The organism is Bacillus cereus group sp. N12 (assembly GCF_016483575.1).
Lineage (GTDB): Bacteria > Bacillota > Bacilli > Bacillales > Bacillaceae_G > Bacillus_A > Bacillus_A toyonensis.
This window is the reverse complement of record NZ_JAEHBO010000024.1, coordinates 1-57,671: the sequence shown is the minus strand read 5'-3', so window position 1 is coordinate 57,671 and position 57,671 is coordinate 1. Positions and strand designations below refer to the sequence as shown.

Here is a 57,671-nt window from a genome sequence, read left to right as displayed (position 1 = left end):
CCTTACTGATTGTATTTTAACCGCTTCATGAAATGTTTGAAAAAAGGCATTGCCATCTAATACGTATATGACAGGGTATCCTGAATCCGGTGCTGGTTGCCTCGGCTTTGAAATATGAATTTGATATTCCTTACCCTCTACTTTTGAATACATTTTCCACTGTTCTGTATTAGATGTAATAATCTGCTGTTTTTCAATAGTAGTATTCACCCTATCTCCCCCTTTTAGCTCGTTACATATATTTCTACTTTTTCTTCTTGAGATACAACACTATCATAACCGAAACAAACAGGAGCCCCATTATACGGGTCAATCATGACACGCGCATCAATATGAAATACTTCTTTTAAGACTTCATTTGTAATAATTTCTTCTGGACTACCAGTTGTAACAATTTTCCCATCTTTCATTGCAATAATTTCATCGGAAAACCTTGCTGCGTGGTTAATATCATGCAATACCATTACAATCGTACAGTTATGTTCTCTATTTAACTTTTCTACAATTTGCAATACATCTAATTGGTGAGACATATCAAGATATGTAGTCGGTTCATCTAATAGCAACACTTCTGTCTCTTGTGCTAAAGCCATTGCTAGCCATACCTTTTGTCGTTGACCACCTGATAAATTTGCAATTTGTCTCGTTCTAAATTCTGAAGTTTTCGTTATATCTAATGCCCAATCAATCATTTCTTTATCTTTTGAGGTTAACTTGTTTACGTTATTTCGATGTGGATAGCGTCCATAAGAAATTAATTCTTCTACTTTAAGCTCTCCTGGTGCAATCGGAGTTTGCGGAAGTAAAGCTAACAGCTTGGCAATTTCTTTCGTTGGAATTGTATTTAAATCCTTTCCTTGCAAATACACTTTACCGCTTTTTTGCTTTAAAATTCGTCCCATCGTTTTTAATAGTGTTGATTTACCGCACCCGTTTGGCCCTATAATTGTCGTTACTTTTCCTTCTTGTATTTCCACATTTAAATCGCGAAACACTGTAAGTTTTTCATAACTTGTTTCTAAATTTTTTGCACTTAACATACTCACTTTTATTCCTCCTCTTACGCTTTCGCCTTATAAAGTAAATATAAGAAATACGGTACACCGACAATAGAAATAACGATTCCAACTGGTAACTCTACAGGTGTGAAAACTGTTTTTGCAATAAAGTCTGAAGCAATTACAAGAAACATTCCGATTACTCCGCACGTAGGAATGATATGCTTATGCTGAATACCAACAAGTCTTTTCGCTATATGCGGTGCCATTAGTCCTATGAAACCAATACTTCCTGAAACAGCAACACATGCGCTTACAAGTCCGATACTACTTAATAGTAAAATTGATTTCTCTCTTTCTACTGAAACACCTAAACTCGTAATACTCGTTTCTTCCAATTGAAATAAATCTAATAAATAAGCTTTCTTCTGTATAAGTGGAATTAAAATGATAAGCCACGGTAACATAGCAATAATATACTTCCAGTTTGCACTATATATGCTTCCAGACACCCAAACTGCAGCCATCTCAAAATCAGTTGATTTCATTTTGAGTGATAAATACATAGAGAATGCGCCAAACCCTGAACCAATTGCAATCCCTGTTAACAAAAGTCGCTGCGAATCTAACTTACCGTTTTTCCAAGAAAACAGATAGATTATAATGGCTGCACCTAATCCACCAACTAGGCCAAACATCGGCATCATCATTATAGAAATCCAGTCTGTGCTCTTTAATTGTCCTTGAAAGAAAAACATAAAAATGACGATAGCTGTACCTGCTCCGGCATTTACTCCTAAAATACCTGGGTCCGCCAAACCATTTCTCGTAATCCCTTGAATTACAGCACCCGCAACGCCTAATCCTAATCCTACTAATCCAGCAATTACAATGCGCGGAAGACGAAACTCAAAAATAACTAAATCATGCTCTGGTAACGGATCTATTCTAAAAAGTGTTTTAAATACATCTGTAATCGTAATATCAAACGTTCCATTCGTTAAACTAATATAAATGGCACATAGTATTAAAAATATAATAATCCCCATCGTCATTCCAAAACGTTGACTTGAACTTTTAAGCATGTCTCTCTCCTCCTCTTGTACGGATTAAATAAAGGAAGAAAGGAATCCCAATTAAAGATGTAACGACTCCAATTGGCGTTTCAAATGGATAGTTTACAAATCTACTTAGTACATCACATAAAGCTAAGAAAACTCCACCAATAACACCCGCACATGGTAAAATCCACTTATAATCTACCCCAATAATAAAGCGAGTAATGTGTGGAATAATTAAGCCTACAAAACCAACTTTTCCTACTAAAGCAACTGCTGTTCCTGTTAAAAAAATTACTGATAAAATTGCCATCGCTTTTACTAGTTTTGTACGCTGCCCTAGATTAATAGAAACTTCTTCTCCTAAAGAAAGAATGGTAATAGATTTCGCTATTAACAGCGCTAAAACTATCCCAATTATCCCAAAAGGTATCGTGATTTTAATTATATTAGGGTCCACTTGGTCTAACTTTGCATTAAACCAAAAACTAACATTTTGAGAGATTTGAAAATACGAAGCCATCGCAGCTGATACACTGCTTAAAAATGTTCCAATAACTGTCCCTATAATTGCTAACCTAACAGGAGATAGGCCATTTTGAAGAAGTGAGCCAAAACCAAACACGATACCGGCCCCTAGTGCAGAACCAATCATTGAACATAAAACCATACCGATCGATGACATTCCTGGAAGAAAAATCATACATAGTGTAATAACAAAGGCTGCACCATCCGTCACACCCATAATAGAAGGGGATGCAAGATAGTTTCTTGTCATCCCCTGCATAAGTGCTCCTGATATGGCTAGAAATGCTCCGACTAAAAGAGCTGCAACTACCCTTGGTAAACGTGAAGTAATAATAATATTATGATTTACATCGCTTGAATCAAAATGAAATAATGCGTTCCACACTGTTTCAGCATCAATACTTTTCGCACCATACAAAATAGAAAGTATAACTGTAGCTAAGATGAGTATGGGTGCTATACATAATATAGTTACTGGTACTGCATTTGTTTTCTGCATATCATTCAACGCACCTTACTTATTGTATTATTTAGATAAATTTTTCACTGCTTCTTTTAAGAATGCTGTTTTACTCCAAGCTGTACCACCTTGTGCCATTGGATCCACAACGTTTACAAATACTTTCTTTTCTTTCGCAGCATTCATACTTTGCCAAATTGGATTGCTTTCAATTTCTTCTAGTACTTTCGGGTTTTTATTTTCACTTGCCTCGTATTGTAAGAAAATATAATCCGGGTTAAGTTCAGCAAGTTTTTCAAATGAAATTTTCTCTTGTGCTTTTACAGTTTTCAATTGCTCTGGAGCAGTTAGTCCAAGATCTTTATAAATGACAGGGTTAAAGTATACGCCTTCAGGATATAGGAATAATTCGTTTGCTCTTAGTCTAACGACAAGTACTTTTTTGTCTTTTAACTTATCTCCTAGTTTTGCTTTTGCTTTTTCAGCGTCCGCATTGTAATCTTTAATAATCTTTTCTGCTTTATCTTTTTTACCAGTTAATTCTCCCATTAACTTTAAGTTATCTTCCCAATTTGTTGAAACGTGTGATACTGGGAACGTCGGAGCTACTTTCGTAAACTTTTCAGCTGTTTCTGCTGGGAATTTCGTACTTGATGTAATAACATCTGGTTTTAATTGAAGTAATGTTTCAAAATTCGGTTGCATTTTCTCACCAACAGATTTTGCACCCTCTAAATCTTTTTCAAGATACTTTGGTAATTTACCACCTACAGTAATCGCACCAACTGGTTTAATTCCAAGTACTGCCGCATCTTCCATTGACTCTAAACTAGCTGTCGCAATTTTATCTACTTTTGCTGGCACTGTATATTCTTTACCTAAATATGTAATTTTTCGTTTTTCATCTTTTTTTGTTTCCGTAGCTTTTGTCTGTTGCTTTTGCTCCCCTGAAGTTTTATCCGCACTATTACATGCCGCTAACCCTACACTTAAAACTGTAACCATCCCTAATGTAAATAACTTCTTGTTCATCTTTATATATCTCCTCTCGAAACCTGTAAATAGATTATTTTTATATAAAAACTTAACTACATGAAACTTGTTCTAAGCATATATTTCATTAGATTAATAATTTTATCCGGAACTCATTCCCATTCACTTCCCCTAAACTATAATTCTTTTATACTTCATCCATTGATAATTCTTTTCACTGATAATGATTATCGTTACTAAGTATATATTTAATATGTAATTATTTCAAGAATGATTTGAAAAATTTTAACAAACTGAATTAAAAAGAAGTATCCGCCTATTATTAGCGAGATACTTCTTTTTTTAGAAATTTATATGTAATTCAACTGGACAATGGTCTGATCCTATTATTTCACTGTTAATTTTCGCATCCGTTATTTGCCCTTTTATTCTGTCCGAGACAACAAAATAATCTAAACGCCATCCGATATTTTTCGCTCTTGCTCCCATACGATAGGACCACCAAGAGTATGCACCTTCCTGATTAGGATAAAGGTGACGGTACGTATCAACAAATCCTTCTTCTAAAATACGTGTAAACTTCTCCCTTTCTTCATCAGAGAATCCAGGGTTTTTACGGTTACTTTTTGGATTTTTTAAATCTATTTCTTTATGAGCAACATTTAAATCTCCACAGAAAATAACTGGTTTCTTTTCATCTAATTGCTTTATGTAAGCCCTGAAATCATCTTCCCATTCCATTCTGTAATCTAAACGCTCTAATCCTCGTTTTGAGTTTGGCGTATATAACGTTATCATGTAAAAATCTTCGAATTCTAAAGTAATGACTCTTCCTTCTTGATCATGCTCTTCAATGCCTAAACCGTACGTAACAGAAAGCGGTTCTTTTTTCGTAAAAATTGCCGTTCCTGAATAGCCTTTTTTCACAGCATAATTCCAATATGTATAATATCCCTCTAGATTTAAATCAATTTGTCCACTCTGTAATTTAATTTCTTGTAGACAAAATATATCTGCATTGGCTTCCTCAAGATATTCTAAAAATCCACCTTTTGTGATAACTGCACGTAAACCATTTACATTCCATGAAATTAACTTCACTTATAATCCTCCTCTTGCTGTTCACTTTCAAAGTTCATGCTATCACAAAATAGAAAAACAATCATATTTTCATCTTTGTAATCTTGCTCTTACATTTTTGAATACGTACATACGCACTTTATTCAGGTTATACTAATTTCAGAGGTGATGTTCTTTGCACAATGGAGAATTTATGTTAACAAGTGTGTATTGGCAAGCAATTATTCATAATGATTCTTCCTATGACAACAAATTCTTTTATGCTGTGAAATCAACTGGTATCTTTTGCCGACCATCGTGTAAATCAAGAATACCGAATCAAAACAATGTACGAATTTTTCTTCATGCAGAACAGGCATTGCAGGAAAACTTTCGTCCGTGCAAACGTTGTAAACCAAATGGGATTACTTTACCAAATGAAGAGTGGGTAGAACAAATTAAAGAGTATATTGAAAAGCATTTTGACGAAGCATTAACTCTCGGCATACTGGCGGAAATGTGCCACGGTAGCCCCTTTCATTTACAACGCACTTTCAAAAGAATAACAGGAATTAGCCCAATGGAATATATACAGCAATTCAGGATTGTAAAAGCGATGGAATATCTTTCACATACAAAGCAATCCGTTAAAGAAATTAGTACTGCTGTCGGGATAGAAAACCAAGAGTATTTCGCAACTTTATTTAAAAAGAAAACTGGATTTACTCCTACTGAATATCGAAAAAAGAACGTAATGAAAGAGGTAGACAATAATGAATTCCTACAAAAATAAATCTATATATTGGACGCTACTTACACATAAAAATTGGTGCTTTCATATTGCTGCAACTGAAAATGGAATTTGTTTCATTGGATCACAAGACGCAAACTTTGAAGAACTAAATATATGGGCTAGAAAAAAACAGCCCCAACATATATTGACTTGCAATCCAGATTACATGCAAACATATACGAAAGAAATTATGGAGTATTTAGAAAACAAGCGTGAAACTTTTACTTTCCCTATCGATGCTTACGGAACTGCTTTTCAATTATCCGTTTGGAATACGGTACGTGAAATTCCTTACGGGAAGACCTATTCTTATTCAGAAATTGCAGAAAGAATTCAAAAACCTACAGCTGTGCGTGCCGTTGCTTCTGCTATTGCCGCCAACCCTCTTCTCATTACGATTCCTTGCCATCGCGTTATAGGAAAAGATGGAAAACTAACTGGTTTTAGAGGCGGATTAGAAATGAAAAAAGAATTGCTCACATTAGAAAAATTACAGGTGGAATTCATATGACAGCAGAATATAATAACGCATTGACTTTAGCAGCTCCAAAAGAATTTAATTTCCAAGAAAACTTACGCTATCTATCACGTTCTAACAATGAATGTATGTTTCACATTGAAGATAACAAAATTTATAAAGTCATTCCTGTTGAACATGTAAACCCTTTAGTTGAAATTAGTATAAATACTGAAGGAAATATTCAAATACGTTTTTTAGGAGAATCCTATAACTCTGAAAAATGGGTATGTGATGCTATAGCTAACTACGTAATAGAGTGGTTTGATTTCACTACCGATTTAGCTCCTTTTTATACATTAGCTAAACATGACCCACTCCTTCAAGGCCCTATTCAAGATTATTATGGGCTTCGCACATTAGGTATTCCAGATTTATTTGAAGCACTTTCCTGGGGAATTATCGGTCAACAAATTAACCTCGCATATGCTTATACGCTAAAAAGAAGATTAGTTGAACAATTTGGAAGTTACGTAAAATGGAACGATAGAAAACATAGGATATTCCCATCACCTGAAACAATTGCAAATTTACATGTAGAGGATCTTAAAAAATTAAAAATGACGACTAGAAAATGTGAATATTTAATCGGTATTGCGAGGCTTATTACAGAAGGGAAACTATCAAAAGAATCGTTACTACAAACACAAGATGTAAAAATTGCTGAAAAACAATTAACCGCTATCCATGGTATAGGACCGTGGACTGCCCACTATGTTTTAATGCGCTGTTTACGCTTCCCTTCAGCCTTTCCAATTGATGATGTTGGTCTGCATAATGCAATTAAATTTATTACAGGTTCCGAAAATAAACCGACTAAACATGAAATAAAAGACTTTGCGGCAAACTGGACAAATTGGGAATCTTATGCAACTTTTTATTTGTGGCGCGTGCTATATTAAAAAGAACCAAGTAGCACATTCTTACTACTTGGTTCTTGTCTAAGCTTGTTCTTCAAATCGTCTTGCGATTTCTACAATAACTTGAACAGCTTTTTCCATAGTATCTACCGAAACATACTCAAATTTACCGTGGTAGTTTTCACCACCAGTGAAAATATTTGGCGTCGGTAATCCCATATATGATAATTGTGATCCATCTGTTCCACCGCGAATCGGGTGAATGTTCGGTTCGATATTTAAACTTTTCATCGCTTCATATGCAATATCAACAATTTCTCTTACCGGTTCAATTTTTTCAAGCATGTTATAATATTGATCATTCATTTCTAAAACGACCGCATCTTGCCCATACTTCTCTTGCATTTGCTTCACAATATTTTCAACGTTATTTTTACGTGTCTCAAAATTTTCACGATCAAAATCTCGAATAATATAATACGCTTTACTTTGCTCAACATCACCATTTAAAGAAAGTAAATGATAGAACCCTTCATAGCCTTCTGTATATTCTGGCGCCTCTTCTACTGGTAAATGCCCGTTAAACTCCATAGCAAGTTTCGTTGCGTTACGCATTTTATTTTTCGCTGTTCCAGGATGTGTATTCGTTCCGTTAAACGTTAACTTAGCACCTGCAGCATTAAAACTTTCATACTCTAAACCACCTAATGGACCTCCATCCATCGTGTAAGCGAATGATGCACCAAACGTTTCTACATCAAAATGCGCTGGCCCACGACCAATTTCTTCATCCGGTGTAAATGCTACTCTTATTTTCCCATGCTTAATTTGTGGATTATGTATTAAATGGTTCATTGCAACCATAATTTCTGTAAGACCAGCTTTATCATCTGCACCTAGAAGTGTTGTACCATCAGTTGTAATAATCGTATGTCCTTTATATGATGGTAATTCCGGGAACTGCTCTGGTGTTAAAACAACATTTAGCTCTTCATTTAACGTAATTGCATGACCATCAAAATTTTCATGAATTTGTGGTTTTACGTTTTTCCCCGTAAAGTCTGTTGCCGTATCTAAATGGGCTAAAAATCCGATTACAGGCACATCCTTGTCCGTATTAGCGGGAAGTGTTGCCATTACATAACCATTGTCATCCATCGTTACTTCTGTTAACCCAATTTCTTTTAACTCTTCAACTAATAATTTACCAAATTCAATTTGTCCAGGTGTTGTTGGCACTGTATGGCTTTCTTCATTTGATTGGGTATCAATTTTTACATATCTCGTAAATCTTTCAATAAGTTCTTGTTTCAAGTTCGTTCACTCCCTTTTCTGTTTCTCTCTCCATTATAATCCTTAAAACGAAATATTTTAACTGTTTTGACTGTGAAGATGTATATTTCATTTACATTGTTAACAATTTTAAACGAATGCTAAAAAGACATAATATTTGTACATTAAAACCGTAACAGGTAACATACATAATTATAAAATATGGGAGGTTTTAAAGATGAGGCTAACTCTCTTTCGCTATTTTCTTTTTTTCTTAGGATTAATTTTCTTTGGCCTTGGAAACGCTCTTGCAGTCAAAGTTAAATTTCTCGGTTTGCATCCTTGGGAAGTTTTAAATATGGCCCTCTACCAAAGATTTGGATGGACCATTGGTACGTGGAGTGTCATATGTGGATTATGTCTCGTTCTCATTTCTTTACTAGTAGATCGAAAATATATAAACGTAGGCACATTTTTAAATGCACTGCTTATCGGTCCTATTATGGACTTTTTCTTACAATCAAATATCCTTCCAAACGCTACTCATTATTTATGGATAAACTTACTCATCTTATTTTCCGGTATTGCAATCACAGGTATTGGGGGAGGTATGTATGTTGCGGCTGAAATTGGTGCTGGACCTCGCGATGGATTCATGCTTACTATTTCCGACAAAACGGGACTGTCTATTAGCCGTGCTAGAATCATAGTAGAATGCGTTGTATTAGTTATTGGATATATGCTAGGAGGTCCTGTTTTCATCGTAACGTTTCTATACACTTTTATTCAAAGTCCAATCTTTCAGCAATCATTTACAGTATTTCAAACACTTTTACACACTTTACATAACAAAAATAAAGAGCAAATTAATGAAAATATATAAAACACAACTAAATACCTATTGCTCTTTTCATTAACTTTCTAACAAATAATTCACCCTATTTACGATTCTCACCGCAAATAGGGTGTTTCTTTTTTTATCTCACAATATAAGAGTATATACTACTCACTCACAGTAAAAGTATAGATATCGTCATAAACACAACCATTTACCCTAATCACATACTCGCCAGGTTTACTAAAACTAATTGTGTATTTATTTAACTGAATTGCTTCTTTATCTCCCGAAAGAACATCAATACTTCTACCACTCAATAAATACTGCTCACTTTGATTCATCTTTACATGAATCGCATTAAAATTCTCCTCTTGCACTTGCGATGTTTCTGCAGCACTTATACTTGGTTCTAAAAAAAGTAGTCCACTTAATCCAATTGTCCCCGCTAAAGCTACTCCCGCAAATTTTCTCATCTTTTTCATCACAATGACCTCCTTCTAAATGTAGCGCAAAGGCGATGTCGCCCCCTTACACCACAAAGCCTATATGTAACGGAATAAAAAGTAAACACGTACAACAAGACAAAATTCTACATCTTTTTCTTCTATTGAATATAAATCCAATGTTTGGAGTTTTGTCATATTTAAAATGGTTTCCTTAAACCAATTTTCCCATAATTTATTCAAATACTGAATAATTACTTATTGATGTAACATTCTAAAAATAGTTGATAAAGATGCTTTCTATTCAAATAAAAAAGATTTTGCTATAAAAGTAACTTTTACAGCAAAATCCATGCAACCAATTTTATTCCGCTTTCCATAATCTCTCTACGTTCATTAATTGTTCTTCTTTAAATTCCATCTTATATATATCCGGTTTTGCTGTATTCATTAAAAATTCAAGCCCATATTGCTTATCAAAATAGTTCATCATCAATGTCATGGCAAGCCCATGTGTACCAATTACAATTTTGCGCCCTTGAAAATCGATTAAGATTTCTTTTAATACTTTCACTACTCTTCTCTGACAATCCGCATATGACTCTCCTTCCGTTCGTGCAAAGTCCGGATTAGAGAACATCTTCTTTACAAGTGGATACACCTCTTTGTCTAATATAATCTGATCCTCACTTGCAAATCGACACTCTTTAAGATTTTCATATACTACTATTTCTTTTTCATAGAAATTAGCTGCCTCTTCTATCGTTAACATAGCTCTCTTATACGGACTTGAAATGAAAGTATCAATTCCCTCTGTTTTTAATATCTCAGTTACTCTATGAGTATCTAAATTTCCTTTCTCAGTTAATCCACGTGTTCTTTCATTCCCCTCTATTTTAAGTGATTCACCATGTCTAACCATGTAAATAAATGTACTCATAATTCCTCCTTAAGATTGTTTATACATCACGTTAATCTGTCCCATCCAAAAACTTAGGCGTAATCGCAATATTAATTTATTCCCCTTTAATATACTTTATACACTTTGCTAAGTTGTTCTTCTAATCCACTCTCCTACTAAACTCTCAAATAGTTCAGGCTGTTCAATTTGCAAATTATGTCCTGCCGTGTCTAACACAGCTAATGTCGCTCTTGGATAATTTTCAATCATTCCTATAATATCTTGATACCCTACCGTTATATCTTGTCTTCCAGCTAATAAAAGAACGGGTTTCTCATATTTCTTACGGTGAAAATCTATAGTAAGAGGGTAATTCTTTTGCAACCTTTCAATAAATTCATAATTAGCAACATCTAATCCTGGCTTAATTTCTTCTTTGAATCGTGTATATGTATATTCATTTGCTACCACTGCCAAATCGCAAAATTCTTCTCTTTCGATGGAAGTGAGCGTATTTAAAAACTCCTCGTCTCGTACAAGCACCTGTTTATCCGGTAAAAGTCTTTCTTTTGGTTGTGCTACAACAACAGGACATACTAACAATAATCCATTCACCTTCTCAGACATCTTTGAGAGTATCCCTCTAGCCAAATATCCTCCGTACGATTCTCCTACCAATAAGAATTTTTCAGTAGAAATAATCTCCTCAATAAATGCAATAAGTACTTCTAATATATGGTCTGAACTATTTATCCAATCTGGAGCATTCGATTTTCCCATGCCAGGTAAATCAATATAAATTTTTTGATATCCTTCATATTTCTGCAATACTGATTCCATACATCTTTGCATTAACCTATGATCAGGGGCACAGCCATGTATAATAAGGACTGGTTTCCCCTCTCCAACAATTTCGTAGTATATTTCTGCATCTTTAATTCGACATAACATAAAAAGTTCACCCTCTTTTTATAGTTTTAATGGCAACACTATCAAACCCACAAAATCATACCTTCTTATCTTATTACTTTCCGGAACTGATTTTCAATTATAAATTTTCAGATTATAAAACAGAAAGTCTTCCCTTTCGTTTTATAACCTAGAAGGAAGTCCCTTGTCATTTTATATGTAATGTTGCATCTCTGCTTGCAAATCACTAAAAAACCTTTAAAATCTAAAGGATGACTAAATATACAAATTCTATCTATATTCCTTATAAACTAAAAATTATTGAACGCAATACTTTTTCAATTTTAAGAAGTATTACACTCTTCAATTCTTTTCTTATTAGCATGCTTTTTATATGGAAATCTGATACAATCCTTAAGTAATATTATTATGTATAGATATTACGAATATGGTGCATAATTAAAGAAGGTGATTTTATTGAAATTAAATAAAAATTTACAACTATGCATATTAATTACAACGTTAGTATGCTATTCAATCTATTTTATGTTTTTCTTTCTGTTCCCTACTCATTTTTCAAATTTCAATGTACGCTTCGCTTCACTCATCATTGAAGCCATTACATTTGTATCACTAATTTACTCTATATATTCTAAAAAGGTTAGTTCAAATCCTTTTTGGATATGTATCACAATAGCAATTGGTAGTTTTTTATTAGGAAAAATAGTATATACGTATCAAGATAACTTTTTTGAGATTCCAATATATCGTTTTACTGTTTCTGATGTATTTTACATGTTTTTTCTATTCTTCTGCCTTATCGCTTTCTGCTATAAAATCTTAAAAGAATGCAACAAATGGGAAAAGGCATTCTTTATTTGTGATCTATGCATCGTACTCATTTCCGTATTCACATTAGAATGGTATTTATTTAATCAGCCAGATTTAAATATATTTTCCCTTTCACTGGGAGATATTTTTCTTTCCTTTCTATATCCAATTGCAGACCTATTATTTCTTCTACTAAGTGTTAGTCTCTTTTTCCGTCCAACTGTTTTTAATTCCAAACGGAAAATTTATATTTTTATTTTTGTATTAATAAGTTCTGCAACTTTTAACTATATTTATTTCTACCTATATAGCTATTTAGCAAATGATACTATAACGCTATTACGTCTTTTATATAGAGTACCTATATTACTTATCGCAATAGCTGCTTCCATTTCAGACGATTATAATAACAATAAAAATTATTTTACTGTACACCCTAGATTAGGGAAAAAGATTTTAGTCGTATTTCCCTATCTGGCCGTCGCAATACTAATCGGGTTTACGTTAAAAGAACAAACATCATCTTCCACTCTCATTACAGGAAATTGTATCGCTTTTGTTTTTGTACTTATTCGACATTCTATTGTGGGTATGCAAAATGCTACTCTAACAAAACGTCTACAAGCATTTAATGCTCAACTAGAAGATAAAGTTACTTTAAGGACTTCTGATTTAGTCCATAAGTCAGAGGCTCTATCTCAGAAACAGCAAAAATTCGAATCATTATATGAATATCATCCTGACCCCATTTTTACAATTGATTTAAATGGAGTATTCTTAAATGTAAATAAGGCAGGAAGCGTCCTACTCGGAGCACCAACAAACGAGTTACTCGGTGAGACATGTTTCTCGATAATTTTAGATGAAGATAAACACAAACTGTTAACTGCATTAGAAAAAGTTAAACAACAAAAATCGGCATCCTTACAACTTAGTTCTCAATATAAAGATGGTTTTATTTATTTTTTATACGTTACCATCGTCCCTATTATGATAGATGGACAAATTTCAGGAAGCTATATTATGGTAAAGGATATTACCGCACAAAAAAAACAACAAGAAGAAATAAAATATTTAGCATTCCACGATACTGTAACGAAAATTGGGAATCGAGCCTATTTCCATAAGAAATTAAGAAAAGTTATAAAGAATGCTCAAACAATAAATAGTGAGTTTGCATTATTATATTTAGATTTAGACCGCTTTAAAGCAATTAACGATACACTTGGGCATTCGTCAGGTGATTACATATTAGAAGAAGTGGCACAGCGATTCCAATCATGTCTTCCATCACATACTTATGTATCAAGAATCGGTGGCGATGAATTTACAATCTTAATTGAAAACTATACTGACCATGATTCCTTATTTCAGTTATGTAACGAATTATTTGAAAGTATGAAAAAACCATTTGTCATACATGAACAAAAATTAAATGTATCACTTAGTATTGGTATCGCTATTTATCCACATTCTGGAATCGATGCCTCTACACTTTTGAAAAACGCTAATGTCGCAATGTATGATGCGAAAGAAAAAGAGCTTAATTCAGTCTCTATTTATGACGATGTAATCGCTAAAAAAATCGAAAGACGATTACGATTAGAGAAAGATTTACCAAACGCACTTCAAAATGAAGAATTATTCCTTTTATATCAACCTCAAGTTGACAGTGAATCTAACAAAATTATCGGTGCTGAAGCTTTGATCAGATGGAACCATCCCGAATTAGGTGTTATTTCTCCATACGAATTTATTCCTATTGCTGAAGAAACACTACAAATTATTCCAATAGGAAAATGGACATTACAACAAGCTTGTGAGCAAATGAAACGTTGGCATGCACTCGGGTATTCTCATTTAAAAATAGGAGTAAATTTATCTGCTAAAGAATTTGAACAAGAAGATTTTGTAAAGTCTATTTCATCTACTTTAGCAACTACAGGCTTACCAGCAAGTTCTCTCGATCTTGAATTAACAGAACGAATTGCAATGATGGATGAAAGAGAAACATTAATAAAACTGCGTACACTAAAAAATTTAGGAATTCACATTTCAATCGACGACTTTGGTACAGGCTATTCTTCGCTTGCTTACTTACCTTTATATCCAATCGATACTTTAAAAATCCCGAGGGAATTTATGACAATGTCTGAAACGTGTGAAGATGGAATGGAAATCATTAAAACAATCATCACATTAGCACATACATTAGAGATGTCGGTTATCGCTGAAGGTGTAGAAACGAAAGAACACGTGAATTTCCTTCAAAAAAATAAATGTCAGTTTATTCAAGGTTACTATTACAGTAAACCTATTTATTCTAATGCATTTACTAAGCTGTTAAAAAACGGTATTCGTCTATAGTATATAGCTCTATACAGAATATAATAGGCTACATAATAATGAATTTGAAAAACAAAAGGAAAGAAGATACCTTCTTTCCTTTTGTTTTTCTATTTAACTTTCTATTATTTCACCACTTCATTTATTAAATCTATTAATTGATGAATCCCCTCATCATTTGTTTTCTTATATCCATTCATGTTTTGAACATATCTCTCCTTATTTGCATATAGCCGGTTTACTGCATGTGTAAATGTACTATTACTTGCTCTGTCTTGAAGTAAAACTTCCGCATACCCTTGCCTAGAAAAATAGTCAGCATTTAAAACTTGATCCCCTCTACTGGAACCGTTAGTTAACGGGATAAGCAACATCGGTTTCTTCAAAAATAACAATTCAGAAATAGCAGTAGAACCCGCTCTGGAAACGACAACACTTGCCATATTCAATATATGCGGCAATTCTTCCCCTATATATTCAAATTGCATATAACCTTCCATGCCAATAGATGAATCTACCTTTCCTTTACCGCACATATGAACAATATTAAAACTTAATAATAATGTATCTAAACTTTTCCTTACCATATCATTTATCCATTTAGCCCCTTGACTCCCACCCATAATTAACAATACTGGCTTATCTTGCTGAAATTCACAATAACTTCTTCCTCGTAATACGTTACCTCTCTCAATTTCTTCCCTTACAATTGGTCCTACATAAACTTTTTTCTCGTTACTTACATTCTCCCCTGTATGAGGAAATGTTGTGCATAGTTTTGTAGCAAAAGGCAATGCTATTTTATTTGCTAACCCTAACGTACTGTCTGGCTCACGTATTACGATTGGTACATGATTTAACCATGCCCCTATAACTACAGGAACTGAAACAAATCCTCCTGCCGAAAAGATAACGTCTGGCTTCACTTTCTTAATTAATTTATAACTTTGTAAGCAGCCTTTTATAATTTTAAAAGGATCTTTAAAGTTCTCCCAATCCCAATATCTCCGAAGTTTCCCCGTTGAAATACTATTGTACTTAACATTTTGAACTAATAACTTTTCAATTCCATTTTGAGATCCAATATACTCAACCCTCCATCCTTTTTCCATAAATTTAGGAATCAATACCATATTAATCATAACGTGTCCTGCTGTACCGCCCCCAGTAAAGAGAATCTTTTTATTCATAACTTATATCCACCTTTATCATTAAAAATCTTGCTTTATATCAATCTATTACATGTAAGTAAACTTACTATTATTTATATAAATATTTAACTCAAATCCTATATCTTGCAAAAGATCTTTGATGAGTTCATAAAAATCATTTCCATACTCACTACATTCACACTGAGTAAAGACTTGGATTACAGGCCTAATTCCCGTCTCTACTGCTGGATTTTTCCGATTAACCTTTTCCACGTATGCTCGACATTTATTTATCGCCTCATAGATGTGCAAAACATGCGCTTCTTCATCTTTCCAATCCAGCGTATCGACAATCGAAAGAAATAGTGTATTTTGATTATTTATTGCTTCATAACCATTCACATTCATATACTTCTTACACCCTTTTTTATTTTTCATTGCATGCAGATGTCACTGCACTTCGCATATTCAAGTACATCTTTTAATGATTGATGAAATTGAATTTCTGGGATCCAACCTAACTTTTTTATATCCTCTATTACTAAGCTCACATTTGAGCTGCTTCCACTATTCTCTGTTTCTTTTATAATAAAATGGAGCTGTGTTAATCTTTTATATTGTTCTAGTACATCTAATAAAGATCGTCTCACTCCTGATCCAATATTATATTGTTTCCCATTTATACCATTACGTAATAACACATGATACGCTTTAACCGCATCACGTACATCTAGAAAATCCCTACTATCTTTCAAACTGCTTACTTCAATAATCGCTTTACTCCTACCCGATTCTATATCTATCATTTTTTTTGCGAGAATCGAACAAATGCCATTCGATTCTCCTGGACCAATTAAGTTTGAGGGCTTTGCAATGATAATATTTGAATCCATTAATCCGCCCCAAGCCTCTGCAATAATGACTTGCATCGTTTTACTTAAACTATATGGATTTGAAACTTTTATGTTATTCATACTATCTGCTTGCAATGCAGATCCTATAACTAATGTTTTACAATGCGAAGCTTCCTGCTTAATCGCTTCTAATAAATACAAAGTCCCTATTACATTAATCTCCATGTATTCAAGAGAAGCTGTCCAAGACTCTATAACTGAATTTCTTCCTGCTAAATGCAATACATAGTCTGGTTTTATTTGTTTCATTACCTTCATTACTTCGCTCTTATTAGTTAAATCACAAGTAATACTATTTCCGATGTTTTCTCTATGTGGACGGTTTTGAAACATAGGAATTACATGAAAGCCCTGCTCTAAAAAATATTGGCAAGCATGTCTACCTGTGAAACCATTTGCACCAGTTATTAAAAGGCTTGCATTTTTTTTCATCGTAGAAATCCTCCCTTTAATAGCATTTGTTTCACCTCATCTTTTGCAAGTAAGTCTTGTTGAGAACTAAAACTCTTCACATCCACAAGCGGATAACTAGCATAATATTCTTGAAGTCCCTCTATAGGAATAGTCGGTAGTACCACAAAATAATTTTGATCAAAACTTATACTTGTTTTACTCTCTACTTCAGATAAAAGCATTTCACTTAATTTTTCACCTGGCCTTATCCCTACTTCTTTTATCTTCACGTATTCTTTTTTCGAATCTTCGATCAACACCTTTGCTAAATCTGTAATTTTACATGCCGGCATTTTCATGACAAAGATTTCCCCTCCTCTTCCGTCAAATGCTGCTTTAAATAACAACCGAACAGCATCTTCAATCGTTAAGAAAAATCTAGTCATATTTACATCGGTAATTCCTATTTGTGAAGACTTCTTAATTTGCTTTTTAAAAAGCGGCACTACACTTCCGCTCGTCCCTAAAACATTTCCACCACGAACACAAATGAATTTTGTTTTCTGCGTTTGCACATTCGCATGAACCATTAATTTTTCACCAATTGCTTTTGTCATCCCATACGTATTTGATGGATCCGCTGCTTTATCTGTTGAAACATATATAACTTTCTCAACTTGCATCTGGATAGATGCTTCAATTACATTTTGCGTACCATGTATATTTGTTTTTATAGCTTCATAAGGATAATACTCACATACTGGAACATGTTTTAAAGCTGCAAGATGGAATACATAATGTACATCTTGGCAAGCATAGACGAGTTGGTCTTTATCACGAATATCTCCAATGATAAATTTTAATCTAGTTTCATTTATAAACTGTTGCTGCATTTCAAACTGAACCGTTTCATTCCTTGAAAAAACTCTAATTTCTTTCGGTGATTTTTCTAATAATTGTTTTATAAGTTCATGTCCCCACGAACCTGTACCACCAGTAATTAAAATTATTTTATTAAGCATTTCTTTTCCTCCTGCTGTACATTTCATAAAAATTGTATTTATTAAAAGCTATTGAATTATTTTCAATTGATTCAAATCATAATTGTCATTTGTTACATTAAATTGACAAAATAAAAAAACAGAAACTATTAAGCATAGTTTCTGTTTTTTATTTCGCTTCATAACGGTAAGATTTTTTATACTATTTGCATGATAAATAAATTCCTTGTAAAAAACACCGCTCATTTATTTCTTATACTCGTAATAAAATAAAGTGAAACTTTATTTAGTGGGGGGCAGCCCGACCTTCACTGAACTTCTTTGCTTCCGCTGAATTTTGAGGTGGGGATCTTACTGCCCGGCAAATAGCAGGATAAATAGAATGATTCATAGCCAATAATCACGTTTAAACTTATGAAAAAGGGAGGTAACGGAATGGACCGAAGCAATTCAAATCATACATATAACGGACCTTCCAAAGCACTGCCTCTCTCCCTATTTGATGTAAAAAATGAATTGAAACAAAAAAGCAAACTCATTCATTCTGACACCATGTATACATTAACGAAAGAAGAGCAATTCATCATCAACAATATAAAAATACAGACAGAACAACTAAATAAAAATAATGTTACGAGAACACGCGCGTACTACCAATTTTACATTCGATATCCAGAAATACATTGGGCACTACTTGGACATATGGTATCACGTAACGGTGGTTGGAATATGACTGATTTAAAAGGAGACTTATATACGAAACTTTTATCAGAGAAAGATCAAATTACATTTTTTTCTTTTTTAGAAAGAGGGAATTGGCTCATTTTTCAAGATGTATATCCTCAATTTTTACTTTATGAACAAAGTGTTAAAAAAGCAAAAAAGCTATTTCATCTTCTCCCTCACCTAAATGTTTCTACATTTATGGAAACGATGTGGAACGATTTTTGGAAAACTGGGAACAAAAAAACATTAGCAATCGCAACTATTATTAATGAGCAAAACTACTTAGAAAAAAGAGTGATTCAAAATGCACACTTTCAAAAGACCGTACTCAATAGTATCGGATTTAAACTCTTTGATTTCTTTCAGTTTAATCATATCCTTTTCCCTTTCTACGAAAATAATACAAATCAAAAAACTTTATTAATTGGCGATACAATGAAACATTTTACTTCCTTGCATGAACGAATCTTAATTGGAAAAAGGTTGTATTCATTATTATTTCGAGATACACATATTTTATCTCAAATCATATATTGGGCTGAGCATCATCCACATACAGGCTCAAGGAAAGATTACTGGCCTCATTTATTTTCAAGTGTAAATGAATCTTTTTCCCGTGAGTTTTATAAACGCCGCATAAAGAAATGCCAGTTACGTAGTGGCGCATATCGTATATACAGCCCTGCACTCATCTATGCATGGCGAGATATGAAGCATGAAGAAGTTGAAAGTGAAGATTGGTTTACGGACTGGCAAGTTGTAAATTACTTAGTGGATAAGGAGGAAAATATGAATGGAAAAATTACAGAAGACTACTGCAAAACACTCGAAAAAATTGAACTGGCAATTCTCGCAAAGAAAAATGTCCTCCTTCGAGAAGAAGAATAATTTTCTAGCATTAGCAGTTACAATCTTACTCTCTTCAATTATCGGAACTTACTTAGATGCTTTCTTTGTCCATAAGCACATATATTTCTTTCCAGTTAGGCCCTTCCCATCCATATTTTCAGTTAACATTGGCTTTACGTTGTTTGTACTACCGATTTTAACAATCATTTTCATACAAATTTCAAAAACATTATCTGCCGTTTCTAGAACTATATTTATTATTTCCATAGGTATTTGTGCTAGCATTTTTGAACAAGTTGCTGAAGGTTTAGGTTTATTTATACATAGTGCAGACTGGAACCATACATATTCTTTATTTGGTTATATGGTGTTCCTTTCTTTTATTTGGAAAGTATATAATTGGATACAAAAATAAAGAGACCATTATAGGTCTCTTCTTAAGCATACTCTTCAGTTACTGCTAATGGTGCAAACGTTTGAAGACTTTTAGAACGTAAACGATAGGCAACAACTTTCTTCTTATATTGCCTTATTACATCAACATGTTCTTCATAACTATATATCGATAATGTAATTACTCTTTTTCCTTTTTTCGTTTCAATGATTATCGGCGTGCCTTCACCTTGTGGCGGAAAATAATGTTTATCTAAAAATAAAGCCTCGTTAAAATCATTTATAACTTGCAGTTTCATTTCGCCCTCTATATTCTTTCCATCTAGCGATACAGTCGTATGTTCTTCATCAAGTTTTTGATGTAATTCAAATCTACTAATAATGGATTCTACAACAGAAGTTGGCATACTAGAAACTAGAACTTTAATGGCACCAAAAATAAATAATGTAACTATAAACCATGTTGTCACTTTTATCATCTCCATACATTTTAAAATAAGTAGCATTATACTTCTTATTACAACTTTTAAAATATAAATTTCGTTCCATAAGGTATTAATATACTAATGAGTATTCCTGTTACAATCATCGTTACTGAACCGATAGTCGCTTCTTTCTCGCCTTCCTTCACGAGTCGACTCACACCGATAATATGTGATGCGCAGCCCATCCCCACTCCTTTTCCAATCGTACTTGTTATCCGGAAAAACTTAAGTACTGTCGGTCCGATAATAGCACCTGTTATTCCTGCAACAACTACAAAACTAGAAGTCATAGTTGGAATACCACCAATTTGATCCGCTAATGAAATAGCAATTGGCATTGTCGATAATTGCGGAAGAGTTGTTAGTATAAATTCCTTATCTATATTCAAAATCCCACCAATCACTACATTCATACTCGTTAAAGCCACTATACCTATCAATACGCCAATAAGTATCGATAAAAAGTTTTTCATAAGTATCTTTCGTTCTTTAAATAGAGGTATGGCTAACGCTACAATTGCAGGACTCAAAAAGCCTGAAAGAACGTCCCCACCATTTTCCTTATACTCATGATGAGAAATGCCAAACATCAGAAATAAGCAAATCATAATTGCTGTAACTGTTAATACTGGTAACATAAATGGAAACGTATATTTTTTATACAGCTTTGTCGCAAATAAATATATGACTACAGTAATAAGTATTAAGACCATTTGAATCGTGCACCTTGTCGATTTTATTTTTTGAATGTTACTAATAATTGACTTACATACCCTGAAACAATCAATGTTACTACCGTACTTGCAACAACTAAAAGGAATATAATACTTCCTGTACTTAAAAGAAAAGATCCATATTCCATTAATCCTGTTGTCGAAGGAATTAAAAATAACGGTAAAAATACGATTAACTTTTCTGCCCCTAACTCAAACCACTTTAATGGCAAAATACGAGTAGAAAGGAGTAGAAACAGCATTAACATTCCTATTAAACTTCCTGGCATCGATAGATGGAATATTCCCTGAATCCACGTACCAGCTAAGCTAAACACATATAGCACGCCTACTTGAAGTAAAAGCGTCACATACTTCATTTCTTCCCCTCATTCCAATATTACGCATCACTATTATGAAATTTCGTTTAGCGTTTCCGCAAACCTCGTAATTCCAAGTTGGATTTGTTCTACATTTACTCTCCCAAAAGTAAAACGAATATATTCACTTTTAGAACCTAAAACACTTCCAGGGACAAATGCTACACCATTCCGTATAGATTCACCTAATAAATGATATTCATCAAACGTTCCTTGTACTTTGCACCATACATGTATTCCACCCTCTGGAACAAAAAATTCAACGCGGTCCCCTAATATTTCTTCAAGCTTTCTAATTAACTCATCTCTTCTTTGTTTCAATTGTCCACGAAGCATTGTAATATGCGTATGAAAATCTTCTGATTCTAAAAATTGATTTGCTACCCACTGTGTAAATACACTATGACCAAAATCAACTTGTTGCTTCGCATCTGCTAAACGTTCTATTACGCGCGTAGGACCAATTACCCAGCCAATACGTAATCCTGACGCAACAACTTTTGATAATGAACTTATATAAAGAACATTCCCATTCTGATCCATTGATTTTAATGTTGGATTCACTTCTCCATTAAAAGAAGTTAAACTATATGGATCATCCTCTACAATCGGTATACCGAATTCAGAAGACAGTTCTAAAATCTTTTTACGCCTCGCTAACGAAAGCACAGTGCCCGTCGGATTTTGATAATCCGGATTCAAAAACACCATACGAATACGATGCTTTTTGTGCAAATCGATTAAGTCATCTGGATTCATTCCATGCTCATCAACAGGTAAATGGAATATATTTAAACCGGCCGATTTAAACATGGGAAGCGAGAAACAATACGAAGGATCTTCAATTGCAATGGCATCGCCCGGTTTTAATAAGCATTGAACGATAAGATTAAGTGCCTGTTGTGCTCCAGACGTAATCAGAATCGAGCTTGATTCTGATTCAATTTGTTTGTATTGCTGAACATGTACTGCAATTGTTTTTCTCAACATCTCATTTCCAAGTGGATGGTCATAACCGAGGTTTTCCATAAATGTTTTCTCCGACAAAATCGTTCGAAATCTATCGCTCGGAATTAATTCTGGTGACAATTCTCCACTCGCTAAATTAATTAAGTCATCTTTTTGTGTTTCCGTTCGAATTTGTTGAACAAGTGGTACGTTAGGTAAGAACGATCCATCCTCAACGTACCTCCCCCAGTTCGGTATTCGTTTATGTGACACACCCCATATGTCTGTATTCACCCGAGTTCCGCTTCCTTTTTGCCGTTCTACTACTCCAAGTGATTTTAACTCTTCATATGCAGCTACTATTGTGCTCCGGTTCACTTGTAATTCCTTTGCTAGCATACGCTCAGAAGGTAACTTGCTATCAGAAGGAAATTCACCTGAAGAAATACCCCTTTCAATATAATCAGCAATTTGTTTATATACGGGTGTCTTATCTGCACGATTTGGTTTCCATTCCATCTAGTTCCCTCCTCTCAAAACGAACTATCCCTTACTCATTAATAACAGTATTTACTGTAACAATCGTATTAATTAAGCGCATGATTTAAAAATGTTTCTACCGTCATATTAAAGCTAGTTGGCTGCTCTAAATAAGGTAAATGTCCACTATTTTCAAACTCAATGAAAGTCGTATTTTTTAAATGTATTTCAAACTCTCTTACATATTTCTCAGGGACAAAATCATCATTTCCCCCTCTTATTATTAAAACAGGACATGAAATATTTGCAAGAAACGGTCTCTGATCATAATCAACTAATTCAGCAAATAATCTTTGAATATGCAATGGGTTAATAGACTGTAAAGATTGATAAAATCCCCGGACAATCCCTTCATTATCTGCTACTCCCATCGCCTTCAATAATGTATCCGCCCATGTTTTTCCGTTATCCTGTAAGCTAAGTAAATCATATACTTCAAGTCGCTCTTTACGATCCTTTAGTTCCAAATAAGGAAATGCATTTACAACAATTAAGCTAGAAACAAAGCTTGGATATTGTATAGCAAAATCAATTCCTACTCTAGCCCCTTTTGAAAGACCACAAATGACTACTTTTTGTAGCTTTAAATAATCGCATAACTCATACAAAACATTTGCATATTCTTTAAAGCAAATTTCTAGTCCTTCAGATTTCCCATGCCCAGGTAGATCTATTGAAATCACTGTCCAATTCCCCTTGAAATATCGCCTTTGATATAACCAATTATTTGCGTTTCCTCCAAGACCGTGTAAAAATAATATGACGGGACCCGATCCTTCTATATTATAAAAAACCTTTCGATTCTTATATTCAAAATACATATTCATCACCTTCAGCTATAGCATCACTTATTTTTATCTTTGAATGGGTATATCCAAAACGGTTCTCTCTCTAACCACTCGACTGTTTCCGGAACACCATCTTCATACTTTCTTTTCAGTTCTGTTACCTTAGTCGCAAATTGTGATGCATGTGCTTGCAATGCGTCCAACTTTTTTGGAACATATTCTTTTACTTCATTTTTAAAACTTGGTGGCCCTATTTCTGCTTCATGATTATTTGAAAAAGCTACAGCATAAAATGTTGGCCTCTTATTTTCCGGAATATTAGCTAACGCCCTGGCTACTGCTTCTCCTGTTGCATTATGATCTGGATGCACTGCATATCCCGGATAAAAAGAAATGACTAACGAAGGATTCAATTCTTCCACACAATTTTGTATTACACTTCTTAATTCTCCCGGAGTTTCAAATTCAAGCGTTTTATCACGATATCCCATCATACGTAAATCTTTAATCCCTAAAATATTAGTTGCGCTCTTTAGTTCTTTCTCTCTTATAGCATATAATGATTCACGTGTTGCAAAAGGAGGGTTTCCCATCGCTCTCCCCATTTCGCCAAGCGTTAAACAAACATAAGTAAGAGGAACATTCTGCTGAGCATAAGCTAAAATTGTACCAGCCACGCAATATGATTCATCATCTGGATGCGGAAAAACAATTAAAACGTGGCGCTCATTTTTTATCAAAGTACTACTCCTCCATCATACACAATATGAATGTGCTCCTTTAAAAAGTTATTAAATCACTACCGCATACCACGTTACCCCAACAAGTAGAACGAAAAGAAGGATAATATAGATAGTCGATAAGTTTTTCACATTTCTCTTTGTAGACTTGCCGTAATTCTCCTCCACATTTCGTGCAACTAGTACGGTCCCAAACAGCGATACAATTACAATAATAACTACTAGTGAAATTGCAAAACTCATTGTATTTTCACCTCTCTAAGGCCAGTCTATTTTAATTAAGAACTTCAATAAAAAACTTCCTCTTTAAAGCATCAAAAAAATACTACCTTTCTTCTCTTATCATAATGGATGTTTGTAAAAAACGGACCAACCACTTTTATATTTTTTTGCTCATCCACTTCAAAATAAAAAACAACCAATCACTTAGATCAGTTGCTTTTTCAAAAGGTTATTTGTATTCATTTTTCACTTGAAATGAATTCGATTTAAAAGTTTCGTCTTTTCTTAATGAAACATTGATTGCGATAGCTCGAAAATTGTTCCATTTACAAGAAAAACTGTATTTTCAATAAGAAGCGACGTATTTCACCGCTTCTTACTATGACCATATTTACTATTTTACAAGTAACTTATTCGCTCTTATAACTTCTTGATAAAGTAATGGTGACCATTTTTCATTTATATAATCTTGTATTACCCAGCCCACTCTCGTAGGATTCTTTTGCTTCATATAATTTGCAATTTCAGGATTTATGTAGGACGCATAATAATATGGACTATTCCATGCTGTACCACCAGAAGACAAGCTTGTAAAATTAATATATAGATGATTAGCATCTTCACTATTGTTAATCGTTTCATTTAATGTATCTTTAATAGCGTTTACTTTCTCATCATACCTCACTTTATATTTATCTTGTACTGTTACATTTACATTTTGATTTATAGTTGAGGTAAACGTCTCATTGTCTGGCCAATAGAAATTATTATATCCCCCAGATTCATTACTACCACTATATCGTTTTAGTAATACAATTTTCCCACGAGCATCTCCAAGCTTTATATTCCCTTCTGTTTTTAAAAAGATTGGATCACGAAAATAATTTTTCTCAAACGTACTACTAAATGAGCTTTCCGCCCCTTTCATATCCTCATACTCTTTTTTTAAAGACATAATAATCGTTTCACTTGGATTATCTTTTAAAAATTGTTTCGCTTCGTTTATAAATTCGTGCAGTGTTACATAAAGATATAATGGCCCATGATGAAGAACTATCGTATTATCATCTGTTAAACGCCCTCTTATATCAAAAATTCTAGCTCCATGATCCATTTGATAACGAAAATCATATTCTTGCGTCATTCCCCACACTTGCTTTATCGGATTTTGCAACTTGAACGTTCCACTATCATGTGTTCCTGGAATTGAAATTCGTGCTAACGGTATGTCATCATTTATAGGTTTCATCCATCTAGACCAATTTTCAAGCTCATTAATAGAGCTAGCTGCAACGGTTTTCTTATCATTGAAAGCAAATACAAAGGCGCTAAGTACCATACTACATATGAATAACTTCAAAATAAACTTCTTATTGTTCATTATTATTCCTCCCTTTTCTGTTTTACATCAAACTTATTGAATATAATATAATCTGGTGAGTAAAAAATAAATGACATTTCATAAATATGAAATATTGCATAGAAGTAACGTTTAACTAATCGGACGAATACGAGGTGGAATTCTTACTGCCGACAAATTGCGAGATAAAGTAAAAAAACATTCACGTATCCTGAATTAAAATAATCGAAAGGAACTTCATCTGAAGTTCCTTTCGATTATTTTATATTTAATACATATGAACCATCTTTATTCTCATACTTATAGACATATAAATAATATTTACCTGGCTTTGCATTATAGGTTCCTTTAACTACATTTCCTTCATTTTCACCATATGCTACATAGTTATTTACATCCGATTCATGATGAAGTACCCATGTCATTCCAATATTTTTTTCATTTAGTAGAGAGATATTAATAGTTTCTGGCGAGTCAATTTGGAAAGTAAATACATCTACGTTATCACGATTATGTAGTGTCCCTTTCATTGGTGTATGAAAGTTAATTTTATTTGCCTGTTTAGGTTCATTATTTGGTTCATTTTCTGTTACTTGTAACTCATTCCCACCGTTTAGTTCTCTTCGTTCATACCCTAAATTTACTAGGATAGACTTCAAATCCGGTAAAACACCAATTTTATCTGAATATGGATCTTTAGACTTCGTTCCAGTGTTATGGTTACTTAATATCGTTCTCAATTCACTTGGTCTATATGGTTGTCCTACATTTTCTTTAGCAATACTTTGTACTAAAGTCGCTGCTCCAGCAATAATAGGCGAAGCACTAGACGTGCCACTAAAGCTGGATGTATAAAGATTTACAGCACTTCTACTTTGCTCAGCTGTAGTTGTATCTACGTTTTCTCCCCAGCCATACACATCAATACGGCTTCCATAATTCGAAAACCACATACGTTCATGAGGGAAAGATGAAGAACCCGCTCCTACCATAATTGCACCCGAATCTTTAAAATCTTTACTATTACGATTTAAAACTTGTTTACCATTTCTATCTTTAAATTGATCTAAATCATTCCAACCATTTGCTCCAGCCTCTATAATTACAACACCCTTATCTGTACCCGCACGAATTGCATCAAAGATATCTGGTTGTACTTCAACAGGTAAATATTTATCACCATATCCATCAAAAGAAGCTTGTGCCTCTAATAATAAAACATCCCCAGCTTCTAAATGATTTACAGCACTTAATATTGCATCAGCTGTATTATACTGTCCGTTATCTCTTATTTGAGAAATCACTTTTGCTTTCGCTTTTGGTGCAATCCCAATATTCCCTACTTCATTATCTTCAGATGATACAATTCCTAGTACAGACGTCCCATGACCGACATGTTGATCTATATTTCTTCCAGACATCAATTCAATATTTCGATGTACTAAATCCTCATGATTTAATAACCAACCATATTCCATATCAACAAAGGTTACATCATTTCCATTACCGCCTTGAACGCCCCAGGCGAAGGGTGCATTAATACCGTATGGTGCTGCTTCAAGATAACCTTGTTTATTAAATCTAGGATTATTATTAGGAGTAAGAGATACACTTAATTGTTTCACTTCAGGCGGTATTATTTTTTCTTGTTTCTTCATATACACATCTTCTATTAAAGAAGATGCTTTTAACTTATCTACTAGTGTTTCTTCACGCCCATCATTTTTGGTTTGAAGAATATAGTAGTTTAATAGGCTTGTAGATACATTATTAGGTGCTTTCACTTCAAGATTTTGTATTTCTTCCGGACTTACAGATGTGAATAGACGAGTAAATGTTACATCTGGATATTCTGCCAAAAAATCTTCTAATACTTTATCGTTCGTTTCAGATTGTATCTGTTTTTCAATACCATCTTCATATGGTAATTTCAAATCTGCACTGAATTTTACAATGATTTGTTTATCTGTTTCTTGTTCTATCCCTAATTTACTCTGCTGTTCTATAGAATCAGCAGTTACAATATTAACACTGTCCCCTATTCCTAAAAATGTTGAGACGATCACAGCTGAAACACCTACTCTTTGAAACATTTTCATTACATAAATCCTCCTAATTCATAACAATTAATAATCATTATATTAATCTATAATGATTTTATTTCTATAACATATTACCTTTCTACTAAATAGATTATAGTAAGCAGCAATATGAACTTCAATGTATTTTCATATGCAATATTTCATATTTGAATCCTATATGGATGTAAATAAAAAACTTATAATGATTATTTATTTTATATGTGCTAATATACTTACATTAAAATATTTATATTCCCATATTCTGAATTACATTATGCAACAGTTATACCTTACTTTATTAGGAGGATTTACAATGAAATTATTAAAACTAAAACATATAATTCCTTTATCTGCAGTAGCACTTACATTCGTATGTAATCAAAGTACAGCTGAAGCTTCCACCATTCATACAGTAAAAAAGAATGATACACTTTGGGGCATTAGTAAACAATATGGAGTTTCCATACAAGCCATTAAACAAGCGAATAATAAAGGAAACGATCAAGCTTTTATTGGAGAACAGTTACATATTCCAGGATCTATGAAATCAAATGAGGTTACAGTTCATCAAAACGAAAAAACTACGAACACTTCTGGACAAATTATTTACCAAGTACAACCGGGAGATTCATTAGAAACGATAGCAAAGCGCTACAACGTAACCGTTCAATCTATAAAACAAATTAACAACACAATCGGTAACAAGCTTTATACAGGTCAACATTTGAAAATTAATTCCAGTATTTCCGAAAAAGAAAAAGACTTAATGGCACGCTTAGTTACCGCTGAAGCTGGTGGCGAATCATATAAAGGAAAAGTAGCTGTAGCAAAAGTTATCCTAAATCGAGTAAATGCAAAAGGGTTCCCAAATACAATAACAGGCGTTATTTATGAACCTATTAAATACGGATATGCATTTACTCCTGTTACAGATGGAAGAATTAATCAGCCTGCAAGCGCTGAAGCAAAAATGGCTGTAGAAGAGGCTATCTCCACAAAGGGAATACATTCTGATTGGCTTTATTTCTACAACCCAAAAACATCAACAGACAAATGGATTACGACACGTCAAACAGTAGCAGTAATCGGTAACCATGCCTTCGCTAAATAAAACTATACTTCCCTTCTAATTTATGCACTTAACAACTTTTTCAAATGATGAACAGACCTTTTTACTGAAAAGGTCCGTTCTTTTTATATGTAGACTTTTATGAATCATATGAAAAAGTGATTATTTAAAACGATATCTCCGTTCAAATAAAAACATTTATACTTCATCCACCACTTAGAGAAATTGAAAAAGTATAAAGTTCAAAAACTTTTTCTTTATTCATAAAAGCTATTTCTTAACTTCATAAAAGTGTTATACACTAGGAAAATAGTAAACAAACTATTCGTTAGCAGGTGAAAGAATATGTATGATGTTACAATTATCGGCGCTGGAGTAAGTAGCATTTTTATGGCTTATTCATTAGCCAAAAGTAACAAAAACATTTTAATTCTTGATAAAGGTAAACCGCTAGAACATCGAAATTGTCCTTTAGATCAAGGAAAAACGTGTGACTGTAACATATGTGATAAATATTTCGGTTTTGGTGGCTTAGGAAAGTCTGAAGGAAAATTTAATTATACAAATGGATTTGGAGGAGAACTCGAACAAAAAGTAGGTAAAGAAGGTTTTATGCAACTCATGGCTGAAGTAGATGAAATTCTATGTCAGTTTGGTGGAAATTCAGTTTCAAAATATTCTACAGAAACTGTAAATCTCACTAAGAAAGCTGCAACTTGTGGTTTACAAATGTTAACAACAGAAGTAAGGCATCTTGGTACTACAATTTCCAGTACCATTTTTCAGCAACTCTATGAATTTTTACTTACGAAAATAAATATCCAATTTCATATAGATGTAGAGCATATTATGAAACAGAAAGATCATTTTAATATAACTACAAATCAAGGAACAGTTCAATCTAAGCAACTCGTATTTGCAACGGGGCGCTCTGGGGCAGATTGGTTAAAAGAAATGTGCACTTCTCTAAGTATTTCTCAGGAACAAACACGTGTAGACTTAGGGATTAGAGTAGAAATGAAAGAACATCAATTACGTTCTATATTAAAAGATACTTTTGAAACGAAACTTTCTTATCAAGGTGAAAATTTCACAGCAACTACTTACTGTATGAATCCAAAAGGACGCATTATTCGAAAGTACGAAGAAGGTTTAGTTATGCCTGACGGTCAAAATTTTCGAGAGCAAGGAACTGGCACTCCTAACTTAAATTTCACTTTGTTTATCCCGCGCTATTTCACAACTCTTAAAGACGCCAATATATATGCAAACTCAATTATTAAAGGCATTAATCAAGGACGAGATCGGATTGTTATACAGCGCTTAGAGGACTTATTAAAGAAACAACCTACAATGGAAAAAGATATGAAACATAATCGTATACAACCTACACTACACGGAGATTATGGAGATTTGCATAAAGAAATTCCTCCATTATATATTGACGGACTCAAAGAATTTTTATTACGCTTAGAACATTTTATCCAAGAACCTATCGATAAAGATACTTTATTATATGGAATAGATGGAAAGTTCTATGCCCCTACGATAAAAATCAATAACCATTTTGAAACAAGTATGAATGGGCTATTTTTAGTTGGAGATTGTTCAGGTGTTACTCATTCATTATCTCAAGCAGCTGCAAGTGGTCTATATGTTGGAAAATATTTATCTGATATGTGAACTCTTTCATTACACTACTAGTCAAACGGTTTACGTTTCACCACCACTTTACTTAATGAAATGATTATCCTACAAAGAAGCATGATTTTACGGGATATATGAAAAACTACATTCTATGTAGAATGTAGTTTTTCATATAACCGTTTACTTTAAACTCACCTTTTATTCAAATTCCAACTCATTGAATGTCAATAGTTTAAAAAGCGTCTATTCCTTTTCACTTTCATTTGTTCGATATTTTGTAACATCATCATAGTGTTTAATATGTTAGGATGTCTATAAGTCACTTTCACTACAAATATGACTTTTTCTGCTTCGCATCTAAAAAATTAAATTTATGTTACTTCGCATTTAAATTCCCCATTGTATGTATAGGAACACTGCAAATTATTACCATTAGAAAACATAATTTAAATGGTTCACCCTACTATAATAGTTATAAAAACATAACATATAACCTTAGTTAAATAAATTTTATAAAGAAGGTGTAAAAATGAAGAATAAAATAAATTTACAAATGCAAAATATAAGCTTTGTTATCATAATTGCTTTAGCAGTATGGTTAAAAACATATCTTATTACGCGATTCAGTTTTGATTTAAAAATTGAGTCTTCTACACAAGAGCTTATTTTGTTTATTAGTCCTCTCGCTGCATCGTTAGCATTTGTTGGATTAGCATTATTTGCAACTGGTGAAAAGCGAAATTATATAGCGCTATGTATTAATTTCTTATTAACGATCGTACTTGTCGGAAATGTAATGTTCTATGATTTTTATAGTGATTTCGTTACGTTACCAGTACTTGGACAAACATCAAACTTTGGCCAATTAGGCGGTAGTATTATAGAAATATTGAACTACAAAATTATACTCGCATTCGTAGACATTATTTTCTTCTTTATTTTATTAAAAAAGAAGACATTGGTCTTTAAAACAGAACGTGTAACACATTCTACACGCTTACTATATTTCGCCTTAACAATTGCTGTATTTTCTGCAAATCTGCATCTTGCAGAAAAAGAACGCCCTGAATTATTATCGAGATCCTTCGACCGAGTAATGCTTGTCAAAAATTTAGGACTATACACTCACCAAATATATGATTTAACGCTGCAAGCAAAAGCAGGATCACAAAAGGCACTCGCTGATAGTAGTAAATTACAAGAAACTGAAAACTACGTAAAAGCAACCCAAAGTGAACCAAATCCTAATATGTTTGGCGCAGCGAAAGGAAAAAATGTAATTGTCGTTACTCTTGAATCCTTGCAAACCTTTTTAATAGGAGCATCCGTCAATGGTCAAGAAGTTACACCTTTCTTGAATGAATTCATAAATGAAAGCTATTACTTTGATAACTTTTTCCACCAAACTGGACAAGGAAAAACATCCGATTCTGAATTTCTAATAGATACATCGTTGTATCCATTAAACCGTGGAGCTGTATTCTTCACACACGGAAACAATGATTATACTGCAACTCCAGAAATTTTACGTGAACAAGGTTATTTCACTTCTGTATTCCATGCGAATAACGCAACATTTTGGAATCGTAACATTATGTACTCAGCTCTTGGTTATGATCGTTACTATAATGAACTTGATTACAAAATCACGCCCGAAACAAATTTAAATTGGGGATTAAAAGATATAGAATACTTTGATCAATCAGTAGATATGTTAAAAACGATTGATCAACCATTTTACGCTCGTTTCCTTACTTTAACAAACCATTATCCATTTACGTATGATGAAGACACAAAATTCATTGAACCATATAACTCTGGTAATGGCGTATTTGATCGTTACATCGTAACATCACGTTACTTAGACGAATCCATTAAAAACTTTATTGAGCGTTTAAAGGCCGAGGGGCTTTATGATGATTCTATTATTGTATTATACGGTGATCATTATGGCATTTCTGAAAAACATAACCGTGCAATGGCGCAGTTTTTAGAAAAAGATCAAATAACAGAATTTGATACTTTACATTTACAACGTACACCTTTATATATTCATATCCCTGGACAAACAAAAGGTCAAACGATTTCAAAGCCTACGGGACAAATTGATGTGAAACCTACTATTCTAAATTTATTAGGGATTGATACTACGAACGATATCCGTTTTGGTCACGATATGTTTTCAGATGAATATACAGGATTTGTTGTTTTACGTGATGGTAGCTTCGTTACAGACAAATATGCATACAAAAACAACACTTTTTATGACCGCATAACAGGTGAAATTGTAGATTTACCAAAAAAAGAAGCTCAAGCACTCATTAACCGTGCACAAAATGAATTACGTATGTCTGACAAAATTATTGAAGGCGATTTATTACGTTTCTCAGAAAGTAATAAAATTAAAACTGGCCAAGTAAAAACTAAAATTAAAGAAACTGAAAAATAATCTATATATGCGAAAGGAGCAACTCATTACGGTTGCTCCCTTTTTCCCCTCTTATAACAACGGATATAAACAAAAAAACAACTCCAAAATCCACTTTTGGAGTTGTTTTACGTTTATTCTATGCTTGTTTCTAAATTTAAATCTGTATAGGCATTATACTCACCTATATTTAAGATTACTTCACATTGACGTAATCTCAATTCAAAGAGCGTTATAGAATCATGATACACTTCAGGATTTGATTTCATTTTATGTAATATCTCTTGTTTTTCTTGTATTTCTAACTGCGTATTTTCTACAGCTTGTTTCAAGGAGTTAAATGGATTTCTAAAGAACATATTAATATCCCGCTCTTGTGTATTTTCAAACAGCTCAAATTGCAAGAAAAATTTCTTCATAATAGAAGCCGTTACTTCTGTATAATCTTCATTTTCTATATACTGTTTATATTTGTTATATAGCATAGATCTATTCTTTGGAAGAACCCCAAATAATTTGCCGGCACTTTTCAGTAAAAATTGCGCTGGCGTAAATCGGCGTAAAATATTTACTTCTTCCATTTGTATTCTAGTCGTCATTCTATCAGTATCTCTGCGCCAGTCATCAAGCACTTTAAAGTCACATTCTAATTGTATTCGATTTTCTCCAAATAAAGAATTAAGTCCTTCACTGAGTTCTTCTAAGTGCGATTGACTTTGAAGTAACTCATTATTAGAAGTTTCAATCCAATTTTGCATAGAACGAGCAAAGTTAGGTAATACAGTTTGTTCTAAATATTTGTGTACTCTTTCGTTCATTGCTGTATTTAGTTCCATTTCAATGTTTCCAAAATCGCTTTCTTCACTGATTAAATCAGAACAACTCTGCAGTAGCTTCGGAATATGTTCAGTAAGACCATTCGTAATTTCTGTTTTCATTGTACGATACGATTGTGTAATGATATGAATTTTTTCCCTCTCAAAAGCAGTAAGGTTATTAATACTACCATTTAATTTAACTAACATATCTTCATTCCAATTCATAGCATCCACTAGATTGTTTTCCTTCTCAACGCGTTTATCTAAAAGGTATGTAATTGTTTTTCGAATGAAAAACAATAGCTTTTCAGTACGATCTGCATCGATATTTTTATAGTTAAAGTTAAAACGAATAAACTCAGTTAAATCATTTAGTTGTTGATTACTTGTATATAACGAAGAGTAAGGGAAAAGTCTCGCTTGCGGGAAATACGCGTTTATTCTCGCTTGCGTATCATGTAAAACTCTTTTTACTTCTGCTTCACTGTAAATGTTATCGATTTTATTTAATAAGAAATGAATTTGTAGATTTGGTGTATGTTCTTGAATACTTAATAGAATGTCACGTTCTTTGTCAGTAAAAGGTGAATCCGCATTCAATACGAACAATAATTCGTCTACAGAATTCAGATATTCAAATATCTCATCTCTAGTATCGTTATTTCTATTAAAGCCAGGTGTAACTACAAATGTAAGTTTATTTTCACTTAAAAATTTGCATGGTAGTTTAAATTCAACACACGCTCTATCTCTATACGTTTGGTGGTGTAAAGACATCATATCATGGTAATCAGAGAAATTCTCAGTTGTTGTAATTGCTGAGTCTGTTATAGCGTTAATTTCTGTATGAGCATCATTTTTTAAAACCACTACATTTGAAATTGAGTTTTCTAATATATTTTCTCCTACTATAGAGTTAATAAATGCAGTTTTTCCATTTCCTGAAGTGCCCGTTACTAAAATACGATTTGTTCTTAAATCTGCAAGTTCGCTAACTAACCATCTAAATCGGTGACCCATTTCTATATCATGCTTTTGTGCCCACTGTGTAATAGATTCAAAAAGATGTAAACTATACTCTAAGCCATCCACATGATTAATAGAATACAACAGTAGGTTTTCTGCATTTTTTATATTTGCTACATCTATTTTGGAAGGGAAAATCTCATCCCATGCCAATACAGCTGCTGATGGAAATACAGCATAAGAAGAATTGACTACCTTTAACCAATTTGTTAACAGATTTGGAATGATATCATGTAATTGTCTAAGCGTATATTGGCCTTGAATTAATTCAAAATACGTTTCTTCGTAAAGAGAAGAAATTTTGTCCCATATATCGGACGAATGTATTTCGATATGTAAGAAAAACTCATTTATTGTGTTAAGCCATAATAAGTAATTTTGTTCATTTTTATAACTGTTCCAAAGTGATGATACAATTTGTGTAAATTGCACTTGATCTACATGATTTAATGTAACTAATACTTCATGAAAATAGTCTGGTGAAATATTTTTAGTAAATCCTTTATCGATATACCCTTTTAGCACCTCAAACCAAGGATAAGATTCTGTTCGAACCAGCTCATTCACAGCAAGCTCTACTGCACTATCAAAATCTTGCTGTTCTTCATAAAAAGAACGGGCAATTTTGGTGACATTCGGATAATCGGGATTTAAAGAAACCGCCTCTTTAATTACAGCGAAAGCTGAGTCAAAATTATTTTGCTCGATGTAAAGAGAAAGTAGTTGCAGTCCAATTTCAGTCATCAATATTTTGTTATCAGTAGTAATGGAAGTATAAACCTCTTCAGCAACTGATAGTCGGTTTAGTTCAAAGTAAGCATCCGCAATGTTTTTTTGTGCCCATGGTGCTAGTTCGTTGCCAACTTTCTCCCATTTGAAAATAGCTGATTCAAAATCTTGATGGTGATAATAAAATTCACCTTGTGCAAAACGAATATAAGACCCATCGGAAATTTCATGTTTTTCTTCGTTTACATAAACTTCCCCAAGTACGTCAAGAGGTGGTTTTGTTTCATTCTCCATTAGGAATGTTTCATAATACATCTTTTTTATTAATTGTTTTTCTATTCTCATCTTTTCCCCCACTATATCTTGAAAACACACTTTTAAGATATGTCAATACTTTTTTTATGTATGCTTTTTATCTTAACAAAGAATTTCTTTTGGAAAATTTCATTTTCCTTTCATTTTTCAAGTAAGATTGAATTTTTATGAGAAAAGTTTCAATTCTTTTTCAATTCGCTTTCAGTTGTGAAACAACATTAAGTGTTCCTAATAACCTAATAACACTATAATATTCCGCATTATATTATCAGGAAAACTATATATATATTACATTATAAAAACAATCTATAACGAATATATATGCATTGTTTGTTTCACCGATAAATAAAAAAACTCACCACATAATGGTTATTAGATAGACCAATATGCTACGTCCTTTCAGAATTTCAAACACACCACGATAACTTAAACAACAATAATAGTGAACGGCTATCATTACAATACCTCTCTCAAATTGTTTTCCTTTAAAATATTTCAGTAGTTATGTAATTAAATTGTTCTAACCTATATAAATAACTAGTCCAAAAAAACTCTATATGCATATCATGTTATAGTAAAGAATTCAGGAAATCCTAAAAAGGAGGCATTTTCATGTTTGAAGATAAATCTAAAATAAATTACCCATATGAATTTACTGAAACTACAACAGTCCCTCTAAAGAACCCCATTGATAAAAAATTCAAGAACGGCACAGGTACACATAACTTCCCAATTAAAAAGCATTATAAAGAGCAGGTTTTATATACTGAAAAAATTAATAATAATAATAAAAACAAATAATCCTATAGATCCTTATAACAATTAACCAAATAAGAATCAATATTTGGCCATGCATAGTTATATGTTTAATAATGTAGAAATCTTTATTATACAATTTACGTACCTTTAAAAAGTGCTGATATACGGCGCTTTTTTATACATAGATAAATTAAAGCTTACTTAGTCTAGAAATAAACTGTAAAATCAATCCACCTTATTTTCGTTTAACAATTAACTCTACATATTAAAAGGGAGCAACATTTACTGTTGCTCCCTTTTAATATCTAATTTTAGTATCCCTACATAACCCTCTTAAACATCTTCTCCAACTCATAAGTAGAATGATGTACAAGAATCGGTCTCCCGTGCGGGCATGTGTATGGATTTGTTGTTGTACGAAGTTCTTCAAGTAAAGCAAATATTTGATCGTTCGTTAAATATTGATTTGCCTTGATAGATGCTTTACAGCTCATCATAATGGCTGCTTCTTCACGCAACTTTTTAATATCAACTTTTTTTAGTTTAACAACTTGCTCCATCATCTCATCAATGATTTCTGTTTCTTGTCCTTTCGGGAACCACGTTGGATGCGAGCGAACAATAAAAGATTGATGGCCGAATTGTTCCAAAAATAGGCCGACTTTTTTAAGTTCTTCTAGTTGCTCTTCGACACGTAAAAATTCAGTAAGAGATAGGTCAATACGGTACGGTACAAGTAGTTCTTGTACTTCTTGCGCTACTCGTCCTACTTTATCACGGAAGTACTCATAATTAATACGTTCCTGTGCGGCATGTTGATCAATCATATATAACCCATTATCATTTTGAGCGAAAATATATGTTCCGTGCATTTGTCCAATTGGATAAAGCGGTGGTAAATCGTTACCGTTCATTTCAATCTCTTTTATTTCCCCGACCTCTTCTTCCAATTCCTCTAATTCAAAGTCGTCATCGTTACTGTTCCACGATTTCTCTTCTCGAATCGGTTCTTCGATTATCGGTTTAGAGGATGGCTGCCAACTTTGCTCTTCTCTTACGAGCGACTGTGGTGGTTGCCATTCTCGCTTCGCCGGTTGCCAAAGCTGCGCTGGTTGTTTCACAGTTGTTCGTTCTTCTTGTTTTTCATCCATGTCAGTCGGTAAAACGATGTTTGGCATCTGTGGTTCTTTCGGCTTTGTATGCTCAAACTGGAACTGTTCTTGCACACTTTCGTCTTTTTCTTTTTTCTTCGTTGTTACGCCTGCATCTGGAATGAGCTGTATTTTTTTAAATGCTGCTTGCAATGTTTCTTCGATAAGCTTTAGCAATTCTTGTTCTTTACTAAATCGAACTTCTAATTTTGCTGGATGTACGTTAACATCAACAAGCATTGGGTCCATTTCAATCGATAAGAAGCCGATTGGATATCGTCCAACTGGCAGTAATGTATGGTATCCTTGCTGAACTGCTTTCATTAATACGAAATTTCGCACGTAACGGCCATTTACGATCGTTGACATATAGTTACGAGACGCTCGCGTTACTTCTGGTAATGTTACATACCCTTTAATTGTGAAATCTAAAGATTCAGCTTCAATTGGAATAAGCTTCTTGGCAACTTGAATGCTATAAATTGATGCAAGTACTTGCCTTACATCACCATTTCCGGATGTATGAAGCAATTTCTTTTCATTATGAAACAGTTTTAACGATACTTCTGGATGTGACATTGCAATACGATACACGATATCTGTAATATTCCCAAGCTCTGTATGAATTGTTTTCATATATTTAAGACGCGCTGGTGTATTAAAGAATAAGTTTTGTACTGTAATATCCGTTCCTTTTCGGCTCGCTGTTTTTTCTTTTTTTATAATGTCTCCACCTTTAATGATAAGGTGGGTACCCGGCGCATCACCTGTGCTAGTGATTAATTCCAATTCACTAACTGAGGCAATACTTGGCAATGCCTCACCGCGGAATCCGAGCGTTCTTATACGGAACAGATCGTTTTCATCTTTAATTTTGCTCGTTGCGTGGCGTTCAAATGCAACGATACAATCTTCTTCGGCAATGCCATCTCCATTATCAATGATGCGAATTTTTGATAAACCAGCTTCTTCTAAGTGGATTTCAATAGATGTACTATTCGCATCGATAGAATTTTCCACAAGTTCTTTTACGACTGAGGCAGGGCGCTCTACTACTTCCCCTGCCGCAATTAAGTTAGAGAGTTGATCATCGAGTTTGCGAATTTTCCCCATCTACTTACTCATCCTTTCTTTAACTTTTTCTGTAAGCGATACAGTTCGTTCATCGCTTCTAAAGGCGTCATATCTAGTAAATCAATTTTTTTAATTTGTGCAAGTACTGCGCTTTCTTTTTGATCAAGCACAGGCTTGTCTTGTTTTTTTGAAGATTGGTCTCCTCCAAAGAAAGATAGTTGTGACTCTTCTTCAGTCTCTTCTTTCTTTTCTTGTATTTCTGCCGGTTCTTCTTTTACAACTACAGGTTCTGGAACAACTTCTTGCACCTTTACTTCTACACGCTTTGGAATAATAATTTCTTCTTGTCCTTCTAGTTGCGCTAACACTTCTTTTGCACGAGCGATTAAGCTATCTGGAAGCTCAGCAAGTTGCGCAACGTGAATTCCGTAACTTTTATCGGCTGCTCCATCTTGAATTTTATGAAGGAAGACTACTTTTCCATTCTCTTCAATAGCTGAAACATGTACATTTTTCAGTTGATCTAAACTTTCTTCTAGCACCGTTAATTCATGATAATGCGTAGAGAATAATGTTTTTGCACCAATTTGGTCATGAATATGTTCAATGATTGCTTGTGCAAGCGCCATACCATCATACGTTGATGTACCGCGTCCAATTTCATCAAATAAAATTAAACTTCTTTCTGACGCATTTGCAATCGCATTTTTCGCTTCTAACATTTCAACCATAAATGTACTTTGACCTGAAATTAAATCATCCGCTGCACCAATTCTCGTAAAGATTTGATCGAATACAGGTAATACCGCTTCTGTCGCTGGTACGAAACAACCAATTTGTGACATAACAGTAACAAGTGCTAATTGTCTCATATACGTACTTTTACCAGACATGTTCGGTCCTGTAATTAAAAAGACATCCATCTTCTCTGGCATAATACAATCATTTGGTACATACAATTTCCCGTTCAATACTTTTTCAACGACAGGATGGCGACCATCTTTAATAAAGATTTCACGCTTCGTTGTTAGCACGGGTTTTACAAACTGCTCTTCTTCACTTACAGTCGCAAAGCTTTGTAGTACATCTAATTCACTAATTACTTTCGCTAAATGTTGTAATTTCGGAATGAATACTTTTACTTCTTCACGAAGTGCTGTAAATAAATCATATTCCAGTTGTACAATTTTCTCTTCTGCTTCTAAAATTAACGTTTCTTTTTCTTTCAGTTCATCTGTAATGAAACGCTCAGCATTAGCAAGCGTCTGTTTTCGCTCATAGCGCCCTTCTGGAAGCGCTGCAAGATTCGCCTTCGTCACTTCAATGTAGTAGCCGAAAATACGGTTGTATCCAATTTTTAATGATTTAACCCCTGTAATATCACGCTCTCGTTTTTCAAGCTCCGCGATCCACGTTTTCCCATTTTTGCTCACGTAACGATATTGATCAAGCTTGTCATTATAACCGTCTTTAATAATATCTCCATCTTTAATAGAAAGTGGTGGGTTTTCCTGAATACTTCTTCCTAGTAATTCAGTTAAGCTCTCACATGGATCCGCACCTTGAATTAACCTTGCTGCATAAGCATTATCTAAAAGACTAATCGCTTCTAAAATAGCTGGTACTTGAAGTAAAGAACGTCTTAACTGTAATAAGTCCCGTGCATTTACATTACCAAATGCAACTTTCCCTGCTAAACGCTCTAAATCATATACTTCTTTTAGCTTTTCTTTTAAATCTTCACGTAAGAAGTAATCATTTACAAATGTTTCTACCATTTCTAAACGTTCTTCCACTTTCTCTTTCTGGATAAGCGGACGTTCCATCCACTGTTTTAACATACGGCCACCCATAGCTGTTTTCGTTTTATCTAATAGCCATAATAGTGAGCCTGTTTTTTCTTTCGTACGAAGAGTCTCAGTTAACTCTAAATTACGTTTTGAGTGCACATCAATTTTCATAAATTGATTTGTATAATAAATTTCTACTGGTTGCAAATGATCTAATGAACGTTTTTGTGTTCTTATCACATAGTTAAATAAGCGTCCAATCGCTTTAAGTAACTTTGCTTGTGAAACATTTTTCACAAGATGTTCTAACCCTTCCGGAATCGTTGTTGCACCTTCATACGAAATCGTCATTTTTAATGTTTCAGTCAATTTATTTAATTCATCTTTTGAAAATGTAGAATCTACAACAATTTCTTTCGAACCAGTTGCATACACCTCTAATAAAATATCTTCTACTGAACCTGTTAACAACGTCACTGTATTTTGTCCAGTCGTTAAGTCATTACAAGCTAGCGCATAAGATCCATCTTCGAAATGTGTTAATGCTGCTAAAAAGTTATTCTCTTTCTCGTCTATTGTACGCCCTTCCATCATCGTTCCTGGCGTAATTAGTTGTACTACTTCACGACGTACTACACCTTTAGCTGTTTTTGGATCTTCCACTTGCTCACAAACAGCTACTTTATATCCTTTTTCAACAAGTTGTTCAATATAATTTTTAGCTGCATGATGCGGTACACCGCACATCGGTATACGATCACTACTACCACCATCTCGGCTCGTTAATGTAATTTCAAGTTCATGAGCTGCTTTAACCGCATCTTCAAAGAACATTTCATAAAAATCACCTAATCGGAAAAATAAAAAGGCATCTTCATAGTCTGCCTTAACCTTTAAGTATTGCTGTATCATAGGCGTATATTGCGTCATGTCTTTCCTCCATAATTTTTACATAATAATCTATATTCATCCCGCATTAACGGGCAGTAAGATTCCCACCTCAAAAATCGGCTGGAACAAAGAAGTTAGGTGGGAGATCAACTGCCCGTAAAAGCCCGATTGGTTCAACTAATAATCAGTGGGGATGCCCCCCACTGATTATTAGTTGAACTTTATATATGTCACACTTCACGGACATCCATCTCTCCTATTTCAGGAGTCTTTCTTCATTATAACATATTTCATAAAGATTCATGTTCATTCAGCACCACTTATGTAAAGTAAAAAGCTAGGAAGAACTTCTCCCTAGCTTTCTATTACTCTTCTTCTGCGTCAACGATAAAGTTCGGATCTAATTCTTCAAACTCATCATCATCGACTTGGAAATCCTCATCTGATTCTACACAACCTTCAGGATTTACACTTACACAAATTTTTGTTTCCCCAACTACTTCTGTTACAAATTCACGTTCTACAGTTACAACAATTTTATTCCCATTTGGCGATACAAGAGCTTCTAAACAATTTGGCGGTTGAATGACACGAGCAATAATTTCTAAATCGTCACCAGAGAAGTTCTTATCACGATAACCAATGCTTACTTCGTCAGTGTAGTTCACACGTTCTGTTACAACTTCAGTCTTTGTATTGCCATCAAACGAATACCAAGTGTTCACATCATAGAAACCTTCAATTTCTACATGTTTTCCATTCTTTCTCGCTTCGTACGAGTGGTTAATTACCCAGCACCCTAAAATACTTGTTGGCTCATTATTCGATTCACATGTATGCGTTGACTTTGTATACTTACGTCCTTTTCCAACCACTGCTTTTGTAATAATCTCTCTAAATTCGGACATTCGTAACCCTCCTCAATCACTATTCACTTAATCATATGCGTGACAATAGCGGAATGTGTCATTCTTTTTTTGAGAAGAACTTACGTTTAATCCACTAAAAAAAAGAGATGTCAATATGACATCTCTTTAACAACCACAATTTCCTTTTTTACTTTCTACCGCCGCACCAGTTTCACCCTTAAGTACATCGCCGCCAGTTGAAACTAATATTTCATCTGTAACATTATTAGAAATGGTACTCGCAACTAACTGTAGTAAGTCATTTACATATGTTTGTGAAGATTTAAACTCCTGCACAACTGGAATATTGTCTAACTTATCTTGAAGTGCGTCAATTTCAGCTTCTACTTTTTTCAAAGCTTCCCACTTCCCGTAATGTTGCAAGTTAACTGCTTGTTTTTGCAATGCTTTAATTTCATCAATTGCGTGCTTTACATTTTCATTTTTATGAATTTGCGCCTCTGCTTTCTTAAAAAAATCAACTTCTTCTGTTTCAGAAATCATTTTCGCTAATTCTTTCGCTTGCTCTACAATTTCGTCTTTCGTATATACTTTCATCTATTATTTCACCTCAATCGGTTCCTCAACTAATTCCCCGTTAAGAGACCAAGTTTTTGCTTCCGTTATTTTTACTTTCACAAGCTGACCAATTAAAGATTTTGAAGCGACGAAGTTTACAAGTTTATTCGTACGAGTATAACCTGCAAGTACTTCCGGATTATTTTTACTTTCCCCATCAACTAACACTTCTACAACTTGACCTTTATAACGATTATTCTTTTCAACTGCCAACCCATTTACGAGTGTGTTTAATCGTTGTAATCGTTCTTTCTTTACTTCCATAGGCACATTATCTTTCATTTTTGCAGCTGGTGTACCTTCTCGCGGGGAATAAATAAATGTAAATGCAGTATCAAATCCTACTTCACGATATAACGACATCGTTTCTTCAAATTGCTCATCTGTTTCATTTGGGAAACCGACGATAATATCAGTTGTTAATACTGCGCTTGGAATTGTTTCTTTAATTTTTCTTACAAGTTCTAAATAATGTTCACGTGAATATTTACGTGCCATAATTTTCAACATATCTGTGCTTCCAGATTGAACTGGTAAGTGAATATGTTCCACTAGATTTCCACCTTTTCCAAGCACTTCAATTAAGTGGTCATCGAAATCACGTGGATGACTCGTTGTAAAACGAATACGGGCAATATCAACTTTACGAAGTTCGTCCATTAAATCGCCAAGACCGTATTCTAAATCTTCAAAGTCTTTACCATATGCATTTACGTTCTGTCCAAGTAGCGTAATTTCTTTATAACCATTCGCAGCTAAATGACGAATCTCTTGAATAATATCTTCTGGACGCCTGCTTCGCTCTTTTCCGCGTGTATACGGTACAATACAATATGTACAGAATTTATCACAGCCATACATAATATTTACCCAAGCTTTAATATCGCCACGACGTACTTTCGGAAGGTTTTCAATTACGTCTCCTTCTTTTGACCAAACTTCAACTACCGTCTCCTTCGAGAACATTGCATCTTTTAGAATGTACGGTAATCTATGAATATTATGCGTGCCAAATACCATATCTACATGCTGATTTTTTTGCATGATTTTATTTACAACAGATTCCTCTTGAGACATACAACCACATACACCAATTAAAAGGTCCGGATTTCTACGTTTTAATGATTTTAAATGACCAAGTTCACCAAACACTTTATTTTCAGCGTTTTCACGAATTGCACAAGTGTTTAATAAAACTACATCTGCATCTTCAGTTGAAAATGTCGGTTCATATCCAAGTGTTGTGAAAATACCTGCCATTACTTCCGTATCATGCTCATTCATTTGACACCCATATGTACGAATATAAAACTTTCTTCCTGCACCAAAATTACGAAACTCTTCAGGTAAGCCAAAATCCCGTTCAATTTTAACTTCTTCTTTTCCACGCTTTTTGGCATCTTTTAAGGAAGGTGGTTGATATACGCTTTCAAAGTATTTGCTATAATCTTTCTCTTCTTTTTTCGTAGAGGAATTTGCTTGTTGACTTGCTAATCGTTGTTGCTCGTTCATCGGTAATCTCCTTTCACCCTTAACTATACACACTCTGTAGTCTATTTTAATGCGCTTAGACCCACCTTAAAAATGGTTAGATAGCTTGATTGAGAGATAACTTGTCCTTTGAAACTTGAGTAATCGATCTAATCATCCGTAAGAATGAAGTCTTCCCCACACAAATAGACATTCCCTTTTTATTATTTCATCTTGTCCTACCCAAAAGCATATTGCTTTATCCCTATACACATTACCATAGTATGAAGCGTTTAGCCAATTTTAACAAGGAATAGGCCCTGCCTTATCTTACATTTCATAAGCAATGAACTTGCCATTTCCATACAACGATCCTTATATTATTTTACCATTCTGAATTTTCTAAGTAAACAAAGCTATCCTATATTTTTCATTCAGTAAAAAAAGGTTGCCGAATGGCAACCTTCTAATCGTTACATAAATTCAGCAACAAGCTCATCAAACATTTTCTGATCCATATTTAAATCAGCTTGTACTAATGGCTTTTCACTATAGCCTTTTACAAGTTCTTGATATGATGGTTGCGCAGTATTTTGATAAATTAAACCTGTTACTAATCCGTTATTTTCCATTAATGTTTGCATAGCCATCATGCGATTAGATGGATCATATCCCTCTACTGTACTTAGTTTCGTTAAGTTCTCTTTGAACCAATCGTACGTATTTACTTTATTATAAGTAACACATGGACTAAATACATTAATTAATGAGAACCCTTTATGGTTAATACCAGCTTCAATAATTTGCGTTAATTCTTTTAAATCACTTGAAAAGCTTTGCGCCACAAATGTTGCACCAGCTGTTAATGCCATTTCCATAACATTTAATGATGGTTCAATCGAACCTTGTGGTGTACTTTTCGTTTTAAATCCAGCTTCACTACGTGGTGAAGTTTGGCCTTTTGTTAATCCGTAAATTTGGTTATCCATTACTATATACGTAATGTCAATGTTTCTACGAATAGAATGGATTGTATGTCCCATACCAATCGCAAATCCATCACCGTCACCACCTGATGCGATAACTGTTAAATCACGATTTGCCATTTTCACACCTTGTGCAATCGGAAGGGCACGTCCATGAATACTATGCACACCATATGAATTAATATAACCTGATATACGACCTGAACAACCAATACCAGAAACAACAGCAAGTTCATCTGGATTTAAGCCAACGTTAGCTGCCGCACGCTGAATTGCAGCTTGCACCGAAAAGTCTCCGCAACCTGGGCACCAGTTTGGTTTTACACTGTTACGAAAGTCCTTAAATGTTGCCATTTAATACAACCCCTTTTTTGCATTCGTTGTAAATCTCTTTTGGCAAGAATGGGTTTCCATCATATTTTAAAAGACTAGAAATTTTCTCACCACTACCAAGATTCATTTTCATAATGTTAGCAAGCTGACCAGTCGCGTTGTTTTCTACAACTACAACACGTTTTGCATTTTTCACAAGTGGATCGATTTCAGCTTTCGGGAACGGGTGAATTAAACGGATTTGAGCATGGTTTACTTTCATACCCTCTTGTTCTAAACGCTCCATTGCCTCTTCGATCGCACCACGAGTTGAGTTAAATCCAACAAGCAATACATCTGCTTCCTCATGCTTAACATTTTTATAAACAGGGGTATTAAACTTCAAGTTCTCCATTTTACGGAAACGTTTGTCCATTTGATCTTTACGGTTTATTGCTGATTCAGATGGTTTACCAGTTTCATCATGTTCTACACCTGTAACATGGTGAATACCATTTTTCATACCAGGTAAAACACGTGGTGAAACGCCATCTTCTGTTACTTCATAACGCTTGAAGTATGCTTTATTTTCACGTTCTGGTAATTCTGCTTCTAAATCCAGCTTACCGCGACGAATTTCCACTTTATCTAACGTAAGCGGTTCTACAGTTTGTTTACCTAAAGAAAGCTGTAAATCCGTTAAGAAAATAACAGGCACTTGATATTCTTCAGCTAAGTTAAACGCTTCTACAATATCATAGAAAGCTTCTTCCACTGTACTTGGCGCCATTACGATTTTTGGAATTTCACCATGCGTACCGTAAATCATCGCCATTAAATCAGACTGCTCTTGTTTCGTTGGTAACCCCGTACTTGGACCACCACGTTGCGTATCAACAATTACTAGCGGTGTTTCTGTAATACCTGCTAAACCAATCGCTTCCATCATTAAAGAAAGACCAGGCCCTGCAGATGCTGTTAATGTACGAACACCAGCATAGTTTGCGCCAATTGCCATTGTACAAGCTGCGATTTCATCCTCAGTTTGGATTACTGTTCCGCCGACTTTAGGCAATTTTTTAATTAAGTATTCCATAATTTCAGATGCAGGTGTGATTGGATATGCTGACATAAAACGAGCGCCACCAGCTACCGCACCAAATGCGATTGCATCGTTTCCAATCATAAACATGCGTTTCTTACCATCAGCTTTTTCAAGCTGCATCATGTTTACTTTCTCACCTAGCAATTCTTTCATATATTGAGAGCCACGTTTAATTGCGTCCATATTCTTTTGAACGACTTGCTCTCCTTTACGACCAAAGATTTCTTCAACAACATCCAAATAAGCTGTTTCGTCTAAACCTAATACCGCACTTGATGCTCCAACAGCAACCATGTTTTTCATTAATGATGTACCTAATTCTGAAGCAATATCTGTAAACGGTATCACATATAAATTTACATCTGTATTGTCAGGTATTGTTGGATTAAATTTCGCATCCGCAACGACAATTCCGCCTGGACGTAGTTCGTGGAAGTTAAAATCAATTGTTTCTTGATCAAAAGCAATTAAAATATCTAAGTCATCTGAGATCGCACGTACTTCTGTTGTACTTACGCGAATTTTATTATTTGTATGGCCGCCTTTTATACGTGATGAGAAGTGGCGGTAACCGTATAGGTAATATCCTAATCGGTTTAATGCTATACAGAAGATTTCCCCTGTACTTTCAATTCCTTCACCTTGTTGGCCTCCAACTTTCCATGAAAGTTGACTAATCATCTCCTACACCCCTTTTGGCTGCATTCATTGTAGTGTATTTTTTTACAGTATTAGTTTAGCATTTTTTATGCAAATAAACTACAACGGACGCAAATTATGCCTCTTCTGATTTCCCTGAATCTTAAGTATAAAGCTATTTCGTTTTTCATTCTAGTATTAGGTCCTAAAAAAAGCAATAATATCAATTGGATTTATTTTAATTTTTCTGATTTTTTAAAACAAAACACTTAAAAACTTATATGTTCAACAAAGTTATCATACAAAAATCGTTCTACAGTTGATGCAGCATAGTGTTTATATAGTTCATTAATTACATTTTCATAATCTTCATACACCGATACATTTACAACTGTTTCTAAAATCCCATCAAAATCTGAACCAAACCCTATGTTGTTTTCTCCACCTAGCGAACAAATATAATCGATATGTTTTATTATATCTGTAATATTCGCTTGTTTTTCATTTGTAAGAAACTGAGGTACAAAAGTGACACCAATCATGCCATTTCGCTTTATAAGGAATTGAATTTGTTCCTCATTTAAATTACGTGGATGGTCACACAGTTTATAGCAATTTGAGTGAGATGCAATAGGATTATTTGCAATTTCTATCACATCCCAAAAACTTCTCTCATTTAAATGGGACAGATCGGTCCATAAATGTAACGTATTAAGTTCTTGTACAACTTGTCTACCGAAAGTAGTTAAGCCTGCTCCACGTGTCTCTAGCGCCCCATCAGCTAACAAATTCGCATAGTTCCATGTTAATCCAAAGGAACGTACACCTAATTGATAAAACAAACGTAATTTCATCGCCTCTTTTCCAATTGCTTCGCATCCTTCTAATGTTAAAAGAGCTCCAATCTCGTCCTGTTTTAACATACTTATATCAGCTTTCGTTCGGATCAACTTCACACCTGGTAGCGATAAAATTTCATTATAAAAAATATCTATCATTTGTAATGCCGCTTCAAAACGTTTTTCATATGCTACTGTTTCTGGCACATATATAGCAAAACATTGTATACTTCCTTTTCTTTTCTTCAATTGTTCAAATGTAATATGTAATTGTGAATCATTTTTAAAATTCTTTTTCCCCTTTGCAATCCATAACTGTAAGAGTACATCACAATGAGCATCAAAAATTTTCATTTTCATTCCTCCACTATAAAAATAACCTGTTTGCATACTGCAAACAGGTTGTTTAAACTTAACGAGGTTCTACAATTAATTTTATTGCTGTACGCTCTTCCCCATCAATCATAATATCTGTAAACGCTGGGATACAAATCAGGTCCAAACCACTAGGCGCTACAAACCCTCTTGCAATTGCTACTGCTTTTACCGCTTGGTTCAATGCACCTGCACCAATAGCTTGAATTTCTGCTGTTCCGCGTTCGCGAATAACACCTGCAAGTGCACCAGCTACAGAATTAGGGACCGACGTTGCTTTAACTTTTAATATTTCCATTCCGCGTTTCCTCCTCGTTTCTTTAAAAAGTATTAGCAATTATATCACTTTAACTTATATTCACGAGGAATGGCGCGTATTCCTGCTAAATTTTCGTAATTTTTCTAAAAAATTAAAATATAATAACTTATCTAAATCTTTACGGAGATTTACTCAAAAAATGGTTGATCGTCATTAATTAAAATGCGCTCAATTTTCTTTGCTTTTCCTGTATTCGGATCCACATCAATTAGCACTGCACTTAATTGTGTTCTACCATTCGTCACTTCAAATCTTACCGGTAAGTTTGTTAAAAACTTCTTCAAGACCGCTTCTCTATCCATACCTAAAATTCCGTCATACGGGCCTGTCATACCAACATCTGTAATGTATGCTGTTCCGCTTGGTAAAATACGATTATCTGCTGTAGGTACATGAGTATGTGTACCTACTACCGCTGTAGCACGACCATCTACATACCAACCTAGCGCTTGTTTTTCACTTGTAGTTTCCGCATGAAAATCAACAAAGATAATATTCGTACGTTTTTTCGCAATGTTAATTAATTCATCCACTTTTCGAAATGGACAATCAATCGGAGGAAGGAACGTACGCCCTTGTAAGTTAATAACTGCAACTTCTGTTCCATTACAATTCACAAATATAAGACCTTTTCCCGGTGTTCCTTCTGGGAAGTTAGCTGGTCTTGCAAGATATTTTGCATCATCAATAAATTCAAATACCTCACGATTATCCCAAGCATGGTTTCCAAGTGTAACCGCTTGTGCGCCGCACTCTAAAAAGTTTCGATAAATTTTTTCTGTAATACCACGCCCACCTGCTGCATTTTCTCCATTAATGATTGTTACTGTAGGTGTATATTTTTTCTTTAACGCCGGTACGTATTGTTGAATCATACTTCTACCAGGAGATCCTACTACATCCCCAACAAATAATATTCTCATATGTCTTACCCTTTCTATGTACTACATTTTTTATTACTATAACTTCAAGCAATTTCCTTACAACAAATTTATTATAAGTTTGTTTCACTTGATTTTCTTTATTTTATCCAATTCCAACACAAAAAAATAAAGTGGTGTTTCACCACTTTATTTTGCGTATTCCACTGCACGTGTTTCACGAATAACAGTTACTTTAATATGTCCTGGGTAATCCAGTTCATTTTCAATACGTTTTCGAATATCACGAGCTAAACGATGAGCTTCTAAGTCATCGATTGTATCTGGTTTTACCAGAATACGAACTTCACGTCCTGCTTGAATTGCGAATGATTTTTCAACGCCTTCATAAGACTCTGAAATCTCTTCTAACTTTTCAAGACGACGAATGTAGTTTTCAAGCGTTTCACTACGAGCTCCCGGTCTTGCAGCTGATAATGCATCTGCTGCTGCAACTAAAACTGCAATGATAGAAGTTGGTTCTGTGTCACCATGGTGAGATGCAATACTGTTTATAACTACAGGATGCTCTTTATATTTCGTCGCAAGTTCAACACCAATTTCAACGTGACTACCTTCTACTTCATGATCAATAGCTTTCCCGATATCATGTAATAGACCTGCACGTCTTGCTAGTTTTTCATCCTCACCAAGCTCTGCTGCCATAAGTCCAGTTAAATATGCAACTTCCATAGAGTGTTTTAAGACGTTTTGTCCGTAACTTGTACGGTATTTCAAACGACCTAAAATCTTAATTAAATCTGGATGTAATCCGTGAACACCCACTTCAAACGTTGTTTGCTCTCCGACTTCGCGAATATACTCGTCCACTTCACGTCTTGATTTTTCGACCATCTCTTCAATACGCGCTGGGTGAATACGTCCGTCCTGTACTAGTTTATCAAGAGCGATACGAGCTGTTTCACGACGAATTGGGTCGAATCCAGAAAGGATTACTGCCTCTGGTGTATCATCGATAATTAAGTCAATACCCGTTAACGTTTCTAACGTACGAATATTACGACCTTCACGCCCGATAATACGTCCCTTCATTTCGTCATTTGGAAGATTTACAACCGAAACGGTTGTTTCAGCAACATGATCAGCTGCACATCTTTGCATTGCAAGAGATAAAATCTCTTTTGCTTTCTTATCCGCTTCTTCTTTCGCGCGAACTTCACTTTCTTTTACCATAACAGCGATTTCATGAGAAACTTCACTTTCTACTTTACCAAGAATAATTGCTTTCGCTTGTTCGCGTGTCAGATTGGAAATGCGCTCTAATTCTGTTTGTTGCTTTTGAACTAACTCTCCCACTTTGCTTTCCAACTCTTCAATCTGTTGTTGTCTCGCTACAAGAGAATCCTCTTTCTTCTCTAACTGCTGCTCGCGTTTATCGAGCGTTTCGTCTTTACGATCAAGGTTCTCTTCTTTTTGCATTAAACGATTTTCTTGTTTTTGTAATTCGCTTCTACGGTCACGAATTTCTAATTCAGCTTCTGTACGAAGTGTATGAATTTCATCCTTTGCTTCTAAAAGCGCTTCTTTCTTAAGTGCTTCAGCATCACGATTCGCTTCGTCTAAAATACGTCTCGCTTCATTAGCCGCACCATTAATCTTCGCTTCAGCAATAGACTTTCGAACAAAAAAGCCAACAACTGCACCGACTGTTGCAAGCAAAATGGAGATGAGTATCCAAACTGTACTCGTCATGATTTCACCTCCCCTTGCTATGAATGAAAAAAGACTGTCGGCATGTACATTGAATTACAACATACAGCAAAGACCGTCGTCCCGCTTTTTTAAGGGACTTTCTTCATTTCACAATTAAAATGTCATATTATTATTTCGGCAAGATTTAAACCTTACTCCGAATATTACTTCTCTTCTTGAGAAGAGTATATCGTATATAAGAAAAAATATACATTCTCATTGTATCTATCGGAATTTTCATTGTCAAGCGTTGTCTACTTTTACTTTCTTTACCTTCAGTCCTGAATGTTATCTGAATTTGAAAAATTGATAGCATATTATCCTGGAAAACCTTAGTAAATACCATTTTATTCCCTTAAAACATATGAATATCCCTCTTTACACATCCCGTTTGAGTCAAAAAAAATTTTTTAACTACTGCGATATACACGATTTTAATAGAAGGTAAAAAAATAAAAGACACGGGACCGTGTCTTTTATTTTTTAATCTTGAAGAGTTGAATCTTCCGTGTCTTCCACACCTGAGTCTTCACCAATTCCGTGATGATCACGAACAAAGAAGGCAATTTCCTCTCTTAAATCCGTATTCTCTTTTAAGAATTGTTTTGAATTTTCACGACCTTGTCCTAAACGTTCTTCATTATACGAGTACCAAGCACCACTCTTTTGAACGATATCAAGTTCAGAAGCCATATCTAAGATTTCACCTTCTCTTGAAATACCTTCTCCGTACATAATATCAACTTCAGCAACACGGAATGGTGGTGCTACTTTATTTTTCACTACTTTTACTTTCGTTTTATTACCGACGATGTCGTTACCTTGTTTTAATTGCTCAGCACGACGTACTTCAAGACGAACTGTTGAATAGAATTTCAACGCACGACCACCCGGAGTTGTTTCTGGGTTCCCGAACATAACCCCAACTTTTTCACGAATTTGGTTGATAAAGATTGCGATTGTTTTTGATTTATTGATTGCACCTGAAAGCTTACGAAGTGCTTGTGACATTAAACGTGCTTGTAAACCTACGTGTGAGTCACCCATGTCTCCTTCGATCTCTGCTTTCGGTACAAGAGCTGCTACAGAGTCAATTACGATAATGTCAACCGCGCCACTTCGTACAAGTGCTTCTGCGATTTCTAGTCCTTGCTCCCCTGTATCAGGCTGTGATAATAGTAATTCATCTATGTTAACGCCTAATTTTTGTGCATATACAGGATCCATTGCATGCTCCGCATCAATAAACGCTGCTTGTCCACCTTGACGCTGTACTTCAGCGATTGCATGTAATGAAACTGTTGTTTTACCTGAACTTTCAGGTCCGTAAATTTCAATAATACGGCCACGTGGGTATCCGCCTACCCCTAGTGCCACATCAAGTGCTAAAGAACCACTTGAAATTGTAGAAATTCTACGCTCAGCTTGTTCTCCTAATTTCATAATTGAACCTTTACCGAATTGCTTCTCTATTTGTTTTAACGCCATATCTAATGCCGCTTGACGATCACTCATTCAAAATTCCTCCTTAACTGAATTGCTAATCTTATTATACCTATTTTCAATTCAATTTGCCAACAAAAATCGAACATTTATTCGATTTTTTTATTTTCCATTACATAAAACTGCATTTAACCATTAAAAAAAGCTAAAAGAGACTTATATCTCTTCTAGCTTTTTATACAAATGATAAAACCCATATTTTGCTGAGCGTTCCCTAATTTGTTGACGACTTCCGCTTAAATTTAGAGGAAAGACTACAGTTGGTTCATCTTTAATCGCCAATCCAACAAATACTGTTCCCGGCTCTTTATGTTCTGAAGCATCTGGTCCTGCTACCCCAGTGAAACTAATTCCGATATCCGCTTTTAATAATTCTTTAACATTTTCAGCAAGATAACGAGCACATTCTTTACTAACTGCACCGTCAGTAGACAACACTTCCTCAGGTACATGTAAAACATGTTGCTTCACATCATTATGATAACAAATGACACCGCCTTTAAATACTGAAGACACACCAGCACTTTCTGTTACTTGATTACCGAAGAGACCACCTGTTAAACTTTCTGCACACGCTAAAGTTAATCCTTTTTTCTTCAATAACTCTATCGCCTTATAGTGCAGAAACTCTTGGTCATACCCGTAGAAAAATTCTCCTACTCTTTCTAAAATCAAATCTTCCATATGCTGAATGAGTTTCTCCGCTTCATGAGCATTTTGATGCTTCGCAGTTAAACGCAATGTCACTTCTCCATCATTCGCAAGCGGGGCGATTGTCGGGTTCGTTTGTCCATCAATTAAATCTTGAACTTTCACCTCTAATTGAGATTCCCCAATTCCGAAGAAGCGAAGCACGCGAGAATAAATGTTTTCTCCTGTTGTAAAGTTACGTAAAAAAGGCTCTACATAACTTACATACATTGGCCTCATTTCTTTCGGTGGTCCTGGTAATAAAATATATACTTTTCCGTTCTTATTTAAACCCATACCAGGTGCCATACCGTGATCATTTGCAAATACAGTTGCTCCATTCAAAACGAGTGCCTGCTTTTTATTATTTTCAGTGAACTCACGACCTGTACGCTTAAAATAATCGCTTATTAATGCTAATGCATTTTCGTCATATACAAGCTCTTCCCCTAAGCTAGACGCAATTGTTTCCTTCGTCAAATCATCTTTTGTCGGGCCTAATCCACCTGTAAAAATAAGCATGTCCGCACGTTCTTCTGCAACTTCAATCGCCTGCTGTAATCGTTTGTTATTATCTCCAACTACAGTATGGTAGTAAACATTAATGCCAATTGAAGCTAACTTTTCAGATAAAAACTGGGCGTTTGTATTTGCAATTTGTCCAAGTAATAATTCCGTTCCAACCGCAATAATTTCAGCATTCATCCCAATTCCCCCATAAACTTCTATTTTGAGTTTACAAAAGCAGCTCTATTTTTCCAGAAATAATCCCATCCTGAAATAACAGTAAAAATTAATGCAATCCATATAAAGATATCAGCAACTGGAATATGGATTAAATTTAACGGTACATCGTGTAATAAATACGCTGCAATCGCAATAATTTGTGTCCATGTTTTAATTTTCCCTAATTGATTCGCTGCAACGACTTCCCCTGTTCCAGCAAGTACAAGTCGTAAACCTGTCACAGCAAACTCACGACTTATAATTACTATAACGATCCAAGCTGGTACAGATCCCATCTCGACTAATGTGATAAGTGCTGCCGAAACAAGTAATTTATCTGCTAACGGGTCAAGGAATTTCCCTAAGTTTGTTACAAGATTATACTTTCTTGCGTAATGTCCATCAATCCAATCTGTAGCTGAGGCAATAATAAAGATAAGCGCCCCTACTAAGTGTTGAATTGGTAGATCTACATCACCAATTGTGTATGAACCCCAATCAAAGGGTGCTAACATAATTACCATAAAAACTGGGATTAAGAAGATTCTAGATATTGTAATTTTATTTGGTAAATTCACAGCTATTCCTCCATCATATCAAAAACATTTGTTCATTGAAAAAAGTCATCGAAGCGATGACTGTTATTGTGCAGGTTGCTCTACCCCTTGGTTTTTTATCACCAATCTTTGGTGAAGTTCTTTTTCTGGATCCAATGGGTAAGCGACCACTTGGCCATTCAGTTTAACTTCAACATTCGTTGCATTTCCAATATTAAGTCGCACTTCTTTTGCTGTTGATAAATCACGTTTTTCTGTTTGACCACTTTGTACTGTAGTGTTTAGAATTTCATTACCCGCATCGTCCTTAACATCTACATAACTTGTACCCTTCGCTGAAATTTCCAGTTCTAATGTTTTATTATTATGAATTTCCAAAGTAGATACCTTACCACTTGTTCCAACTACTTTTACTTCTTGTTGTCCAGTTGGTTCCTCTTTCTTTGGCTCTTCTTTTTTTGGCTCTTCTTTCTTTGGTTCTTCTTTCTTTGGTTCTTCCGCTTTCGCTTCATCTTTCTTCGTATCTAGCGGAGAATTTTCTGCTTTTTTAACTTCAATTTTCTCACTTTGAGTAGCCGGAACTCGTCCGTCATCTTTACCAGTCAGTGCTTGAATAACAAACCAAACTACGACTCCAAATGCGATTACTAACAATGCAATTAAGATTTTCGGCATATGATCTGCCATTGGCAATGATGAAGATTTTTGCATTGTTTCTTGTGTTTTTTGTCCAGTTGATACTTGTGGAACATCACGATTTTCAGATTGTGGTATCGTACTCTGATATTCTACAAGCAGTTCCTCTCCATTTAATCCAGCCGCATCTGCGTATTGTTTAATGAATGCACGTGCATAAAAAGCTCCTGGCAATACGTCATAATTGCCTTCTTCAATCGCTACTAAATGACGTTTTTGAATTTTTGTAATCTCATGCAGCTGATCAATAGACAAGCCTTTTGCTTCTCTTGCTTCTTTCAGCTTTTGTCCTAATTCTGTCACTACTAACACCTCAATATTTCTTTAAAAGTCGAACATAGAGAAATTATTTTGCGTACCTTGCTCAATTTCATCTACTAAATTATATTGAATTTCTTCATCATAATCGTTACGTAACTCAATAATATAATCAAAATCATCCAATGTGTATTCTGACTGACTCACAAATACATCAGGATGTTCCACAACTTTCGTTGCAGGCAATCTCATAATTTCACGAACGAGTTGCCAATGCCTTTCATTGGCACGCTTTGTTGACACAATTCCATCTAGGATGAAAATATTGTCATCGCTATACTCATCTTCAATCAATTGACTACGAACAGTTTGCTTAATGAGAGTAGATGATACAAATAACCATCGTTTATTTGCACAAACACTTGCGGCAACAATGGATTCTGTTTTTCCGACACGAGGCATTCCTCGTATCCCAATTAGTTTATGGCCTTCTTTTTTCATGATTTCCGCCATAAAGTCTACAAGTAATCCTAATTCATCACGCACAAAACGAAATGTTTTCTTGTCATCTGCATCTCGTTGTATGTACCTACCATGTCTAACCGCTAGTTTATCCCTTAGCTTTGGCGGACGATATTTCGTTACCGTTATGTTATCCATCGTATTTAAAATTGATTCAAGTCTAGAGATCTGCTCTTGATTATCACACATAAGGAGTAACCCACGTCGTGCATTATCAACACCATTAATTGTGACAATATTAATGCCGAGCATACCGATTAACGAAGAAACGTCACCAAGCAAGCCAGGTCGGTTTTTATGTATTTCATATTCAAAATACCATTCAATCATCCAAGATCACTCCCCTTGCTTACTTTACACCTACGTA

General features: G+C 34.4%; 51 protein-coding genes and 2 pseudogenes (1 of these 53 running past the window's edge). 11 read left to right on the top strand and 42 right to left on the bottom strand.

Annotated elements, in window-relative coordinates:
* The 6 genes from JDS92_RS13805 to JDS92_RS13780 all read right to left on the bottom strand — a co-directional run.
* Positions 1–210, bottom strand: partial view of an alpha/beta hydrolase gene (locus JDS92_RS13805; RefSeq protein WP_098711849.1) — the 5' portion only. The gene continues 618 nt to the left of window position 1, outside the view; 210 of the gene's 828 nt are visible here — the first part of the coding sequence; it begins with the start codon at positions 208–210; its stop codon lies beyond the left edge, outside the window.
* Positions 211–224: 14 nt separating this feature from the next.
* The gene (locus tag JDS92_RS13800) at positions 225–1,046 is read right to left on the bottom strand and encodes an ABC transporter ATP-binding protein (protein ID WP_097957688.1); all 822 of its coding nucleotides are present in this window, start codon (positions 1,044–1,046) and stop codon (positions 225–227) included.
* A 14-nt stretch (positions 1,047–1,060) separates the two neighbouring features.
* Positions 1,061–2,083 carry a FecCD family ABC transporter permease gene (locus JDS92_RS13795; RefSeq protein ID WP_000920445.1) on the bottom strand — a complete coding sequence of 341 codons (1,023 nt, stop codon included), beginning with the start codon at positions 2,081–2,083 and terminating at the stop codon, positions 1,061–1,063.
* Positions 2,076–3,083: a FecCD family ABC transporter permease gene (locus JDS92_RS13790; RefSeq protein WP_001173039.1), complete on the bottom strand. Its 1,008-nt coding sequence runs from the start codon at positions 3,081–3,083 to the stop codon at positions 2,076–2,078. The genes JDS92_RS13795 and JDS92_RS13790 overlap by 8 nt, the downstream gene beginning before the upstream one ends.
* Positions 3,084–3,110: 27 nt before the next feature.
* Positions 3,111–4,076, bottom strand: coding sequence for an iron-hydroxamate ABC transporter substrate-binding protein (locus JDS92_RS13785; RefSeq protein WP_001035500.1), 966 nt, complete (start codon positions 4,074–4,076; stop codon positions 3,111–3,113).
* Positions 4,077–4,379: 303 nt separating this feature from the next.
* On the bottom strand, positions 4,380–5,138 hold the full coding sequence (locus JDS92_RS13780; protein ID WP_199632044.1) for an exodeoxyribonuclease III: 759 nt from the start codon (positions 5,136–5,138) through the stop codon (positions 4,380–4,382).
* Between the two features lie 172 nt (positions 5,139–5,310).
* Here JDS92_RS13780 and JDS92_RS13775 point away from each other — a divergent pair, with 172 nt between their 5' ends.
* The 3 genes from JDS92_RS13775 to JDS92_RS13765 are packed head-to-tail and all read left to right on the top strand — an operon-like array spanning position 5,311 to position 7,308.
* Positions 5,311–5,889: a bifunctional transcriptional activator/DNA repair enzyme AdaA gene (locus tag JDS92_RS13775; protein ID WP_098711854.1), complete on the top strand. Its 579-nt coding sequence runs from the start codon at positions 5,311–5,313 to the stop codon at positions 5,887–5,889.
* Positions 5,870–6,400, top strand: a complete 531-nt coding sequence (locus JDS92_RS13770) for a methylated-DNA--[protein]-cysteine S-methyltransferase (RefSeq protein ID WP_098711848.1) — start codon at positions 5,870–5,872, stop codon at positions 6,398–6,400. Before JDS92_RS13775 ends, JDS92_RS13770 begins: the two co-directional genes overlap by 20 nt.
* Entirely contained in the window at positions 6,397–7,308 is a 912-nt protein-coding gene (locus tag JDS92_RS13765; RefSeq protein WP_098711847.1) for a DNA-3-methyladenine glycosylase 2, read from the top strand. The genes JDS92_RS13770 and JDS92_RS13765 overlap by 4 nt, the downstream gene beginning before the upstream one ends.
* A 39-nt stretch (positions 7,309–7,347) precedes the next feature.
* Here the strand turns inward: JDS92_RS13765 and pepT are convergent, their stop codons facing one another.
* Complete coding sequence (gene pepT, locus JDS92_RS13760) at positions 7,348–8,580, bottom strand: peptidase T (protein ID WP_097957683.1); 1,233 nt, start codon at positions 8,578–8,580, stop codon at positions 7,348–7,350.
* Positions 8,581–8,776: 196 nt separating this feature from the next.
* On the opposite strand from pepT, the gene JDS92_RS13755 reads away from it, so the two are divergent.
* Complete coding sequence (locus JDS92_RS13755) at positions 8,777–9,421, top strand: YczE/YyaS/YitT family protein (RefSeq protein WP_098711846.1); 645 nt, start codon at positions 8,777–8,779, stop codon at positions 9,419–9,421.
* A 119-nt stretch (positions 9,422–9,540) separates the two neighbouring features.
* Here JDS92_RS13755 and JDS92_RS13750 read toward each other — a convergent pair whose 3' ends face one another.
* From JDS92_RS13750 to JDS92_RS13740, 3 genes are all read right to left on the bottom strand, one after another.
* A complete protein-coding gene (locus JDS92_RS13750) occupies positions 9,541–9,858 on the bottom strand; it encodes a hypothetical protein (RefSeq protein WP_016108957.1) in 318 nt (105 codons plus the stop codon).
* Between the two features lie 325 nt (positions 9,859–10,183).
* Complete coding sequence (locus JDS92_RS13745; protein WP_070173663.1) at positions 10,184–10,759, bottom strand: histidine phosphatase family protein; 576 nt, start codon at positions 10,757–10,759, stop codon at positions 10,184–10,186.
* 108 nt (positions 10,760–10,867) lie between these two features.
* Positions 10,868–11,671: an alpha/beta fold hydrolase gene (locus JDS92_RS13740; RefSeq protein WP_199632043.1), complete on the bottom strand. Its 804-nt coding sequence runs from the start codon at positions 11,669–11,671 to the stop codon at positions 10,868–10,870.
* A 435-nt stretch (positions 11,672–12,106) separates the two neighbouring features.
* Between JDS92_RS13740 and JDS92_RS13735 the strand changes: the two genes are divergently transcribed.
* Positions 12,107–14,827, top strand: coding sequence for a GGDEF domain-containing phosphodiesterase (locus JDS92_RS13735; protein ID WP_016108960.1), 2,721 nt, complete (start codon positions 12,107–12,109; stop codon positions 14,825–14,827).
* Positions 14,828–14,931: 104 nt separating this feature from the next.
* Here the strand turns inward: JDS92_RS13735 and JDS92_RS13730 are convergent, their stop codons facing one another.
* The 4 genes from JDS92_RS13730 to JDS92_RS13715 are packed head-to-tail and all read right to left on the bottom strand — an operon-like array spanning position 14,932 to position 18,286.
* On the bottom strand, positions 14,932–15,996 hold the full coding sequence (locus tag JDS92_RS13730; protein WP_097957681.1) for an undecaprenyldiphospho-muramoylpentapeptide beta-N-acetylglucosaminyltransferase: 1,065 nt from the start codon (positions 15,994–15,996) through the stop codon (positions 14,932–14,934).
* 48 nt (positions 15,997–16,044) lie between these two features.
* Positions 16,045–16,395 (bottom strand): DUF6572 domain-containing protein, encoded by a 351-nt coding sequence (locus JDS92_RS13725; RefSeq protein ID WP_002093408.1) that lies wholly within the window; start codon positions 16,393–16,395, stop codon positions 16,045–16,047.
* Complete coding sequence (locus JDS92_RS13720; protein WP_199632042.1) at positions 16,392–17,303, bottom strand: SDR family oxidoreductase; 912 nt, start codon at positions 17,301–17,303, stop codon at positions 16,392–16,394. The genes JDS92_RS13725 and JDS92_RS13720 overlap by 4 nt, the downstream gene beginning before the upstream one ends.
* On the bottom strand, positions 17,300–18,286 hold the full coding sequence (locus JDS92_RS13715) for a UDP-N-acetylglucosamine 4,6-dehydratase family protein (protein WP_000932618.1): 987 nt from the start codon (positions 18,284–18,286) through the stop codon (positions 17,300–17,302). The genes JDS92_RS13720 and JDS92_RS13715 overlap by 4 nt, the downstream gene beginning before the upstream one ends.
* A 414-nt stretch (positions 18,287–18,700) precedes the next feature.
* Between JDS92_RS13715 and JDS92_RS13710 the strand changes: the two genes are divergently transcribed.
* Together JDS92_RS13710 and JDS92_RS13705 are read left to right on the top strand one after the other, a co-directional pair.
* Entirely contained in the window at positions 18,701–19,879 is a 1,179-nt protein-coding gene (locus JDS92_RS13710; protein WP_000376155.1) for a DUF2515 domain-containing protein, read from the top strand.
* Positions 19,854–20,255 (top strand): CBO0543 family protein, encoded by a 402-nt coding sequence (locus JDS92_RS13705; protein ID WP_131202366.1) that lies wholly within the window; start codon positions 19,854–19,856, stop codon positions 20,253–20,255. Before JDS92_RS13710 ends, JDS92_RS13705 begins: the two co-directional genes overlap by 26 nt.
* Positions 20,256–20,277: 22 nt before the next feature.
* Here the strand turns inward: JDS92_RS13705 and JDS92_RS13700 are convergent, their stop codons facing one another.
* The 10 genes and pseudogenes from JDS92_RS13700 to JDS92_RS13655 all read right to left on the bottom strand — a co-directional run bounded on the left by JDS92_RS13700 (position 20,278) and on the right by JDS92_RS13655 (position 28,508).
* On the bottom strand, positions 20,278–20,703 hold the full coding sequence (locus JDS92_RS13700; protein WP_000214609.1) for a YfmQ family protein: 426 nt from the start codon (positions 20,701–20,703) through the stop codon (positions 20,278–20,280).
* A gap of 56 nt (positions 20,704–20,759) precedes the next feature.
* Positions 20,760–21,431: an LrgB family protein gene (locus JDS92_RS13695; RefSeq protein WP_098711843.1), complete on the bottom strand. Its 672-nt coding sequence runs from the start codon at positions 21,429–21,431 to the stop codon at positions 20,760–20,762.
* 23 nt (positions 21,432–21,454) lie between these two features.
* Positions 21,455–21,811, bottom strand: a complete 357-nt coding sequence (locus JDS92_RS13690; RefSeq protein ID WP_098711842.1) for a CidA/LrgA family holin-like protein — start codon at positions 21,809–21,811, stop codon at positions 21,455–21,457.
* A gap of 33 nt (positions 21,812–21,844) precedes the next feature.
* Complete coding sequence (gene pdxR, locus JDS92_RS13685) at positions 21,845–23,278, bottom strand: MocR-like pyridoxine biosynthesis transcription factor PdxR (RefSeq protein WP_098711841.1); 1,434 nt, start codon at positions 23,276–23,278, stop codon at positions 21,845–21,847.
* Between the two features lie 68 nt (positions 23,279–23,346).
* Positions 23,347–24,120: an alpha/beta fold hydrolase gene (locus tag JDS92_RS13680; protein WP_097953965.1), complete on the bottom strand. Its 774-nt coding sequence runs from the start codon at positions 24,118–24,120 to the stop codon at positions 23,347–23,349.
* A 23-nt stretch (positions 24,121–24,143) separates the two neighbouring features.
* Positions 24,144–24,824, bottom strand: coding sequence for a bacillithiol biosynthesis deacetylase BshB2 (bshB2, locus tag JDS92_RS13675; RefSeq protein ID WP_097954023.1), 681 nt, complete (start codon positions 24,822–24,824; stop codon positions 24,144–24,146).
* A gap of 54 nt (positions 24,825–24,878) precedes the next feature.
* On the bottom strand, positions 24,879–25,070 hold the full coding sequence (locus JDS92_RS13670; protein WP_000006467.1) for a hypothetical protein: 192 nt from the start codon (positions 25,068–25,070) through the stop codon (positions 24,879–24,881).
* A 264-nt stretch (positions 25,071–25,334) separates the two neighbouring features.
* Positions 25,335–25,409 (bottom strand): annotated as a pseudogene (locus JDS92_RS13665) (GntR family transcriptional regulator); the annotation flags it as partial.
* Positions 25,410–25,443: 34 nt separating this feature from the next.
* Positions 25,444–26,430: a phosphatidylinositol-specific phospholipase C gene (locus tag JDS92_RS13660; RefSeq protein WP_199632041.1), complete on the bottom strand. Its 987-nt coding sequence runs from the start codon at positions 26,428–26,430 to the stop codon at positions 25,444–25,446.
* A gap of 236 nt (positions 26,431–26,666) precedes the next feature.
* Positions 26,667–28,508, bottom strand: a complete 1,842-nt coding sequence (locus tag JDS92_RS13655; protein ID WP_098054473.1) for a S8 family peptidase — start codon at positions 28,506–28,508, stop codon at positions 26,667–26,669.
* A gap of 295 nt (positions 28,509–28,803) precedes the next feature.
* Here JDS92_RS13655 and JDS92_RS13650 point away from each other — a divergent pair, with 295 nt between their 5' ends.
* From JDS92_RS13650 to JDS92_RS13640, 3 genes are all read left to right on the top strand, one after another.
* A complete protein-coding gene (locus tag JDS92_RS13650; RefSeq protein ID WP_000771179.1) occupies positions 28,804–29,601 on the top strand; it encodes a cell wall hydrolase in 798 nt (265 codons plus the stop codon).
* Positions 29,602–29,904: 303 nt separating this feature from the next.
* On the top strand, positions 29,905–31,242 hold the full coding sequence (locus JDS92_RS13645) for an NAD(FAD)-utilizing dehydrogenase (protein ID WP_199632040.1): 1,338 nt from the start codon (positions 29,905–29,907) through the stop codon (positions 31,240–31,242).
* 493 nt (positions 31,243–31,735) lie between these two features.
* Positions 31,736–33,655 (top strand): LTA synthase family protein, encoded by a 1,920-nt coding sequence (locus JDS92_RS13640; protein ID WP_098711838.1) that lies wholly within the window; start codon positions 31,736–31,738, stop codon positions 33,653–33,655.
* A gap of 113 nt (positions 33,656–33,768) precedes the next feature.
* On the opposite strand, the gene JDS92_RS13635 is transcribed toward JDS92_RS13640, so the two are convergent.
* On the bottom strand, positions 33,769–36,552 hold the full coding sequence (locus JDS92_RS13635; protein ID WP_098711837.1) for a dynamin family protein: 2,784 nt from the start codon (positions 36,550–36,552) through the stop codon (positions 33,769–33,771).
* A 331-nt stretch (positions 36,553–36,883) separates the two neighbouring features.
* Positions 36,884–37,021, bottom strand: a pseudogene (locus JDS92_RS30860) (IS6 family transposase); the annotation flags it as partial.
* Between the two features lie 113 nt (positions 37,022–37,134).
* Between JDS92_RS30860 and JDS92_RS13630 the strand changes: the two are divergent.
* Positions 37,135–37,323 (top strand): hypothetical protein, encoded by a 189-nt coding sequence (locus JDS92_RS13630; protein WP_000461139.1) that lies wholly within the window; start codon positions 37,135–37,137, stop codon positions 37,321–37,323.
* A gap of 278 nt (positions 37,324–37,601) precedes the next feature.
* Here the strand turns inward: JDS92_RS13630 and mutL are convergent, their stop codons facing one another.
* The 16 genes from mutL to JDS92_RS13550 form a co-directional block, all read right to left on the bottom strand.
* Positions 37,602–39,545: a DNA mismatch repair endonuclease MutL gene (gene mutL / locus JDS92_RS13625; RefSeq protein WP_199632039.1), complete on the bottom strand. Its 1,944-nt coding sequence runs from the start codon at positions 39,543–39,545 to the stop codon at positions 37,602–37,604.
* Between the two features lie 8 nt (positions 39,546–39,553).
* Positions 39,554–42,226, bottom strand: coding sequence for a DNA mismatch repair protein MutS (gene mutS, locus JDS92_RS13620; RefSeq protein ID WP_199632038.1), 2,673 nt, complete (start codon positions 42,224–42,226; stop codon positions 39,554–39,556).
* A gap of 326 nt (positions 42,227–42,552) precedes the next feature.
* Positions 42,553–43,095 carry an outer spore coat protein CotE gene (gene cotE, locus JDS92_RS13615; RefSeq protein WP_001288802.1) on the bottom strand — a complete coding sequence of 181 codons (543 nt, stop codon included), beginning with the start codon at positions 43,093–43,095 and terminating at the stop codon, positions 42,553–42,555.
* Positions 43,096–43,221: 126 nt separating this feature from the next.
* The gene (locus tag JDS92_RS13610) at positions 43,222–43,653 is read right to left on the bottom strand and encodes a YlbF/YmcA family competence regulator (RefSeq protein ID WP_000870465.1); all 432 of its coding nucleotides are present in this window, start codon (positions 43,651–43,653) and stop codon (positions 43,222–43,224) included.
* 3 nt (positions 43,654–43,656) lie between these two features.
* Entirely contained in the window at positions 43,657–45,186 is a 1,530-nt protein-coding gene (gene miaB / locus JDS92_RS13605) for a tRNA (N6-isopentenyl adenosine(37)-C2)-methylthiotransferase MiaB (RefSeq protein WP_001005380.1), read from the bottom strand.
* A 431-nt stretch (positions 45,187–45,617) separates the two neighbouring features.
* Complete coding sequence (locus tag JDS92_RS13600; RefSeq protein WP_000190161.1) at positions 45,618–46,484, bottom strand: 2-oxoacid:ferredoxin oxidoreductase subunit beta; 867 nt, start codon at positions 46,482–46,484, stop codon at positions 45,618–45,620.
* Entirely contained in the window at positions 46,471–48,228 is a 1,758-nt protein-coding gene (locus JDS92_RS13595; RefSeq protein ID WP_000625412.1) for a 2-oxoacid:acceptor oxidoreductase subunit alpha, read from the bottom strand. The genes JDS92_RS13600 and JDS92_RS13595 overlap by 14 nt, the downstream gene beginning before the upstream one ends.
* 227 nt (positions 48,229–48,455) lie before the next feature.
* Positions 48,456–49,379 carry a dipeptidase gene (locus JDS92_RS13590; RefSeq protein ID WP_097957671.1) on the bottom strand — a complete coding sequence of 308 codons (924 nt, stop codon included), beginning with the start codon at positions 49,377–49,379 and terminating at the stop codon, positions 48,456–48,458.
* Positions 49,380–49,437: 58 nt separating this feature from the next.
* On the bottom strand, positions 49,438–49,698 hold the full coding sequence (spoVS, locus tag JDS92_RS13585; RefSeq protein WP_000404341.1) for a stage V sporulation protein SpoVS: 261 nt from the start codon (positions 49,696–49,698) through the stop codon (positions 49,438–49,440).
* Between the two features lie 149 nt (positions 49,699–49,847).
* Positions 49,848–50,642 carry a TIGR00282 family metallophosphoesterase gene (locus JDS92_RS13580; protein ID WP_001221099.1) on the bottom strand — a complete coding sequence of 265 codons (795 nt, stop codon included), beginning with the start codon at positions 50,640–50,642 and terminating at the stop codon, positions 49,848–49,850.
* Positions 50,643–50,789: 147 nt separating this feature from the next.
* Positions 50,790–52,352: a ribonuclease Y gene (rny, locus tag JDS92_RS13575; protein WP_000204910.1), complete on the bottom strand. Its 1,563-nt coding sequence runs from the start codon at positions 52,350–52,352 to the stop codon at positions 50,790–50,792.
* A 483-nt stretch (positions 52,353–52,835) separates the two neighbouring features.
* Complete coding sequence (gene recA / locus JDS92_RS13570; protein ID WP_001283854.1) at positions 52,836–53,867, bottom strand: recombinase RecA; 1,032 nt, start codon at positions 53,865–53,867, stop codon at positions 52,836–52,838.
* A gap of 144 nt (positions 53,868–54,011) precedes the next feature.
* Positions 54,012–55,250, bottom strand: coding sequence for a competence/damage-inducible protein CinA (cinA, locus tag JDS92_RS13565; RefSeq protein ID WP_087969816.1), 1,239 nt, complete (start codon positions 55,248–55,250; stop codon positions 54,012–54,014).
* A gap of 20 nt (positions 55,251–55,270) precedes the next feature.
* The gene (gene pgsA, locus JDS92_RS13560; RefSeq protein WP_001052980.1) at positions 55,271–55,849 is read right to left on the bottom strand and encodes a CDP-diacylglycerol--glycerol-3-phosphate 3-phosphatidyltransferase; all 579 of its coding nucleotides are present in this window, start codon (positions 55,847–55,849) and stop codon (positions 55,271–55,273) included.
* A gap of 63 nt (positions 55,850–55,912) precedes the next feature.
* Positions 55,913–56,827, bottom strand: coding sequence for a helix-turn-helix domain-containing protein (locus JDS92_RS13555; RefSeq protein ID WP_000137455.1), 915 nt, complete (start codon positions 56,825–56,827; stop codon positions 55,913–55,915).
* 21 nt (positions 56,828–56,848) lie between these two features.
* On the bottom strand, positions 56,849–57,634 hold the full coding sequence (locus tag JDS92_RS13550; protein ID WP_000574107.1) for a DUF3388 domain-containing protein: 786 nt from the start codon (positions 57,632–57,634) through the stop codon (positions 56,849–56,851).
* Positions 57,635–57,671: the final 37 nt, after the last annotated feature.

What these genes read in the sequence shown, in the direction of transcription:
- spoVS (WP_000404341.1), bottom strand. Translation starts at nt 49,698, where the DNA reads ATGGAAATATTAAAAGTTAAAGCAACGTCGGTCCCTAATTCTGTAGCT.
- JDS92_RS13650 (WP_000771179.1), top strand. Translation starts at nt 28,804, where the DNA reads ATGAAATTATTAAAACTAAAACATATAATTCCTTTATCTGCAGTAGCA.
- JDS92_RS13750 (WP_016108957.1), bottom strand. Translation starts at nt 9,858, where the DNA reads ATGAAAAAGATGAGAAAATTTGCGGGAGTAGCTTTAGCGGGGACAATT.
- miaB (WP_001005380.1), bottom strand. Translation starts at nt 45,186, where the DNA reads ATGAACGAGCAACAACGATTAGCAAGTCAACAAGCAAATTCCTCTACG.
- cotE (WP_001288802.1), bottom strand. Translation starts at nt 43,095, where the DNA reads ATGTCCGAATTTAGAGAGATTATTACAAAAGCAGTGGTTGGAAAAGGA.
- JDS92_RS13635 (WP_098711837.1), bottom strand. Translation starts at nt 36,552, where the DNA reads ATGAGAATAGAAAAACAATTAATAAAAAAGATGTATTATGAAACATTC.
- JDS92_RS13655 (WP_098054473.1), bottom strand. Translation starts at nt 28,508, where the DNA reads ATGAAAATGTTTCAAAGAGTAGGTGTTTCAGCTGTGATCGTCTCAACA.
- recA (WP_001283854.1), bottom strand. Translation starts at nt 53,867, where the DNA reads ATGAGTGATCGTCAAGCGGCATTAGATATGGCGTTAAAACAAATAGAG.
- JDS92_RS13770 (WP_098711848.1), top strand. Translation starts at nt 5,870, where the DNA reads ATGAATTCCTACAAAAATAAATCTATATATTGGACGCTACTTACACAT.
- JDS92_RS13640 (WP_098711838.1), top strand. Translation starts at nt 31,736, where the DNA reads ATGAAGAATAAAATAAATTTACAAATGCAAAATATAAGCTTTGTTATC.
- JDS92_RS13710 (WP_000376155.1), top strand. Translation starts at nt 18,701, where the DNA reads ATGGACCGAAGCAATTCAAATCATACATATAACGGACCTTCCAAAGCA.
- JDS92_RS13550 (WP_000574107.1), bottom strand. Translation starts at nt 57,634, where the DNA reads ATGATTGAATGGTATTTTGAATATGAAATACATAAAAACCGACCTGGC.
- JDS92_RS13725 (WP_002093408.1), bottom strand. Translation starts at nt 16,395, where the DNA reads ATGAAAAATAAAAAAGGGTGTAAGAAGTATATGAATGTGAATGGTTAT.
- JDS92_RS13680 (WP_097953965.1), bottom strand. Translation starts at nt 24,120, where the DNA reads ATGTATTTTGAATATAAGAATCGAAAGGTTTTTTATAATATAGAAGGA.
- JDS92_RS13705 (WP_131202366.1), top strand. Translation starts at nt 19,854, where the DNA reads ATGTCCTCCTTCGAGAAGAAGAATAATTTTCTAGCATTAGCAGTTACA.
- rny (WP_000204910.1), bottom strand. Translation starts at nt 52,352, where the DNA reads ATGACGAGTACAGTTTGGATACTCATCTCCATTTTGCTTGCAACAGTC.
- JDS92_RS13745 (WP_070173663.1), bottom strand. Translation starts at nt 10,759, where the DNA reads ATGAGTACATTTATTTACATGGTTAGACATGGTGAATCACTTAAAATA.
- JDS92_RS13785 (WP_001035500.1), bottom strand. Translation starts at nt 4,076, where the DNA reads ATGAACAAGAAGTTATTTACATTAGGGATGGTTACAGTTTTAAGTGTA.
- JDS92_RS13630 (WP_000461139.1), top strand. Translation starts at nt 37,135, where the DNA reads ATGTTTGAAGATAAATCTAAAATAAATTACCCATATGAATTTACTGAA.
- JDS92_RS13720 (WP_199632042.1), bottom strand. Translation starts at nt 17,303, where the DNA reads ATGAAAAAAAATGCAAGCCTTTTAATAACTGGTGCAAATGGTTTCACA.
- cinA (WP_087969816.1), bottom strand. Translation starts at nt 55,250, where the DNA reads ATGAATGCTGAAATTATTGCGGTTGGAACGGAATTATTACTTGGACAA.
- JDS92_RS13580 (WP_001221099.1), bottom strand. Translation starts at nt 50,642, where the DNA reads ATGAGAATATTATTTGTTGGGGATGTAGTAGGATCTCCTGGTAGAAGT.
- mutS (WP_199632038.1), bottom strand. Translation starts at nt 42,226, where the DNA reads ATGACGCAATATACGCCTATGATACAGCAATACTTAAAGGTTAAGGCA.
- JDS92_RS13590 (WP_097957671.1), bottom strand. Translation starts at nt 49,379, where the DNA reads ATGAAAATTTTTGATGCTCATTGTGATGTACTCTTACAGTTATGGATT.
- JDS92_RS13670 (WP_000006467.1), bottom strand. Translation starts at nt 25,070, where the DNA reads ATGAGTTTTGCAATTTCACTAGTAGTTATTATTGTAATTGTATCGCTG.
- JDS92_RS13795 (WP_000920445.1), bottom strand. Translation starts at nt 2,083, where the DNA reads ATGCTTAAAAGTTCAAGTCAACGTTTTGGAATGACGATGGGGATTATT.
- JDS92_RS13600 (WP_000190161.1), bottom strand. Translation starts at nt 46,484, where the DNA reads ATGGCAACATTTAAGGACTTTCGTAACAGTGTAAAACCAAACTGGTGC.
- mutL (WP_199632039.1), bottom strand. Translation starts at nt 39,545, where the DNA reads ATGGGGAAAATTCGCAAACTCGATGATCAACTCTCTAACTTAATTGCG.
- JDS92_RS13755 (WP_098711846.1), top strand. Translation starts at nt 8,777, where the DNA reads ATGAGGCTAACTCTCTTTCGCTATTTTCTTTTTTTCTTAGGATTAATT.
- JDS92_RS13775 (WP_098711854.1), top strand. Translation starts at nt 5,311, where the DNA reads ATGTTAACAAGTGTGTATTGGCAAGCAATTATTCATAATGATTCTTCC.
- JDS92_RS13740 (WP_199632043.1), bottom strand. Translation starts at nt 11,671, where the DNA reads ATGTTATGTCGAATTAAAGATGCAGAAATATACTACGAAATTGTTGGA.
- JDS92_RS13660 (WP_199632041.1), bottom strand. Translation starts at nt 26,430, where the DNA reads ATGAACAATAAGAAGTTTATTTTGAAGTTATTCATATGTAGTATGGTA.
- JDS92_RS13730 (WP_097957681.1), bottom strand. Translation starts at nt 15,996, where the DNA reads ATGAATAAAAAGATTCTCTTTACTGGGGGCGGTACAGCAGGACACGTT.
- JDS92_RS13695 (WP_098711843.1), bottom strand. Translation starts at nt 21,431, where the DNA reads ATGGTCTTAATACTTATTACTGTAGTCATATATTTATTTGCGACAAAG.
- JDS92_RS13645 (WP_199632040.1), top strand. Translation starts at nt 29,905, where the DNA reads ATGTATGATGTTACAATTATCGGCGCTGGAGTAAGTAGCATTTTTATG.
- JDS92_RS13690 (WP_098711842.1), bottom strand. Translation starts at nt 21,811, where the DNA reads ATGAAGTATGTGACGCTTTTACTTCAAGTAGGCGTGCTATATGTGTTT.
- JDS92_RS13595 (WP_000625412.1), bottom strand. Translation starts at nt 48,228, where the DNA reads ATGATTAGTCAACTTTCATGGAAAGTTGGAGGCCAACAAGGTGAAGGA.
- JDS92_RS13765 (WP_098711847.1), top strand. Translation starts at nt 6,397, where the DNA reads ATGACAGCAGAATATAATAACGCATTGACTTTAGCAGCTCCAAAAGAA.
- pdxR (WP_098711841.1), bottom strand. Translation starts at nt 23,278, where the DNA reads ATGGAATGGAAACCAAATCGTGCAGATAAGACACCCGTATATAAACAA.
- JDS92_RS13715 (WP_000932618.1), bottom strand. Translation starts at nt 18,286, where the DNA reads ATGCTTAATAAAATAATTTTAATTACTGGTGGTACAGGTTCGTGGGGA.
- JDS92_RS13610 (WP_000870465.1), bottom strand. Translation starts at nt 43,653, where the DNA reads ATGAAAGTATATACGAAAGACGAAATTGTAGAGCAAGCGAAAGAATTA.
- JDS92_RS13790 (WP_001173039.1), bottom strand. Translation starts at nt 3,083, where the DNA reads ATGCAGAAAACAAATGCAGTACCAGTAACTATATTATGTATAGCACCC.